This window comes from uncultured Eudoraea sp., from assembly GCF_947260015.1.
Taxonomy (GTDB): domain Bacteria; phylum Bacteroidota; class Bacteroidia; order Flavobacteriales; family Flavobacteriaceae; genus Eudoraea.
Genome location: NZ_CAMYOM010000001.1, coordinates 22,456 through 80,126, shown reverse-complemented (window position 1 = coordinate 80,126; position 57,671 = coordinate 22,456). Strand labels below are relative to the sequence as shown.

Annotated in this window: 43 protein-coding genes and 2 pseudogenes (1 of these 45 running past the window's edge); 19 read left to right on the top strand and 26 right to left on the bottom strand. The window is 36.9% G+C overall.

The window, feature by feature from the left end; genetic code table 11:
- Positions 1–256: the start of a nitroreductase family protein gene (locus Q0X66_RS00350; RefSeq protein ID WP_297702483.1), read on the bottom strand. It extends 479 nt beyond the left edge of the window; only the first 256 of its 735 coding nucleotides appear in the window; it begins with the start codon at positions 254–256; its stop codon lies off the left edge, out of view.
- Between the two features lie 290 nt (positions 257–546).
- Between Q0X66_RS00350 and ilvD the strand changes: the two genes are divergently transcribed.
- The 5 genes from ilvD to Q0X66_RS00325 all read left to right on the top strand — a co-directional run bounded on the left by ilvD (position 547) and on the right by Q0X66_RS00325 (position 7,717).
- Positions 547–2,223, top strand: a complete 1,677-nt coding sequence (gene ilvD, locus Q0X66_RS00345) for a dihydroxy-acid dehydratase (RefSeq protein WP_297702482.1) — start codon at positions 547–549, stop codon at positions 2,221–2,223.
- Between the two features lie 68 nt (positions 2,224–2,291).
- Positions 2,292–4,025, top strand: a complete 1,734-nt coding sequence (gene ilvB, locus Q0X66_RS00340) for a biosynthetic-type acetolactate synthase large subunit (protein WP_297702481.1) — start codon at positions 2,292–2,294, stop codon at positions 4,023–4,025.
- Positions 4,026–4,031: 6 nt separating this feature from the next.
- The gene (ilvN, locus tag Q0X66_RS00335; RefSeq protein ID WP_297702480.1) at positions 4,032–4,559 is read left to right on the top strand and encodes an acetolactate synthase small subunit; all 528 of its coding nucleotides are present in this window, start codon (positions 4,032–4,034) and stop codon (positions 4,557–4,559) included.
- A 31-nt stretch (positions 4,560–4,590) separates the two neighbouring features.
- The gene (ilvC, locus tag Q0X66_RS00330; protein WP_297702479.1) at positions 4,591–6,066 is read left to right on the top strand and encodes a ketol-acid reductoisomerase; all 1,476 of its coding nucleotides are present in this window, start codon (positions 4,591–4,593) and stop codon (positions 6,064–6,066) included.
- 58 nt (positions 6,067–6,124) lie between these two features.
- Positions 6,125–7,717, top strand: coding sequence for an NADP-dependent glyceraldehyde-3-phosphate dehydrogenase (locus tag Q0X66_RS00325; protein WP_297702478.1), 1,593 nt, complete (start codon positions 6,125–6,127; stop codon positions 7,715–7,717).
- A gap of 73 nt (positions 7,718–7,790) precedes the next feature.
- On the opposite strand, the gene leuB is transcribed toward Q0X66_RS00325, so the two are convergent.
- From leuB to recG, 5 genes are all read right to left on the bottom strand, one after another.
- The gene (leuB, locus tag Q0X66_RS00320; RefSeq protein WP_297702477.1) at positions 7,791–8,846 is read right to left on the bottom strand and encodes a 3-isopropylmalate dehydrogenase; all 1,056 of its coding nucleotides are present in this window, start codon (positions 8,844–8,846) and stop codon (positions 7,791–7,793) included.
- A gap of 51 nt (positions 8,847–8,897) precedes the next feature.
- Positions 8,898–10,415, bottom strand: coding sequence for an alpha-isopropylmalate synthase regulatory domain-containing protein (locus tag Q0X66_RS00315; protein WP_297702476.1), 1,518 nt, complete (start codon positions 10,413–10,415; stop codon positions 8,898–8,900).
- A 43-nt stretch (positions 10,416–10,458) separates the two neighbouring features.
- Positions 10,459–11,055, bottom strand: a complete 597-nt coding sequence (gene leuD, locus Q0X66_RS00310; RefSeq protein ID WP_297702475.1) for a 3-isopropylmalate dehydratase small subunit — start codon at positions 11,053–11,055, stop codon at positions 10,459–10,461.
- A 31-nt stretch (positions 11,056–11,086) separates the two neighbouring features.
- Positions 11,087–12,496: a 3-isopropylmalate dehydratase large subunit gene (gene leuC / locus Q0X66_RS00305; protein WP_297702474.1), complete on the bottom strand. Its 1,410-nt coding sequence runs from the start codon at positions 12,494–12,496 to the stop codon at positions 11,087–11,089.
- 361 nt (positions 12,497–12,857) lie between these two features.
- Positions 12,858–14,963: an ATP-dependent DNA helicase RecG gene (gene recG, locus Q0X66_RS00300; protein ID WP_297702473.1), complete on the bottom strand. Its 2,106-nt coding sequence runs from the start codon at positions 14,961–14,963 to the stop codon at positions 12,858–12,860.
- 81 nt (positions 14,964–15,044) lie between these two features.
- Here recG and Q0X66_RS00295 point away from each other — a divergent pair, with 81 nt between their 5' ends.
- Both Q0X66_RS00295 and Q0X66_RS00290 read left to right on the top strand, forming a co-directional pair.
- Positions 15,045–17,135 carry a M1 family metallopeptidase gene (locus Q0X66_RS00295; protein ID WP_297702472.1) on the top strand — a complete coding sequence of 697 codons (2,091 nt, stop codon included), beginning with the start codon at positions 15,045–15,047 and terminating at the stop codon, positions 17,133–17,135.
- The gene (locus Q0X66_RS00290; RefSeq protein WP_297702471.1) at positions 17,132–18,040 is read left to right on the top strand and encodes a patatin-like phospholipase family protein; all 909 of its coding nucleotides are present in this window, start codon (positions 17,132–17,134) and stop codon (positions 18,038–18,040) included. The genes Q0X66_RS00295 and Q0X66_RS00290 overlap by 4 nt, the downstream gene beginning before the upstream one ends.
- Positions 18,041–18,060: 20 nt before the next feature.
- Here Q0X66_RS00290 and Q0X66_RS00285 read toward each other — a convergent pair whose 3' ends face one another.
- From Q0X66_RS00285 to Q0X66_RS15900, 3 genes and pseudogenes are all read right to left on the bottom strand, one after another.
- Positions 18,061–18,579: a hypothetical protein gene (locus Q0X66_RS00285; protein WP_297702470.1), complete on the bottom strand. Its 519-nt coding sequence runs from the start codon at positions 18,577–18,579 to the stop codon at positions 18,061–18,063.
- Between the two features lie 117 nt (positions 18,580–18,696).
- Positions 18,697–19,470 carry a hypothetical protein gene (locus Q0X66_RS00280; RefSeq protein ID WP_297702469.1) on the bottom strand — a complete coding sequence of 258 codons (774 nt, stop codon included), beginning with the start codon at positions 19,468–19,470 and terminating at the stop codon, positions 18,697–18,699.
- 169 nt (positions 19,471–19,639) lie between these two features.
- Positions 19,640–19,925 (bottom strand): annotated as a pseudogene (locus tag Q0X66_RS15900) (hypothetical protein); the annotation flags it as partial.
- A 210-nt stretch (positions 19,926–20,135) separates the two neighbouring features.
- On the opposite strand from Q0X66_RS15900, the gene Q0X66_RS00270 reads away from it, so the two are divergent.
- Positions 20,136–22,463 carry an ATP-dependent helicase gene (locus Q0X66_RS00270; protein ID WP_297702468.1) on the top strand — a complete coding sequence of 776 codons (2,328 nt, stop codon included), beginning with the start codon at positions 20,136–20,138 and terminating at the stop codon, positions 22,461–22,463.
- Positions 22,464–22,802: 339 nt separating this feature from the next.
- Entirely contained in the window at positions 22,803–23,423 is a 621-nt protein-coding gene (locus tag Q0X66_RS00265) for an L-threonylcarbamoyladenylate synthase (protein WP_297702467.1), read from the top strand.
- Positions 23,424–23,469: 46 nt separating this feature from the next.
- Here the strand turns inward: Q0X66_RS00265 and Q0X66_RS00260 are convergent, their stop codons facing one another.
- The 3 genes from Q0X66_RS00260 to Q0X66_RS00250 all read right to left on the bottom strand — a co-directional run bounded on the left by Q0X66_RS00260 (position 23,470) and on the right by Q0X66_RS00250 (position 25,900).
- The gene (locus tag Q0X66_RS00260; RefSeq protein ID WP_297702466.1) at positions 23,470–24,321 is read right to left on the bottom strand and encodes an OmpA family protein; all 852 of its coding nucleotides are present in this window, start codon (positions 24,319–24,321) and stop codon (positions 23,470–23,472) included.
- A 118-nt stretch (positions 24,322–24,439) separates the two neighbouring features.
- Positions 24,440–25,441: a glycosyltransferase gene (locus tag Q0X66_RS00255; RefSeq protein WP_297702465.1), complete on the bottom strand. Its 1,002-nt coding sequence runs from the start codon at positions 25,439–25,441 to the stop codon at positions 24,440–24,442.
- Between the two features lie 12 nt (positions 25,442–25,453).
- On the bottom strand, positions 25,454–25,900 hold the full coding sequence (locus tag Q0X66_RS00250; protein ID WP_297702464.1) for a type I restriction enzyme HsdR N-terminal domain-containing protein: 447 nt from the start codon (positions 25,898–25,900) through the stop codon (positions 25,454–25,456).
- A 26-nt stretch (positions 25,901–25,926) separates the two neighbouring features.
- On the opposite strand from Q0X66_RS00250, the gene holA reads away from it, so the two are divergent.
- The gene (holA, locus tag Q0X66_RS00245) at positions 25,927–26,931 is read left to right on the top strand and encodes a DNA polymerase III subunit delta (protein ID WP_297702463.1); all 1,005 of its coding nucleotides are present in this window, start codon (positions 25,927–25,929) and stop codon (positions 26,929–26,931) included.
- A gap of 5 nt (positions 26,932–26,936) precedes the next feature.
- Here the strand turns inward: holA and Q0X66_RS00240 are convergent, their stop codons facing one another.
- From Q0X66_RS00240 to Q0X66_RS00215, 6 genes are all read right to left on the bottom strand, one after another.
- Complete coding sequence (locus Q0X66_RS00240; protein ID WP_297702462.1) at positions 26,937–27,314, bottom strand: DoxX family protein; 378 nt, start codon at positions 27,312–27,314, stop codon at positions 26,937–26,939.
- A gap of 158 nt (positions 27,315–27,472) precedes the next feature.
- Positions 27,473–29,884, bottom strand: coding sequence for a thiamine pyrophosphate-dependent enzyme (locus tag Q0X66_RS00235; protein WP_297702461.1), 2,412 nt, complete (start codon positions 29,882–29,884; stop codon positions 27,473–27,475).
- Between the two features lie 157 nt (positions 29,885–30,041).
- Positions 30,042–32,879 (bottom strand): metalloprotease, encoded by a 2,838-nt coding sequence (locus Q0X66_RS00230; protein ID WP_297702460.1) that lies wholly within the window; start codon positions 32,877–32,879, stop codon positions 30,042–30,044.
- A gap of 7 nt (positions 32,880–32,886) precedes the next feature.
- Complete coding sequence (locus tag Q0X66_RS00225) at positions 32,887–33,573, bottom strand: TIGR00730 family Rossman fold protein (RefSeq protein WP_297702459.1); 687 nt, start codon at positions 33,571–33,573, stop codon at positions 32,887–32,889.
- Between the two features lie 48 nt (positions 33,574–33,621).
- Complete coding sequence (gene uvrA, locus Q0X66_RS00220) at positions 33,622–36,483, bottom strand: excinuclease ABC subunit UvrA (RefSeq protein ID WP_297702458.1); 2,862 nt, start codon at positions 36,481–36,483, stop codon at positions 33,622–33,624.
- 137 nt (positions 36,484–36,620) lie between these two features.
- On the bottom strand, positions 36,621–37,394 hold the full coding sequence (locus tag Q0X66_RS00215) for a TIGR03915 family putative DNA repair protein (RefSeq protein WP_297702457.1): 774 nt from the start codon (positions 37,392–37,394) through the stop codon (positions 36,621–36,623).
- A gap of 403 nt (positions 37,395–37,797) precedes the next feature.
- Between Q0X66_RS00215 and Q0X66_RS00210 the strand changes: the two genes are divergently transcribed.
- A complete protein-coding gene (locus Q0X66_RS00210) occupies positions 37,798–38,550 on the top strand; it encodes a LexA family transcriptional regulator (RefSeq protein WP_297702456.1) in 753 nt (250 codons plus the stop codon).
- A gap of 56 nt (positions 38,551–38,606) precedes the next feature.
- Here Q0X66_RS00210 and ggt read toward each other — a convergent pair whose 3' ends face one another.
- A complete protein-coding gene (ggt, locus tag Q0X66_RS00205; protein ID WP_297702455.1) occupies positions 38,607–40,289 on the bottom strand; it encodes a gamma-glutamyltransferase in 1,683 nt (560 codons plus the stop codon).
- The gene (locus Q0X66_RS00200) at positions 40,280–40,870 is read right to left on the bottom strand and encodes an acyl carrier protein phosphodiesterase (RefSeq protein WP_297702454.1); all 591 of its coding nucleotides are present in this window, start codon (positions 40,868–40,870) and stop codon (positions 40,280–40,282) included. Before Q0X66_RS00200 ends, ggt begins: the two co-directional genes overlap by 10 nt.
- Before the next feature lie 95 nt (positions 40,871–40,965).
- Between Q0X66_RS00200 and glmM the strand changes: the two genes are divergently transcribed.
- The gene (glmM, locus tag Q0X66_RS00195; RefSeq protein ID WP_297702453.1) at positions 40,966–42,354 is read left to right on the top strand and encodes a phosphoglucosamine mutase; all 1,389 of its coding nucleotides are present in this window, start codon (positions 40,966–40,968) and stop codon (positions 42,352–42,354) included.
- Between the two features lie 20 nt (positions 42,355–42,374).
- Here the strand turns inward: glmM and Q0X66_RS00190 are convergent, their stop codons facing one another.
- Positions 42,375–43,262, bottom strand: a complete 888-nt coding sequence (locus Q0X66_RS00190) for a lipid A biosynthesis acyltransferase (RefSeq protein WP_297702677.1) — start codon at positions 43,260–43,262, stop codon at positions 42,375–42,377.
- A gap of 60 nt (positions 43,263–43,322) precedes the next feature.
- Between Q0X66_RS00190 and Q0X66_RS00185 the strand changes: the two genes are divergently transcribed.
- Both Q0X66_RS00185 and Q0X66_RS00180 read left to right on the top strand, forming a co-directional pair.
- Positions 43,323–43,970 (top strand): rhomboid family intramembrane serine protease, encoded by a 648-nt coding sequence (locus Q0X66_RS00185; RefSeq protein WP_297702452.1) that lies wholly within the window; start codon positions 43,323–43,325, stop codon positions 43,968–43,970.
- A gap of 164 nt (positions 43,971–44,134) precedes the next feature.
- Positions 44,135–45,787 carry a hypothetical protein gene (locus Q0X66_RS00180; RefSeq protein WP_297702451.1) on the top strand — a complete coding sequence of 551 codons (1,653 nt, stop codon included), beginning with the start codon at positions 44,135–44,137 and terminating at the stop codon, positions 45,785–45,787.
- Positions 45,788–45,858: 71 nt separating this feature from the next.
- Here the strand turns inward: Q0X66_RS00180 and Q0X66_RS00175 are convergent, their stop codons facing one another.
- Complete coding sequence (locus Q0X66_RS00175; protein WP_297702450.1) at positions 45,859–46,965, bottom strand: TlpA disulfide reductase family protein; 1,107 nt, start codon at positions 46,963–46,965, stop codon at positions 45,859–45,861.
- Between the two features lie 104 nt (positions 46,966–47,069).
- Complete coding sequence (locus Q0X66_RS00170; protein WP_297702449.1) at positions 47,070–47,582, bottom strand: hypothetical protein; 513 nt, start codon at positions 47,580–47,582, stop codon at positions 47,070–47,072.
- Positions 47,583–47,659: 77 nt separating this feature from the next.
- Here Q0X66_RS00170 and Q0X66_RS00165 point away from each other — a divergent pair, with 77 nt between their 5' ends.
- Entirely contained in the window at positions 47,660–50,575 is a 2,916-nt protein-coding gene (locus tag Q0X66_RS00165) for an FAD-binding and (Fe-S)-binding domain-containing protein (protein WP_297702448.1), read from the top strand.
- Between the two features lie 63 nt (positions 50,576–50,638).
- Here Q0X66_RS00165 and Q0X66_RS00160 read toward each other — a convergent pair whose 3' ends face one another.
- The gene (locus tag Q0X66_RS00160) at positions 50,639–51,433 is read right to left on the bottom strand and encodes a UDP-2,3-diacylglucosamine diphosphatase (RefSeq protein WP_297702447.1); all 795 of its coding nucleotides are present in this window, start codon (positions 51,431–51,433) and stop codon (positions 50,639–50,641) included.
- A gap of 229 nt (positions 51,434–51,662) precedes the next feature.
- Between Q0X66_RS00160 and aroC the strand changes: the two genes are divergently transcribed.
- The 3 genes and pseudogenes from aroC to Q0X66_RS00145 all read left to right on the top strand — a co-directional run.
- Positions 51,663–52,727 (top strand): chorismate synthase, encoded by a 1,065-nt coding sequence (aroC, locus tag Q0X66_RS00155; RefSeq protein ID WP_297702446.1) that lies wholly within the window; start codon positions 51,663–51,665, stop codon positions 52,725–52,727.
- Positions 52,728–52,786: 59 nt separating this feature from the next.
- Positions 52,787–54,112, top strand: coding sequence for a dicarboxylate/amino acid:cation symporter (locus Q0X66_RS00150; protein ID WP_297702445.1), 1,326 nt, complete (start codon positions 52,787–52,789; stop codon positions 54,110–54,112).
- A 16-nt stretch (positions 54,113–54,128) separates the two neighbouring features.
- Positions 54,129–54,227 (top strand): annotated as a pseudogene (locus Q0X66_RS00145) (hypothetical protein); the annotation flags it as partial.
- Positions 54,228–54,401: 174 nt separating this feature from the next.
- On the opposite strand, the gene Q0X66_RS00140 reads toward Q0X66_RS00145, so the two are convergent.
- Together Q0X66_RS00140 and Q0X66_RS00135 are read right to left on the bottom strand one after the other, a co-directional pair.
- The gene (locus Q0X66_RS00140; protein WP_297702444.1) at positions 54,402–54,815 is read right to left on the bottom strand and encodes a thiol-disulfide oxidoreductase DCC family protein; all 414 of its coding nucleotides are present in this window, start codon (positions 54,813–54,815) and stop codon (positions 54,402–54,404) included.
- Positions 54,816–54,953: 138 nt separating this feature from the next.
- Complete coding sequence (locus Q0X66_RS00135) at positions 54,954–57,125, bottom strand: DNA mismatch repair protein MutS (protein WP_297702443.1); 2,172 nt, start codon at positions 57,123–57,125, stop codon at positions 54,954–54,956.
- A 220-nt stretch (positions 57,126–57,345) separates the two neighbouring features.
- On the opposite strand from Q0X66_RS00135, the gene Q0X66_RS00130 reads away from it, so the two are divergent.
- Positions 57,346–57,671 (top strand): hypothetical protein (locus tag Q0X66_RS00130; protein WP_297702442.1); only part of this gene is annotated, 326 nt, incomplete at its 3' end.

The window sequence follows — 57,671 nt, the reverse complement described above, 5'->3', positions numbered from 1 at the left end:
TTGCCACAATTACAACCAATTGTTTAGCTGTATTGGCAGCAGGTTGGTCAAAACATGCAGTACTTATCTTCTTTTGGACATCTTTATTAGTAATATGGTAAAATTCCCATAATTGTAAATTACTACTTGTAGGTGCCAGGACGGCATTCTCAAGACATTTCCTTACCGCTTTGGTATCAATTTCTTCTTCTTGATTATAAATACGTACTGACCTTCTATAGCTTATAGCTTCCGTAACTGTTTTTTCTATTTTCATAACTATGTATTATATCTCATATAGCAAAGAAAGGATTCTAGATTTTCACAGACAAATATTTACACTTACATAAAATCTAATCTGAAAAGAGCTTATTAAACATACTTCACTACTTATTGAATATGGGATATGATAGTCTCTTATATATTTGAAAATCAACGATTTAATCAAATAAATGTTTTATTGAATTTGAACAAGTACTAATTGTTAAAAACATCAACTTTTTTAAACAATTATCTTTGAAAAGTATAGCAATTAAGAGCTATAAAGATTTATAGAGAACCTATTTAATGGAATTGAACAAATACAGTAAAAATGTAACCCAGGATCCAACTCAGCCTGCTGCCCAGGCAATGCTATATGCACTTGGATTAAAGGAGGAGGATTTAAAAAAACCTTTTATTGGCATTGGAAGTACAGGCTACGAGGGAAATCCTTGTAATATGCATTTGAATGATCTGGCACAGGAAGTAAAGCAGGGGGTTCAGCAAAATAATTTAGTAGGACTTGTATTTAATACCATTGGTGTTAGCGATGGAATTTCTATGGGAACTTATGGAATGCGCTATTCATTACCCTCAAGGGATATTATAGCCGATTCTATGGAAACAGTGGTTCAGGCAATGAATTATGATGGCCTGGTAACCGTTGTGGGTTGCGATAAAAATATGCCGGGTGGCTTGATGGCCATGATACGCTTAAACAGACCTTCTATCTTGGTTTATGGAGGGACCATTGCTTCAGGTTGTTTTAAGGATAAAAAACTCGATATTGTTTCTGCATTTGAAGCCTGGGGCGAAAAAGTTGCGGGTACTATGAATGATAAAGATTTTAAAAGTGTCATCCAAAATGCATGTCCCGGGGCAGGGGCATGTGGCGGTATGTACACTGCAAATACTATGGCTTCTGCAATAGAAGCCTTAGGGATGGCTTTACCCTATAACTCTTCAAATCCTGCCATAGGCAAGGAAAAACAGCAGGATTGTATTAATTCTGGCAAAGCATTATGGCATTTAATAGAAGAGGATATTAAACCGAGTGATATTATTACGCGGAAGTCATTTGAAAATGCAATTCGGCTAATAACGGTTATGGGAGGTTCCACAAATGCGGTACTTCACTTTTTAGCAATTGCGAAAGCTGCTGAAATTGATTTTACTTTAGATGATTTTCAAAAAATAAGTGATACAACTCCTTTTCTGGCCGACTTAAAGCCTAGTGGAAAATATTTGATGGAAGATATTCATCGTGTCGGAGGTACTCCTGCCGTAATGAAATTTATGCTTGAGAATGGAATGCTGCATGGCGATTGCTTAACCGTTACCGGTAAAACAATTGCCGAAAACTTAGCAGATTTACCAGGTTTGAAACCCGGTCAGAAAGTTGTTAAATCACTGCAAGACCCGATAAAAGAAACAGGACATTTACGTATTCTTTATGGGAATTTGGCAAAAGAAGGGTCGGTAGCGAAAATAACAGGCAAAGAAGGACTTCATTTTACCGGTCCGGCAAAAGTTTTTGATGATGAGTTTAAGGCAAATGATGGAATAGGAAAAGGATTGGTAAAAAAAGGAGATGTCGTGGTAATAAGGTATGAAGGACCCAAAGGAGGGCCTGGCATGCCGGAAATGTTGAAGCCAACTGCTGCAATTATGGGCGCAGGACTTGGAAAAGAAGTTGCTTTAATTACCGACGGCCGTTTTTCTGGCGGAACCCATGGTTTTGTAGTGGGGCATATCTCTCCTGAGGCTCAGGATGGCGGTATGATTGCTTTGTTGGAAGACGGCGATATTATTACAATTGATGCGGAGAAAAATAGTATTTCAGTAGATTTGACCGATAAGGAAATTAGTGAAAGACAGTCAAAATGGGTACAACCGGCACTTAAAGTTAAACGAGGGAGCTTATATAAATATGCAAAAACAGTTTCGTCGGCCTCTCAGGGTTGTGTAACAGATGAATTTTAAACTGTCACACCAAATTTTGATAAAGATAAGAGCAAAGAAGTTATAGCATTTAATAAAAGATAATGCGTATGCAAACATTAAAGGAAAAAAAAGCGAAGACACACAAAGATACTTCAATAAGAATCAGCGGTGCTGAAGCAATTATCCATTGTCTTCTTGCCGAAGATGTAAATTTGATATATGGCTATCCAGGTGGTGCAATTATGCCTGTTTATGATGAGTTATATAAGTTTCAGGACAAACTACACCATGTACTTACAAGGCATGAACAAGGAGCGACTCATGCTGCGCAGGGTTTTGCCCGGGTTACGGGAAAAGTGGGAGTTGCGATAGCAACCTCTGGCCCGGGAGCAACAAACTTAGTTACCGGTCTTGCAGATGCACAGATAGATTCTACTCCAATGGTTTGTATAACAGGTCAGGTACCCCGACACTTGCTAGGGTCCGATGCATTTCAGGAAACCGATATAATTGGAATATCTACCCCGGTTACCAAATGGAATTATCAGATTACAAAGGCTTCTGAGATTCCTGAAATTATGGCAAAGGCCTTCTATATAGCGAAATCGGGTCGTCCAGGCCCTGTATTGATTGATATTACAAAGAACGCGCAATTTGAAGAGTTTGATTTTAGTTACAGTCGGTGCATAGCTATCCGAAGCTACAAGCCTAACCCAAAGCCTGAGATTGCAAAAATTGAATCTGCGGCAGAATTAATAAACAATGCAAAAAAACCTTATATAGTATTTGGTCATGGTGTAATTCTTGGAAAAGCAGAGGAGCAACTTAAAGCATTGGTTGAAAAAGCCGGAATCCCCGCTGCGTGGACCATTTTGGGCTTATCAGCTATGGATACGGATCACCCCTTAAATGTGGGGATGGTAGGGATGCATGGGAATTATGGCCCAAATATACTTACCAATAAATGTGATGTTCTTATAGCTATAGGAATGCGTTTTGATGACAGGGTTACAGGGAGTCTTGATACCTATGCAAAACAAGCCAAAGTTATTCATTTTGAAATAGACTCCGCTGAGATTGATAAAAATGTAAAAGCGGATGTGGCAATTTTAGGTAATGCTAGAGAATCACTCGATTTATTATTGCCATTAATAAAAGAAAATAATCATGATGCCTGGCATAATAAGTTCAAAAAGTGTTATGAAGAAGAATATGAAGCTGTAATTAAAAATGATCTTTACCCAACCAAAGATGGTCTAACCATGGGTGAAGTGATTGAAGAAATAAATCTGGCTTCAGAAAATAAAGCCGTTATAGTTACCGATGTCGGTCAGCATCAAATGATAGCATGCAGGTATGCCAAGTTCAAACAGACTAAAAGCAATATTACTTCAGGAGGTTTGGGAACCATGGGTTTTGCACTCCCGGCTGCTATTGGCGCCAAAATGGGAGCAATGGATAGGGAAGTGGTTGCTGTTATCGGAGATGGTGGTTTCCAAATGACAATTCAGGAATTAGCGACTATCTTCCAGAATAAGACAGCGGTTAAAATTGTTGTTTTAAACAATGGCCACTTAGGCATGGTAAGGCAATGGCAGGAATTATTTTTTGAGAGCAGATATGCTTCAACCGTAATGACCAATCCGGATTTTGTAAAAATAGCTGAAGGATATCGTATTGAAGCAAAAAAGGTGGATGACCGTAAGGACCTTAAGTCAGCGGTGCAAGCTATGATGGCCTCAAAAGAGCCATTCTTTCTTGAAGTTAGTGTTGAAAATGAAGATAATGTCTTCCCAATGATTCCTTCCGGGGCATCGGTTTCAGATATTCGTTTAAAATAAATTAGCATGGAAAAAAAGTGGTTTACAATATCGGTTTATTCCGAAAATAATGTTGGAATGCTCAATAGAATATCTGGAATATTCTTAAAGAGACACATCAATATAGAAAGCTTAAATGTTTCAAAATCAGAAATTGAGCACGTATCCAAGTTTACTATTGTCATCAATACGACTGAAGATTGGACACGCAAAATAGTAGCACAAATTGAGAGGCAAATTGAAGTTCTAAAAACATTTTATCATACAGACGAGGAGACCATATATCAGGAATCTGCACTCTTTAAAATTGCTTCACATCTTTTGTTTGATGAACCTCAGATACAGAATATTATTTCTGGGAGTAAATCCAAAATTGTAACGGTATCCAGGGAATATTTTGTTTTGGCTAAAACAGGCAGAAGACACGAAATAGATGAAATGCATGATCAACTAGAACCTTATGGAATTATGCAGTTCGTGCGTTCAGGGAGAATTACGGTAACAAAATCGACAATGCCCATCACTCCAATTATTAATGAATTCCATCAATCATAATTTTCGCTAATAAAAATAACAAAAATTAAACATGACAAATTATTTCAATACGCTATCCTTACGAGATCAATTATTACAATTAGGTAAATGCCGGTTTATGGAGTCTACCGAATTTTCGGATGGCATTAATGCTCTGAAATCAAAAAAGATTGTTATTGTGGGTTGTGGTGCACAAGGCTTAAACCAGGGTTTAAATATGAGGGATTCTGGATTGGATATTTCTTATACGCTTCGAGAGGCTGCCATTAAGGAAAAGCGCCAATCTTTTAAAAATGCCAGTGAGAATGGTTTTAATGTGGGAACCTATGAAGATATGGTACCTGACGCAGATCTTGTCATTAACTTAACTCCGGACAAGCAGCACACTTCTGTGATAAATGCAGTAATGCCCCTAATGAAAAAAGGAGCGACATTGTCTTATTCTCACGGATTTAATATTGTAGAGGAAGGGATGCAAATACGGAAGGATCTAACAGTTATTATGGTTGCGCCAAAATGTCCCGGATCAGAGGTTAGAGAAGAATACAAAAGAGGTTTTGGGGTGCCAACTTTGATTGCTGTTCATCCCAATAATGATCCGGAAGGGAAGGGATATGAGCAGGCCAAGGCCTATGCAGTCGCTACCGGAGGTAACAGGGCAGGTGTATTGGAGTCTTCTTTTGTTGCTGAAGTAAAATCTGATTTAATGGGAGAACAAACTATTCTGTGCGGGTTATTACAAACAGGATCCATTCTTTGCTTTAATAAAATGGTAGAGAAGGGAGTTAACCCGGGATATGCTTCTAAACTTATTCAATACGGTTGGGAAACTGTAACAGAGGGATTGAAATACGGTGGAATCACCAATATGATGGACCGCTTGTCTAATCCTGCAAAAATAAAAGCCTTTGAATTATCGGAAGAACTAAAAGATATTATGAGGCCACTATTCCAAAAGCATATGGATGATATTATGAGCGGGCATTTTTCTAAGACAATGATGGAAGATTGGGCAAATGATGATAAAAACCTGTTGACCTGGCGTGCAGAAACCGGAGAAACCGCCTTTGAAAAAACTGCTGCTGGTGATGATGCCATATCTGAGCAGGAATATTATGATAATGGTGTTCTTATGGTTGCTTTGGTAAGGGCTGGTGTGGAACTGGCTTATGAGTCTATGACAGAATCCGGAATAATAGGAGAATCTGCGTATTACGAATCATTGCACGAAACACCTCTAATAGCCAATACTATTGCCAGAAAGAAATTATTTGAAATGAATAGGGTAATATCTGATACTGCAGAATATGGTTGCTATTTATTTGATCATGCCTGTAAACCTTTATTGGGTGATTTTATGAAAAAAGTAGATATTGATGTTGTTGGTACCCCGTATGGCAAAGGAAAGGACAATGGCGTGGATAACGGAAAATTAATCGCGGTAAATAAAGCCCTTCGTGAACATCCGGTTGAGATTATTGGAACCAGGTTAAGAGAGTCCATGACTGCGATGAAACCCATCGTTTAGATAAACGTAATTCAGCCGTATTTAAAAATTATTCTAAGCTTTTAAGACAAAAATAAACATGGAAACAACCGTATCGCTAATTCCTGAGGCATTTCGTATTAATGAGCCAATAAATCAAAAGATTTATTTAGTAAATGGGGTATTAAAAGAGTGGAATAGTGCCACGGCCGATGTTTACTCTACTATCTCAAGTACGTCTGAATATGCGCCAACATTACTTGGCTCTGTTCCGGACATGGGTGAAAAGGAGGCTTTAGAGGCACTAGATGCTGCTGTAAAAGCTTATGACAAGGGACAGGGTGTTTGGCCAACCATGAAGGTTAGAGATCGGATAGAATGTATGGAAAAGTTTGTCCGTATTATGGAGACCAAAAGGAATGAGGTGGTCAAATATTTAATGTGGGAAATAGGTAAAACTTTACCAGATTCTGAAAAAGAATTCGACAGAACTATAGAATACATCTACGATACTATTGAGGAATACAAACAATTGGATCGTGATTCAGCGAAATTTGATAAGAATGGAGGAGTTTATGCTCATATAAGGCGCGGACCTCTTGGCGTAGTACTTTGTCTTGGACCTTATAATTATCCTTTAAATGAAACCTTCTGTTTGCTTATTCCAGCAATTATCATGGGGAATACCGCAGTTTTTAAACCTGCCAAGCAAGGAGTACTTTTGATTGCCCCATTAATAGAAGCCTTTAAAGATAGTTTTCCAAAAGGGGTTGTCAATGTCTTGTTCGGTCGTGGGCGAGCTATTGCAGGTCCCATAATGAAGACAGGTAAGGTAGATGTCCTGGCTTTAATAGGTCATAGTTCATCCGCGAATGCATTGCAAAACCAGCATCCAAAAAGCAACCGTTTGCGACTTGTATTGGGGCTGGAAGCAAAAAACCCTGCTATTGTGTTACCTGATGCAAATCTGGATTTGGCAATAAATGAATGTCTGGCCGGGGCTTTGTCATTTAACGGTCAGCGTTGTACGGCACTTAAAGTGATATATGTACATGATGATATAGTGAAAGAATTTACTGAAAAATTCTCAATAAAAGTAGATGAACTTAAGTATGGTAACCCCTGGGATAAAGGGGTAACTCTTACGCCATTACCAGAACCGGATAAGCCGGCTTATATACAAGAATTAATTGATGATGCTTTGGATAAAGGTGCGCAAATTCTGAACGCAAAAGGAGGAGAACATTCTGATAATTATATCTGGCCAGCAGTCCTTTACCCCGTGACTAAGGATATGAAGGTATATGAAGAAGAGCAGTTTGGCCCTGTGATTCCCATCCTTTCTTTTGAGGATATTCAGGAACCATTAGATGACATGGCTGAATCTAACTACGGTCAACAGGTAAGTTTGTTTGGCAGTGATGTATATACCCTTGCTCCTTTAATAGATAACCTGGCGAATCTGGTATGTCGAGTAAATCTGAATAGCTCCTGCCAACGCGGACCAGATGTTTACCCCTTTACAGGTAGAAAGGATTCCGCGGTTGCTACACTAAGTGTTCATGATGCACTGCGATCGTTCTCTATAAGGACATTTGTAGCATCAAAGGACACGGAGTTAAATAATGAAATTCTCGAAAAGTTATTGGAAACCAAGTTATCCAACTTTATTAGCACCGACTATCTTTTATAAATATCAACTTGATATTTATAAAATTAATTGTGCAAACCCAGAAGCTCTTTTGGAAAATTAGATATATTTCTTCCTAAATATGTGAGGCAAGCCAATCGCCAACTTCACTGGTTTTATAAGCTTTTCCGCCTTCGGCAAGATCTTCCGTAACTATTCCTTCGGAAAGGGATTCATTAACAACCTTGCGAATAGCCTCAGCCTCATCAGACAAATTAAATCCATCAAATAACATAGCCGCAGATAACACTGTTGCCAGGGGATTAGCAATGTCCTTGCCTGCTGCCTGGGGATAGGAACCATGGATTGGTTCGTATAAAGAGATACTTTCCCCAATAGAAGCAGAAGGCATTAATCCCATAGAACCTGAAATAACAGAAGCCTCATCTGTAAGAATATCACCAAACAGGTTTTCAGTAATTAATACATCATATTCACTTGGCCACTGAACAAGTCGCATAGCCACCGCATCAACAAATTCATAGGAAACCTCTACATCAGGATAATCTTTTTCCATAGCCTGAACAGTTTCCCTCCACAAACGCGACGTTTCCAAAACATTTGCTTTGTCTACACAGCATAGGCGTTTAGAGCGTTTTTGAGCCATTTCAAAGCCTTTTTTGGCCAAACGCTGTACTTCCTTTCGGGTATATGTACAGGTGTCATAAGCTGTGTCTCCGTTGTCTTCCCTTCCTCGTTTACCAAAATAGATACCACCGGTAAGTTCTCTTAAAAATACCAGATCAGTACCCTCTATCCGTTCCCTTTTTAAAGGGGATTTATCAATTAAAGATGGAAAGGTAAATGTAGGTCTGACATTAGCAAACAAACCCAGTTTTTGTCTCATTCTCAATAAACCCTGCTCAGGGCGAACTTTTGCTGATGGATCGTTATCGTATTTCGGATGGCCAATAGCACCAAATAGCACTGCATCAGAAGTGATACATATTTCATGTGTTTCGTCAGGGTAAGGGTCTCCCACAGCGTCAATCGCGGCAGCGCCTGTCAATGCAGGTCTCCAGTTTATTTCATGATTAAACTTTGTCGCAATTACATTGCATACTTTTACTGCCTGATCTATGACTTCCGGTCCAATTCCGTCTCCGGCTAAAAGCGCTACATTTAATTTCATTTTATTCCTGGGATCTAATTAGTAGAAAATATTTGTCTTTTTAAAGATTCTTTAAATGATATTCAACATTTTTTCAGTTGCCTTAATGGCGGAAACAGTCTGATCCGAATCCAGACCACGCGTTATAAAGTCTTTCTCTTTGTCTTGCCAGGTTATAATGGTCTCGCATAATGCATCAGAGTTACTACCCGGAGGTATTCGTACCGCGTAATCGGTAAGAACAGGAAGGTCTATTTTTTTAGATTTATATACTTTTCTCAGTGCATTCATAAAAGCATCAAACTGGCCGTCTCCCTGGGCGTTTTCCTCGTAAGACTGACCTTCAATTTCCACCGCCACAGTAGTTGAAGGTTTAAGGCCCTTAGAATGCGTAAGCACATAGGATTTAACAAATGTTTTTTGTTGATATGACTCAGTATCCAATACATCTGAAATAATATATGGAAGATCTTCTTTAGTAACTTTCTCTTTTTTGTCACCTAATTCAATAATACGTTGCGTTACTTTTTTTATTTCTACATCATTAAGAGTAAGTCCTAATTCCTGAAGATTTTTTTGAATATTGGCTTTCCCCGAGGTTTTACCAAGAGCATATTTGCGTTTTCTACCAAAACGTTCAGGCAATAGATCATTAAAGTATAAATTCTTTTTATTGTCTCCATCTGCATGTATACCAGCAGTTTGTGTAAATACATTATCACCAACAATAGGCTTATTGGCCGGAATACCAAACCCGGTAAATGTTGATACGATTTTACTAACTTTAAAAAGGGAAGACTCTTGCACATTAATTTCGATTTCCGGCATAAAATCATTTATAACCGCCACTACACTTGCCAATGGCGCGTTACCGGCGCGTTCTCCCATGCCATTTATAGTCAGGTGTAATCCGTGACAACCTGCCCTCAGGGCTTCCATAACATTTGCGACGCTTAAGTCATAATCATTATGCCCATGAAAATCGAAGTGTGTATCAGGATAGCGAGTAACAATTTGCGAGATAAAATCAAAAGTTTCGCTATGAGTCAAAATGCCAAGAGTATCCGGTAATAATATTCTTTTAACAGGTTGTGTAGTAAGGAAGTCGAGATATTGAAAAACATAATCAGGTGAATTTCGCATCCCATTACTCCAATCTTCAAGGTAAACGTTGGTAGTAATTCCCTGCTTTTTTGCCTCTGCAAGTACATTTGCAATATCTTCAAAATGCTCCTCGGGTGTTTTTTTAAGTTGATAGGTCAGATGATTCAAAGAACCCTTGGTTAAAAGGTTTTGAACTTTGGCCCCTGTCTTTTTCATCCATTTGAGCGAAAGACCGTTATCGACAAATGTAAGTATTTCAATACGATCCAAATACCCAGCGCTCTTTGCCCAGCTGGCTATCTGTTCGACTGACTTAAATTCGCCCTCTGAAACTCGGGCAGATGCAATTTCTATACGATCCACTTTCAATTCATCTATAAGAAGTCTAGCCAGATTAAGCTTTTCTGCTGCAGTGAAGGATACGCCAGAGGTTTGTTCTCCATCCCTCAATGTTGTATCCATTATTTCAATCTTCCTCTTATTCATGCTAAATGTAAAATGGCTTAAAAAGTATTAGTTTACTTAAATTTTAAAGAGGTGTGTCTTTCGCAAAAGATTCAATTTCACTCTTAATATTTAGCAAATAATCAATATCGTCAAATCCGTTGAGTAAGTTTTCTTTTTTGTAGTCATTTATTTCGAAACTTTCCTTTTCACCTGTTGTCTTAATAGTGAATGTTTGATCCGGAAGATTGACTTCAAATTCAGTATTTGGATTAGCTTCAATTGCCTCGAAGATCTTTGTAAGAAAGTTTGAGCTTACCTGAACAGGTAAAACGCCAATATTCATACAATTGCCCCGGAATATATCCGCAAAAAAACTGCTTACAACACACCGAAAACCATAATCATAGATGGCCCATGCTGCGTGTTCTCTTGAAGAACCAGATCCAAAATTTTTCCCACCTACCAAGATTTTACCGCTATAAATAGGGTTGTTCAGTACAAAATGTTCTTTGGGAGTATTGCCAGATTGATATCTCCAATCCCGAAAAAGGTTATCACCAAAACCCTTGCGTTCGGTTGCTTTTAGGAACCTGGCCGGGATAATCTGATCTGTATCCACATTTTCTATTGGAAGTGGAACAGCTGTACTGCTTAAAACTTTAAATTTATCGTATGCCATTAGAATTTGTATCCGTTAATTATTAAAAAAATTAGGCTATTTCGAAAACCATTAACTCCCTTGGGTCTGTTACCTTACCAGTTACTGCTGCTGCTGCGGCTACCAAAGGACTGGCAAGAAGCGTCCTTGATCCGGGGCCCTGCCTTCCTTCAAAATTCCTGTTAGACGTACTCACGGCATATTTGCCAGCAGGAATTTTGTCGTCATTCATAGCAAGACAAGCGGAGCAACCCGGCTCTCTTAATTCAAAACCTGCCTTGTTCAGGATATCCAACAAACCTTCTTTTTTAATAGCGTCTTCCACTTTGTGCGAGCCTGGAACCAGCCAGGCAGTTACATTTTTGGCCTTTTGTCTTCCTTTAACCAGATTCGTAAATGCCCTGAAATCCTCAATCCTGCCATTAGTACAACTTCCAAGGAAAACAAAATCTATTTCCTTCCCCAGCATATTTTCACCCTCTTCAAAATTCATATATTGAAGAGATTTTTTATATGTAGATGCACCACCTTCAATAGCATCAGATTTAGGGATACCACCTGATATTCCCATACCCATGCCCGGATTAGTCCCATAAGTAATCATTGGTTCTATATCTTCACCGTTGAATGTGATTTCCCTATCAAAAACAGAATCATTATCTGTAAATAATGTTTCCCAATAAGTCATTGCCTTAATCCAGGCTTCGCCTTTTGGCGTATACTCTCGATTTTTAATATATTCAAATGTTTTTTCATCCGGAGCGATCATGCCCCCACGTGCACCCATTTCAATACTTAAATTACAAACAGTCATACGTCCCTCCATAGACATCTGTTTAAAGACATCTCCGGCGTATTCAACAAAATATCCAGTAGCCCCCGAAGTGCTCAATTTAGAAATAATATAAAGAGCCACATCTTTCGGTGTAACCGCATTATTTAATTTACCATTTATTGTAATACGCATGCTTTTAGGTTTAGGCTGCATAATGCACTGGGTAGCCAAAACCATTTCTACCTCCGAAGTCCCAATTCCAAATGCTATGGCACCAAATGCGCCATGTGTTGAAGTATGTGAGTCGCCGCAAACAATTGTCGACCCCGGTAACGTAATTCCATTCTCAGGGCCTATTACATGGACAATGCCGTTTTTTTCGTGACCAAGTCCCCAATAGGGAATTTGATGCTCCATCGCGTTCTGCTCCAATGCCCGAAGTTGATTGGCGGACAAGGGATCTTTAACCGGTAGATGTTGGTTTAATGTAGGTGTATTATGGTCTGCCGTGGCAAAGGTGCGTTCTGGATATAAAACCTTAATTTTTCTATTCTTTAAGCCCCGAAATGCCACTGGACTTGTTACTTCATGGACAAGATGACGGTCAATAAACAACACGTCAGGGCCATTCAGTACCTTTTGGACTACGTGTGAGTCCCAAACTTTATCAAATAGTGTTTTTTTCATATAATATTCAAATAACTAATAAATAGCTTTTTAGCACAGCTAACAAATGTATGAAATACAAGTAAAAGGGGGTGAAACAATGTGCTTATATATTACGATGTTCAATAAGCTATTTAGTAATGCAAACTATTGATAATCAATTATATAAATCGAATATGCCCACTTTTCAGTTTTATGTTAACATGGGGCGCTAATCTATCTACTTATCAATATGTGAATGTTTGTATAGAATTCAGAGGTATTTCCTGTTTAAAATTCCTGTAATAATTACAAGAAAAGGCTATGCCTATCTTCAATGAAATCTAACTATAAAATTAATATTTAAAGAAACTAAGCGATGAAAAAAATACATGGAGGGCTATTAACTTATATAATTCCAGATATTCTTATGCTTCATTAATTGGGCATAGGCATATCTAATTTGTTTATTTTCTTCTTCCTGCAATCCCGGATCCTCATTAAGAACCTTTATAGCATAATATCTGGCGGTTTTCAAGATATCATTGTCCTTTACAATATCGGCAATTTTAAGATTCAGAATACCACTTTGCTGTGTTCCCATTAGATCACCCGGCCCCCGTAATTTTAAGTCTACTTCCGCAATTTCAAATCCATCGTTAGTATTGGTCATGGTTACGAGTCTGGTTTTGGCATCTGAAGATAATTTATGGCTAGTCATCAGGATACAATAGCTCTGTTCAGCTCCACGACCAACACGACCTCTTAATTGATGCAGTTGCGATAGTCCGAAGCGTTCTGCGCTTTCAATAATCATAACGGAGGCATTGGGGATATCAACACCTACTTCAATGACAGTTGTAGCAACCATTATGTTTGTTTCACCTTTAACAAAGCGTTCCATTTCATATTCTTTATCCTGCGGTTTCATCTTGCCGTGCACTATTGAAATCTGATAATCCGGTAATGGAAAATCTCGTGCAATACTCTCATAGCCATCCATCAAATCCTTATAATCCAATGCTTCTGACTCTTGAATAAGCGGATAAACAATATATATCTGTCTTCCCTTCTTTATTTCATCTCGCAAGAATTGAAATACTTTTAATCGGTTTTTGTCATATCTGTGCGCAGTCTTTACAGCCTTTCTTCCGGGTGGCAGCTCATCAATTACTGAAATATCAAGATCCCCATAAAGGCTCATCGCCAAGGTTCTTGGAATTGGAGTTGCTGTCATTACCAATATGTGCGGAGGTACCTCATTCTTATGCCATAATTTGGACCTTTGAGCGACTCCAAACCTGTGCTGCTCATCAATTATTGCTAACCCAAGATTTTTAAATTTAACTTTATCTTCCAATACAGCATGTGTGCCAATAAGAAGATCAAGCGTGCCATCTTCGAGATGCTCATGAATAACTCTTCTCTGTGCTTTTTTAACTGATCCGGTAAGTAAAGCTATACTAACCCCAATTTCTCCCAACAATTCTTTAATGCCTTTGTAATGCTGGTTGGCCAATATTTCTGTGGGAGCCATTAAACAAGCCTGATAACCATTATCCAGTGCCAATAAAATTGACATTAAGGCTACTACAGTTTTACCAGATCCCACATCCCCTTGTAAAAGACGATTCATTTGAGCTTTGCTACCGAGATCTGCCCTTATTTCTTTTATGACTTTCTTTTGAGCAGCTGTAAGTTCAAAAGGCAAATAATCTTTATAAAAGCTGTTAAATAGCTTATCTACTTTTTCAAAGGGATAGCCTTTTATCTTTTGTTTTCGAATTAATTTTTTTGAGATAAGCTGTAATTGAATATAAAATAATTCTTCAAATTTCAGGCGAAATTGTGCTCTTGATAATAGTTTAAGGTCTTTGGGAAAGTGAATATTGAACATGGCCTCAGTTTTTGAAATAAGCCTGAGTTCATCAAGTATAGTAGGGGAGAGTGTTTCTTTAAATTCTCCCTTTGTTTCTACAAATAATTGTTGCACCAATTTACTGATTACTCTGTTCGTAATCCCCCTGGCACTTAGTTTTTCTGTGGATGGATATATTGGTTGCAACGACACCTTTATCCCTTTTTCATGCTCAGAAAGTAATTCCATTTCCGGGTGTGGCATTGAAAATTTGCCACTAAACCAATTTGTTCTTCCAAAAATGACATAAGGGGTATTTAATTTAATATTTTCCCGAATCCATTTCTGCCCTCTGAACCAAACCAGCTCCATTTCGCTGCCAGCATCCTTAAATGTAGCCACTAACCGGTTTCCCTTTTTTTGCTCTACAGTTTTAATACGGATGATTTCCCCTATAAGTTGAACATCTGCATTTCCTCTTTGTAACTCATTGATTTTATAATACCTTGTTTTATCAATATACCTGTTAGGAAACAGATTAATCAAATCCTGGTAAGTTACTACCCCTAACTCCGAGTGCAGTATTTCGGACCTGTTTGGACCAACACCTTTCAAATAAGTAACAGGAGTTTGAAGATAGTTCGTATTCATGGAACGAAAATAATGGTTACTGCATACAACTGCAATACCACAAAATGCTAATTTTGGTCTGACAATTGTACAATAACAATTATGAAGTTTACTAATTTACTTTTATTCATTCTTTTTACGGGTTTTTTATTTAGTCAGCCGCAGCCTTCAGTTGATTTCTTTAAAGCGGATGTTGATATAATTCCAGATCCGGGTTATAAAAGATTAAATGGTAAAGTAACTTATTCGTTTAAAGTACTCAAAAAGACGGATTCTGTTTTTTTAGATGCCAAAAACATGGAGTTTTCATCTGTTTTATTGAACGGCAAAAAAGTGCGAAATACAAATACTAAAGAAAAACTATTTTTTTATAAAAAACTTAAAGCAGACAAAACGTATAAGTTAACACTGGATTATTCTACAATTCCAAAGCAAACGGTTTACTTTTTAGGATGGGAAGACTCAATTCCTAATAATAATCAAATATGGACTCAGGGTCAGGGAAAATATACCAGTCACTGGCTTCCCAGTTTTGATGATATGAATGAGAAAGTTGAGTTTGATCTTAGTCTCACTTTTGATAAAGATTATGAAGTTATTGCAAATGGTAAATTAAAAGATACGCTTTTAAAAGAATCGCTGAGAACCTGGTTCTTTGATATGAACAAGCCAATGAGCAGTTATCTGCTGGCTTTTGCAATTGGGAATTATAAAAGTAAGAGGTTTATTAGTAAGAGTGGAATACCTATAGAGCTTTATTACTATCCCGGGGACAGCTTAAAAGAAGAACCAACCTACAGGTATAGCGGGGAAATTTTTGATTTTCTTTCTAATGAAATCGGGATAGCATATCCGTGGCAGAATTACAAACAGATACCTGTGCGTGATTTTTTATATTCGGGGATGGAGAATACCGGGACTACTATTTTTTCTGATGGATTTGTAATAGACAGTGTCGCTTTTGTGGATAAGAATTATGTAAATGTGAACGCTCATGAAATGGCCCATCAGTGGTTCGGGAATCTGGTAACTGAAAAAGATGGGAATCATCATTGGCTTCATGAAGGATTTGCCACATATTATGCACTGCTGGCAGAAAAAAAACTATTCGGCGATGATTATTTTTATTGGAAGCTTTACGAATCTGCCAAACAATTGCAAAAATTATCCAACCAGGGAAAAGGTGAAGCGTTAACGAATCCTAAAGCCAGTAGTTTAACCTTTTATGAAAAAGGCGCCTGGGCACTTCATATTCTTAGAGATAAGCTAGGCGATAAGGCATTTAAAGAAGGTATTCAGGCGTATTTAAATAAATATCAGTATTCCAATGTGACTATATCTGATTTTATCTCGGAGATGGAATTAGTAAGTGAAATGGACCTGTTAGAATTTGTACAAGTTTGGTTAAAAGGAACACAATTTCCTTTTGAAAAGGTAAAGAAATTACTCGCAGCATCTTCAACTGATTTGCAAACTTATTTTGACCTTCAATGGGAATTGACATCCAGTAATACCAATAATGAACAACTAATTAAAAAGTTATGGGATAATAATTTATCAACCAGGATAAAAGAAAATATCATCCTGGACTATCATAAATCTCTGTCCGAAAGTTTTTTAAAAAATGCATTTACTACTAAAGACTTGAAGACAAGACAGGCTTTGTGTATTACAACCGATAGAATACCTTCCGGACTTAAAAATCAATTTGAATCATTATTGCAGGATAAAAGTTATATTACAATTGAAAATGCTCTTTACCGTTTGTGGATATCATATCCAAATGATAGAATAGCATATTTGGAAAGAACTAAGGGAGTTATAGGCCTACCCAATAAAAATGTACGTTTGCTTTGGTTGTTTTTGGCGGTATTAACGAAAGACTATTTAAATGATGTACAGAAAGCAGGTTATACCGAGGAATTATTTGGATATACCTCAGCTAAATATTCTTTTGAAGTACGGCAGAATGCCTTTTCTTTGCTGGCTGAGGTTTTTCCTTTGACAGATCAAAATCTACTGGATTTAGTTGATGCCTCAATTCATCATTCCTGGCAATTCAGAAATTTTGCCAGAAACTTGATAGAAAAGTTATTAAAAGATGACAAACAAAAGGAGCGATTACTTAAATTGTCCGAAGAACTAAATGAAAAAGAATTGCGTTATATAAAAAGTAAACTGGAGGTAGAATGAGAGCTTTAGTCATATCCGGGGGTGGAAGTAAAGGGGCCTTTGCAGGTGGGGTTGCCCAATACCTAATGCAGGAATTAGGTCACAATTATGACCTTTTCCTTGGGACATCTACAGGTAGCTTGCTAATTTCACATTTGGCACTTCAAAAGATTCAAAAAATAAAGGATGTTTATACTTCAGTAAATCAGGACAGTATCTTTAGCAACTGCCCTTTTGTGATTCAAAATAAATATGGTGTGGCAAATATTGGTATAAACCACTGGAATGTGCTAAAGAATTTTTACAGGGGTAGCAAAACTTTTGGCGAAAGCCTCAATCTTTTGGAACTTATAAAAAATACTATCACGCCTGAAGAATTTGAGATTCTTAAATCCGGACCAAAGGATATTGTAGTTACAGTTTCCAATCTCTCTTTAAATGCGGTGGAGTATAAATCCATTAAAGATTTTGAATATGAGGATTTTTGTGAATGGATTTGGATTTCTTGCAATTATACGCCTTTTATGAGCCTGGTACGAAAAGAAGGTTGCGAGTATGCTGATGGAGGACTTGGAAGTATGGTCCCTATTGAAGAGGCTATTATGAGAGGGGCAACAGAAGTAGACGCAATTATTTTACATACTGAAGTAACTCACTTTAACAGAATGCCTTCCAAGAATGCATTTTCGCTCTTGACCAGTATGTTTGCATTTATGTTGGATAGAATTGAGCGTCAGAATATCAGAATTGGAAAATATGTTGCCAATAATAATAATGCAATAATCAATTTATATTACACCCCTACAGTGTTGACCACAAATTCACTAATCTTCGATAAGGAGAAAATGACATCCTGGTGGGAAAAGGGATATGAGTTTGCAAAGACTAAAAATGTAGAAATAAGTGCTTTTGAACCGGAACAGTAATTCATATTCCTTTAAACCAATCACCAAATTTCTCCAATTTCCTTTTTCACATATGCAAGTGCTGTTGCAGAAGGGGATTGTTTATCCATAGTTTCATTGAGAATATCTTCACGCAACTTGTCAGCGGAGTCAGATTCACTCATTCCGACTTTTCTTATGGATTGAATTGTAGCATTTTTAGCAGCTTTTATAATATTCCAACAATCATCACTCATATAGATCTGTTGCGACAAATTGTGATCAAATTCGTTTTCAATACTTCGAATCAATAATTGCTCATAAGCATTTTTCTCAGCAGATTTTGGCGCAACTCGCACTACAAGACTGGGTATTGATATGCGCTCTAAAAACAGTGCCATCCTTTCATAGGCTTGCAAGCGTATAGGCATGGCATCTTTTTGCGCATCTTTGTGAAGTAAAAATCTTCTGCGACCTTCCTCGTTTCTGGTATGTAGTCTAAAAAAATAAAAAGCTATGGCTCCGGTTACCACGGCCGGTAATAAATATGCGAATAGTTGAAAAATTCCGTCCCCACTCATGTTTTTGATATTTAGTTTGGTTTATGGATGTAGAACGTCAGATTATTTAAAAAATTATAGCAGTATTTTATCTTAACAGGAAAGTTGCATTATAACCATATCCGAGGATTCCTTCTTTCATTTCTTCATATTTTGTCTTACGTCAATGTAGAATAAATTGAAATTGGGGTGAAGCCTAATATATAAAGAATTGGATAAATCTGTTTTTCTGGAGACCAAAATTCGCTCTGCTTTAACATTTGCAGTAGGGCCAATAATTTTGGTTATCGAAGCAGCCTGTCCATAGACAATATCCCAGCTGAGAGCATCATCGGTATGGAATTCAAGAGTGACAGCCATATCAGGATTAGCCTTAATTACGCCTGCTATTTTACTCAGAGATTCTGTAGCTCCGGCTTGTAATTCTGTCTTGTTAGTATTGGCTCCAAATAAAGAGGTATGATCCATAATTACAACAACTGATCCACGTTCAACTTTTATATTAGCATTTTCCCCCAAGGTTTGCTTGAAATTGGTAAGCACGAGCAGAGAAATTGAGTCATTGCTGGTTAATGCGTCTTTAATAAATTTCAGTTCGCCTTCTTTCTTTCTCAGGCTTGTCATTACATTGCCGAGGTTGTCCTGCTTGTTACTAGATTGCGCGGTGAAGTTATTTAAGTTTTGTAATAGAGTGGCATTGTTTTCCTCCAATCCCTGTAACTGACTTTCAAAAGAATCTGCCCTGGCTGCACTTATTTTTTCATTTTTTTTCGATTCTAAAAGTTCAGTCTTAGTACTTTCCAACTCCGAATTCAAGGTGTTAAGCTGAGCTCTTAGCTCTTTTTTATTTTGCGCATGCAAGGTAGTTCCTGTCAAAACTAAAAGGAGTAATGATAAAGTAATTCTATTCATAGGGAATTTATATTAATTAAAAAATAGGATTTTTAATCCTGCTTATAAAATGTGACACAAAAATAACTTATTTAAAGTTTCTCAAATTGTTTCTTTGTCAAATAATTGTATTCTAATATAGAATGTTTATACTAAATGATCGAATTAAAGGCCGGTAGAAAATTCAATCTTACATATTTAAGAAATCCAGGCTCATTTCCTTAAGCGTTTTTACACCTAGTATTAAACCGTTATCATCAATTAAAATATTTGGGGTATTGTTACGTACCCTAATCCAGTGACCATATTGTACCAATCATTTCAGTACTTTCATGAATACTATTAAAACGGACCCCATTTTTAATGTTACCACCGGAGATGACAGCAAGCTCATTGGCATGATCAGCTTCTCTGCTCATAATAGTTTGCAGGCCATCGATAATTTTTGCACTTATAAGTATTGGATCTATAACGGATCCGATTCTAATGTTTGTGAATGCAAAGAAGTAAATTCGAATAAAAGGCCCAATGCGAAGTTAAAATTTTTTTTTTTGACATGTAGTTCAATAGATTTTCTAAAGATATAAGAATAGCAGACAATAAGAAGTCAAAGTTTAGAAATATTAGATTATAACTTTTTCATGAGGTTAATTATGGCTAAATTCACTTAATAAAATGCATCTAACTTGAATACTTTTCTGGATGATTTAAATGACGCTCAAAAAGGCCCTGTTTTACACAAGGAAGGACCACTTATGGTAATTGCAGGTGCCGGTTCAGGAAAAACCCGGGTTCTTACATTTAGAATTGCCCACTTAATGGAGCAGGGTGTTGATCCCTTTAATATTCTTGCACTTACCTTTACCAACAAGGCTGCGAGAGAAATGAAAAAGCGAATAGCCAGCATTGTGGGCGGGTCTGAAGCAAAGAACTTATGGATGGGAACTTTTCACTCCATTTTCGCACGTTTACTTCGTTTTGATGGTGATAAATTAGGTTATCCAAGTAATTACACGATTTATGACACTCAGGATTCACAGCGTTTAATTTCATCGATAATTAAAGAAATGGGATTAGACAAGGACATTTATAAATACAAACAAATTCAAAATCGTATTTCATCTTACAAAAACAGTCTAATAACCGTTAAAGCCTACTTCCAAAATCCCGAATTGTTGGAGGCAGACGCCATGGCAAAGCGACCGAGGTTGGGTGACATTTATCAAAACTACGTGGACCGATGCTTTAAAGCAGGTGCAATGGATTTTGATGACTTGCTTTTGCGTACCAATGAACTACTAAGCCGTTTCCCGGAAGTTTTAATGAAATATCAGGAAAGGTTCAGATATATTCTGGTAGATGAGTATCAGGATACCAATCACTCTCAATATCTTATTGTAAAAGCGCTAGCTGACCGTTTTCAAAATATTTGCGTTGTAGGAGATGACGCTCAGAGTATTTATTCTTTCAGAGGCGCCAACATAACAAATATCTTAAACTTTCAGCGGGACTATGATGATGTTGCAGTGTATAGGTTAGAGCAAAATTACCGCTCTACCAAAAATATAGTTAACGCCGCAAATTCGATCATTGCCAACAACAAGAACCAACTGGAAAAGGTAGTTTGGACAGCGAATGATGAGGGTACGAAAATAAAAGTTCACAGAAGTACAACAGATGCTGAGGAAGGAAGATATGTGGCAGGCTCTATTTTTGAAAATAAAATGCAAAACCAGCGGGCAAATGGAGATTTTGCGGTTCTTTATCGCACAAACTCCCAATCCCGTGGCATTGAGGATGCCTTGCGTAAAAGAGATATTCCGTACAGAATTTATGGAGGACTTTCTTTTTATCAGCGAAAGGAAATCAAGGACTTGTTATCCTATCTTAGGCTGGTAATCAACCCAAAGGATGAAGAAGCTTTAAAAAGAGTTATAAATTACCCCACTCGTGGGATTGGCCAAACCACAGTAGATAGGCTAACCGTTGCGGCAAACCATTACTCAAGATCTATATTTGATGTAATGGAGAATTTAGATAAAATAGATTTAAAAATAAATACAGGCACAAAAAGAAAACTCGAAGATTTTACTAATATGATTAAGAGTTTTCAGATTATGAACGAGAGTGCGGATGCTTTTACTCTGGCCGAGCATGTGGCTAAGAAAACGGGCATCCTCCTGGAGTTTAAAAAAGACGGCACTCCCGAGGGTATTGCTCGAATGGAGAATATAGAAGAATTATTAAATGGCATCAAAGACTTTGTTGAAGGGCAAAAGGAATTGGCGGATGCAAAAGGCGATCTTACCGAGTTTCTGGAAGATGTAGCATTGGCCACGGATTTGGATAAGGACACCGGTGATGATGATCGGGTGGCTCTAATGACCATTCACATGGCAAAAGGATTAGAGTTTCCTTTTGTTTATATTGTTGGGATGGAAGAGGATCTTTTCCCTTCTGCAATGAGCATGAATACACGTAGTGAGTTGGAAGAAGAGCGCAGACTCTTTTATGTTGCGTTAACCCGTGCTGAGGAGCAGGCATATCTAACCTACACACAAAACAGATATCGCTGGGGTAAATTAATTGATGCCGAACCCAGTCGTTTTATTGAAGAAATAGAGGATAAGTATATGGAGAACCTGACTCCCGTAGATACGTATCGATATAAACCTTTAATTAATACCGATATTTTTGGTGAAGTTGATAAATCAAGACTGCGACAGCTAAAGCCTGAAAATGGTATTCCACCAGGTATTGGAAAACCCAATAAAAATCAACTAAGAAAACTAAGAAAACTTAAACCGGAATTATCTAAGCCCATTGGAAATACAAATACAATAGATCCAAATCTATCGGAGGGTACTTTGATAAATCACACTCGTTTTGGTCGTGGTAAGGTATTGCGTATTGAAGGAGCAGGGAATGACAAAAAGGCGGAAATACAATTTGTAAAAGGCGATATAAAAAAGCTGCTGCTTCGATTTGCGAAACTGGAAATCATTGATCGTTAGACAATCTGGGATTATATATTAATATTCATGCAGGTATTTACTCAGTGACCTATTTAAGAACTAGCCATTAGTTTTTCATATTATCTTTGGTAAATAGAACAGGCCAATTTGATACAATGTATAAGAATATCGTTTTCCTTGTTCCTATATTCCTGATTGGATTTAATGTGGCCTTACGAGTGCCTGAAATTCTACATGGATGATATGGAGAATATTGAGCTTATATTTCCTCGTCCGGCTATTTCTAACGCGGAAAATGGCCTTTTTCAGGATCATTTTATTTTTTAATAATATTGCTCATGAAAACAATAATATTTATTCCAAAAATCCTGCAAGAAAATGGCCGAATTCATTAAGATATACGAGCAGAATCCTAATCCAAAAGAAATTGATAAGGTGGTATCCATCCTGCGTAAAGGTGGTTTAATCATATATCCTACGGATACGGTTTATGGCCTGGGTTGTGATATTAGAAGTACCAAAGCCATGGAAAAAATTGCTCGTATAAAGGGAATAAAATTAGAAAAAGCTTACTGGTCCTTTATTTGTGCCGACCTTAGTAATCTTTCAGATTATGTGAGGCAATTAGACACTCCAATATTTAAGATTCTTAAGCGAGCCCTTCCCGGCCCTTATACTTTTGTATTGCCCGGCAGCAGTAAATTACCTAAGGATTTTAAGAAAAGAAAGACTGTGGGTATAAGAGTCCCGGACAATAATATTGCAAGGGCTTTGGTTGAGGGATTAGGGAACCCAATTGTATCGACCTCAATTCGTGATGAAGATGAACTTTTGGAATACACCACAGATCCTGAATTAATTTTTGAAAAATGGAATAACTTAGTAGATATTGTAATTGATGGAGGATATGGAGGCAATATAGGATCTACGGTTATTGATCTTTCAGGCGACGTGCCGGAAGTACTTAGAGTGGGCAAAGGAGATCCTGATATTATATAAAAAAACCGCGATCATTGACCGCGGTTTTTTATAAAATTATTAATATTTAGTCGTTAATAGCAGGATCTTTCATTCCTTCTTCAATCATGCTGTAGAACTGATCAATTTTTGGAAGTACAACAATTCTGGTTCTTCTGTTTTTAGATTTCTCAGTCGGAGAAATAGGAATATACTGTGATCTACCTGCCGCAGTCATCCTTTTTGGATCTACCCTATAATCATTTTGTAAAATACGAACAACAGCTGTAGCTCTTTTTACACTTAAATCCCAGTTGTCCAATAAAACTCCTTTTCTGTAAGGAACATCATCTGTATGTCCTTCTACCATAAACTCAAAATCGGGTTTGTTATTAACAACTTGTGCAACTTTTCCTAATATTTCCTTAGCTCTTGCCGTAACATTATAGCTTCCACTGCTAAATAATAGTTTATCCGAAATTGAAATAAAAACCACTCCTTTTTCAACATTTATCTCAATATCCTGGTCATCCAAATTTCCAAGAACACCTTTAAGACTTTGTACCAAAGCAAGGTTTACAGAATCTCTCCTTGTTATGGCATTTTGTAATTTACGAATAGTAAGATCTTTTTCCTGAAGACTTTCCAAAGATTTCTCAAGGTTTTCTGCACCCTTAGCTGTTAGGGTGGTTAAATTCCCCATGTTGTTTATTAACTCCTGATTGTTCGCCTTTAGAAAATCATTTTGATCTGCCAAAGTTTGTAATCTCGCATCTGCAGTGGCCTTTTCCTCAAGACAGGTATTCAATTTCACTGTAGCAGAATTTAACAGGTCCTGTGTCTCTTTTTGTTGCGACTCTAACTCAGCGTATTTCTTTTGCGATACACAAGATGATAACAGGACTGCCATTCCAATAAAGCCTAGAATAAATTTTTTCATAATAATGTTTATATAAAATTAATTGTTTGTTTAAATATTAATTGTTTGTTTAAATCAACTTTCATCTAACCGATGGTAAAATTATGACATTTGATTTCCTTTAATTTCTCAAAATTAGTTAATCTTTTACTAAAATGTTAAAATTCTTTACCTGATATACGAAATAGGACCACACTATGGATTTTGTAATGTAGTACAAAGGGATAAAATTGGCTTTTTCCCTTTTCTTATACATTTTGCCAAAATGCCGGTAATAGCTTAAATGTGCTTTGACAATAGCCCAGCAATGAACAGGTTTAAGTTGTATAATAAATCTAATAGCCGCAATACCATCGAGGAAAAGACGAACAAAAATTATAGGAAATGCCTTTTTTCGGGGGAGGTTTTTAGTGATAGAAAAAAGTGAGTTTCTAAAATTTAAAAAAGTTTTTTTAGGATTCATATTACTCAATGTTGAACCTCCAAGATGATAAACATATGATGCTCCAACGTAGTAAACCTTTAGTCCTTTATTTTGAGCTCGCCAACATAGATCAACCTCTTCCTGGTGCGCAAAATATTCCTCATCAAATCCTCCAAGATTATCGAAAACATTTCTTTTTATAAACATACAGGCACCGGTTGCCCAAAAAATTTCTGTAGTATCATCGTACTGACCTTCATCTTTTTCGATGGTCTGAAAAATTCGCCCCCTGCAGAATGGATAACCAAACTGATCTAAAAAACCACCTGCCGCTCCCGCATATTCAAAATAATCTCTTCGTAACAGATCAAGAATCTTAGGTTGTATTATGGAGGCATCCGGAAATTTTAGTAATGCTTCTTTTATAGGCTCGAGCCAACCAGGTGTAACTTCAACATCGGAATTTAAAAGACAATAAATGTCTGCGTCCACCTGTTTTAATGCGTCGTTGTATCCTTTAGCAAATCCGTGATTTGAACTATTTTGAATAAGGTTTACATTAGGAAAGTTTTCTTTTATAAAAGCCACAGAGCCATCAATAGAGGCATTATCCGCTACATAGATATCAGCGTTGCCGGAATATTGTACCACCAAAGGCAGGTAGCGTTCCAGGAGCGCTTCTCCATTCCAATTAAGTATGACGATTGCAAATTTCAAAACGGTTGCAAATTAACGGCTAAAATCAGGAATTTGCCTTAAAAAAGAATATTTTTCTTCTTCATAATTCATATTGCAGTAAAAATGATCAAATCCATTGGTCACCATAAGGTATTCAGCTTTCAGGTTTAGGTTATAGCGTGCAATCTGATCAAAAACGTCTTGTGAGATTATGATGTTTGGTGATTTGCATTCTACAAGAATGTGAATACTACCATCTTTATTAAAGACTACAATATCATATCTTTTTCTCAAACCGTTTAGCGATAAGGTCTTTTCAACATTAATTAGAGACTTTGGATATTTTTTATCTATGCTTAAAAAATGAATTACATGCTGTCGTACCCATTCTTCCGGTTGCAGGCTAACAAATTTTTTGCGTATTATGTCAAAAATCTGCTGCTTATTTTCGCTACTTTTGAATCTGAAATTGTAGCCGGGAAAGTTGAGAGAAAGCATAAAACAAATTTGGTAATTTTTTTTGGATGGAAGAAGTAAAGCGGATCGTAAATAACATCCGAAATGGAAATATAAGCCCTATATATTTTTTGATGGGTGATGAACCCTATTATATTGATAAAATAGCTCAGTTTATTAGTGATAACCTTCTTACGGAGGAAGAGAAGGGTTTTAATCAAATGGTTTTATACGGCAAGGAAGTATCTCTAGACCAGGTATTGGGCAATGCAAAGAGATATCCAATGATGTCCGAAAGACAGGTAGTCATTGTAAAGGAAGCTCAGCACTTATCTAGAAATATAGAGGAATTAAGTTCTTATGCTGCGAATCCACAGACTTCAACAGTACTGGTTTTCTGTTTCAAATACAAAAAATTAGACAAACGCAAAAAATTGCATAAAACTCTTTTGGCTAACGGAAGTGTTATTTTTGATAGTAAAAAACTATATGAAAATCAGGTTTCAGATTGGATTAGACTAACTTTAAAACAGAAAGGTTATGCCATATCACATAAGGCCTCGGTTTTATTAGTAGAGTATTTGGGAACAGACCTGAGCAGAATTAATAATGAATTAGAAAAATTACAATTAGTACTACCAAAGAACACCGAGATCAACCCAGATCTTATTGAAAAACATATAGGTATAAGCAAGGACTACAATAATTTTGAATTAAAGAAAGCTATAGGTGAAAAAAATGTTGTTAAAGCTACCAGGATAATCAATTACTTTGCTCAGAACCCAAGGGATAACCCTTTTGTTGTTACAGTTAGCCTGTTGCATAATTTTTTCACACAGTTACTTCAATATCATGGACTGTCGGACCATTCTCCTAAGAATGTGGCTTCAGCTTTACGGATCAACCCTTATTTTGTGGGAGAGTTTCAGATAGCGTCCAGAAATTATCCCATGAAGCGCGTTAGCACTATTATAGCTTATTTACGGGAAATGGACTTAAAAGGGAAGGGCGTAGGATCTTATAATATTTCCCAGGCTGATCTTCTGAAAGAACTTCTGGTCAAAATAATATAGAAAGTTTACTTTTTGTCGATACTGTAACGTCCCGGACCAAGTAGCATTATAACCGCGAAACACACTAAGTACAATAGAGCGAGTTCTTTCATTGCAAAAGGATCAGAACCGTGCACAATAAAGGCTGCCACAGCCATTGTTATCACAATTGGTAAGGAGGCCCATCTGGTTTTATATCCGATTATTACCAGAATAGGGCAAATGACTTCACCAATAACTGCAAGAAAAAGAGAGGGAGTAGAACCGATTCCTATGGGATCGGCAAATTCAAAATCTCCATTTAGAAGTTTTTGTAATTTGGGAATACCATGAGACAATAGAAAGGCAGAGGGTAGAATACGCAGAACTGCCAGACCAATATCACTTTTAAGTTTTTTAGTCATTCACTTTAAGATTGGAGAGTCTAAAGTAAGCTTTTTTTAATAACTTTTTATCAAATAGTTTAGAATTCACTTAATGCAAAATGATCGTTAAGTACCATCATATTTAAATAAATATACTTGAATCAAAACCAAAGTAAAATAAATATAGCGTATTTCTCTCAGCGAAGTTTTGGATATTCGTTCGGATTTGCCTCATGCATAATATCATATACCTTTTCAAACATGTCCTCAGCATTTGGTTTAGAAAAATAGTCCCCATCTGTAGCATAGGCTGGTCTGTGAGCTTTTGCCGTAAGGGTTTGAGGTGCACAGTCCAGATATTTATAAGCCCCCTGACGCTCTATAATATCCTGCATGAGATAAGCAGCACATCCACCGGGTACATCTTCATCAATGACCAACAGTCTACTGGTTTTTTTAATACTGCCCAGGACAGTATTTGTAAGGTCAAAAGGGAGTAAGGATTGTGCATCAATTACCTCTGCATCAATTCCGACTTCTTTCAATTCCCCGGCAGTCTGTTGTACTATACGCAAGGTAGAACCATAAGATAAAAGTGTAATATCTGTACCTTCTTTAACAATTTCAACCACTCCGATAGGGGTGCAAATTTCACCCAGGTTATTTGGTTTGTCTTCCTTAAGCCTATACCCGTTTAAACTTTCAATAATTAATGCCGGTTCATCACTTTTCATCAATGTATTGTAAAAGCCGGCTGCTTTAGTCATATTCCTTGGAACCAGAACATAAATCCCCCGTAGGAAGTGAATAATACCCCCCATTTGAGAGCCAGAATGCCAAATACCTTCCAGGCGATGTCCTCTGGTGCGAATTATTAATGGCGCCTTTTGTTTGCCAACCGTTCGATAAAGTAATGTTGCCAAATCATCACTTAGAGTCTGTAGGCCATATAAAAGATAATCCAGATATTGTATTTCTGCTATCGGTCTGAGACCCCTTAGTGCCAGACCAATTCCCTGACCAATAATAGTAGCCTCTCGTATACCTGTATCAGCAATCCGCAATTTGCCATATTTCTTCTGAAGACCTTCTAGTCCCTGGTTTACGTCGCCAATAGCCCCACTATCTTCTCCAAAAATAAGGGCATGTGGATATTTGCCAAAAAGCCTGTCAAAGTTATCTCTTAAAATAATCCTTCCATCTACCTTTTCAGGATTATCATTGTATACAGGTCTTATTTCTTCAATGTTTATTGCCTTATTGGAAAATTCACTATTGAGGTGTGAGCTGAATTTTATTTGTGAATCTTTAAGGAAATTTTCAACCCATTTTAACAAGGCATCTTTTTCCTTCGAACTTTCACCTATTACATATCGGAGAGCCTTTCTTGAATTCTTAGCTAAGTCTTTTTTTAATGGCTCATCAACGGCAATAAGGTCATTCTTGATTTTAGTTATAGATGCCCTATTTGGACTATTTGCAGCCAGTTTATCCAATAATTGTATTAGATTTTTTTTGGCCTCTTTGTGAGGAGATAAGAATTCTAACCAAGCCTCTTTTTTTGCAGTCCTAACCTCTTTTTTAATCTCTAATTCTAGTGCTGACAAAGATTCATTATCAGTAATTTTGTTTTCAAGTATCCATTCTCTGAATCGCTTATTACAATCATTCTCTTTTTCCCAGAGCAATCTATCCTCACTTTTATACCTTTCCTGTGATCCTGAAGTGGAATGCCCCTGAGGTTGAGTCAGCTCCGTTACATGGATCAATACAGGTATATGTTCTTCCCTTGCCAGTTCAGAAGCATTTTCATAAGCATGAATTAACGCCGTATAATCATAGCCCTTTACCCTTAGAATCTCATAACCCTTGTTATTTTCATCTCTTTGGAATCCTTTAAGAACTTCTGAGATATCTTCTTTGGTTGTTTGGAATCTGGCAGGCACTGAAATTCCATATTGATCATCCCATACACTAATGATCATGGGCACTTGTAATACTCCCGCTGCATTAAATGTTTCAAAAAAATGACCTTCAGATGTACTGGCATTGCCAATTGTACCCCAGGCTACTTCATTTCCATTATTGGAAAAATTAGTAGTATCTATCCCTTTGACCTTGCGGTAGATTTTTGAAGCTTGTGCCAGACCAAGAAGTCGAGGCATCTGACCTGCCGTAGGCGATATATCAGCACTGCTGTTTTTTTGTGCGGTGAGGTCTTTCCATGAACCGTCCGGATTAAGGCTGTGAGATCCAAAATGACCACCCATTTGCCTTCCTGCACTCATAGGTTCTTTTTCAATATCTGTAGTAGCGTACAGACCATGAAAAAAATCTTTAGGCCTTAGTTGCCCAAGTGCCATCATAAAAGTTTGATCTCTATAGTAACCACTTCTAAAGTCACCGTTTCTAAAAGATCTGGCCATTGCTAATTGCGGTAATTCTTTTCCATCTCCAAAAATTCCAAATTTGGCTTTACCTGTCAGAACTTCCCTTCTGCCTAAAAGACTACACTCACGGCTGATGATTGCTATTTCATAATCTTTTAAAATCTGTGCCCTAAAATCCTCAAAGGAAATATCATCACTGGTTTGAAGTTTTAAACTCATTAGGGAAAGATTTGCAGCAAAAATAAGAAAACCGAATGATTTTTACAATCAAAAAAAATGGTTTTACGCTAACAATAAAAGAAAAAAACTACTCAAAATGAAGAATTTATTGCAAATAATTAAATAAAAATAGATTTTTTTAAGAATAGTATAATATCTAAAACCATTTCCTGGTGAAAAGGCCTAATAAAGTTCTAGGACTTAGGGTGATTACAAATCGAATTCTTTCTGCATAATTAGGTTGTGCAATTTCCCAACCGTTATTTGAATATATGGGAAAATATAATTCAAAATAATCTGTAAGTAAATTAAGACGTATCCCTGAGTCATATACAAATCTTGTGGGCTGATTTTGGTTTTTGATAAATCCTAAATCACCGTACAATTCTACCCATCTCCAAATATTTACGCTGGAATTAGTGGTAGCGATCCAATCGTTAGAAAAAGGGTTCTCCAATTGAGATTTAAAACCGCCTTCGGCAATAATCAATTGTTGACTCCATATACCCGAATCTTCAGATCTGCCCAGGTAATTGTAATCAAATAAATAATCTGTTGGCCTGTCCAGGGCAAAACTAAAATAATCTCCGCTTGTCTTGTTTCTTAAAAACTTACCGGCAAAAAAGCGAAAATTAAATTGAGTATTATTTACAAATAGTTTCCGGTACTCGAGATTGAAAGCCAATTTGGTAAAATCAGAAGAATGTTGAGCGTCAACAAACCATGAAAAATAGTCGATAATTCCGTTGTTCGTATTTCTAAACCTCGCATTTAATACGCTATAATCCGGATCGGTTTCTATATCAAGACTTGGATCAATATTTCTAAACACATTAACATATCTCAAGGTAAGTAACTGCCGCTTATTGGAAATAAGATCTGCAGGGCGCCATCCAAAACTAACAGAGGGGGTAAATGTACTGTAGCGCGAATTGACTTGAAAATGGGATGAAGATCCACGTACCGCATAATTTGTGACGTAAAAACCACTCTTTCCGTGATAGTGCCTGTAGGTAAGTTTACCCTTTCCTACTAATGTTTTTTCCTTGAATGAATACTCTGGAGAAAAATCAAATACAAAAGGTCGTTCAAGTAATGTTTTATTAGTAAATCTAATGCCCGGACTTAGGCCATCATATATATTAAAACCCAATGTTGGCATATAAAAAATTTGGTTGTAATATGGGTCTTCTGCGTCTTTAAAAAATTGAAATTTTAACTTTTTATTACTGATAAAGAAACCCTTTAGTGCCTTCCAGTTATCTCTCTCATTAAATTCCGGAATGGTATGATCGTAATTAAGGACCAACTTATCTTCTAAATTTCGCGGTATTGTAAAAGTTTCTTCAGTTTTAATCCCATCAAACCAATATTCAGACACTACCTTGTTTTTTTTCAATCCGAATAATGATATTGGAACATCTGTCCCTGTTTTGTTTTTAAGAGTCACATAGAGTGAATCCTGTGTTTTAATTACATTAGATATCTTAAAATCAATACGTTCGTCCGTTGAGACATAACTTTTAAAAAACCAGTCGATATCCTTTTCGGAATTCTCCTTTAATAGACGAACGAAATCATATGGTATTACAGGTTTTAATTTATACTGTTCATAAAACTCTTTGATAGCTATGTCAACCTTATCAACACTTGTGTAATCGGCAAGATAGGCCAAGCCGAGTCCCGCTTTGTACGTATTGGCAATTTTCTGATTAAATTTTATTAGGGAGTCATTAGATGTGTTAAGCGCCTGATCAAGGTTTTTTCTTGCCGTAAACATATATAAAAAGGAATATTGCTCATTGAAGTCCATTTGAGCTAAATGAAATCCTTTAATCAGCCATCCCTTTGACAGTTTTCCGAGCAGTTTTTGATCGGGATAAAACTCTTCCACGAATTTTATCATTATGTAATTGACCACGGCATCTGCAACCCATTTTTCCTTTCTTGGATTAAGGAATATGGATTCTCTTATGTAACTGTTAAGTGCAGTTTTCATAAATGTCATTTCAAACTGGAACTGCTTATCATAAGGACGTATAAACGAGGGTAGCTGATTTAACCCGTAAATAGGGTTTTTATTAAAATCTACTTCACTTACCAGTAGCTGCTCATAAGGAAAGTCTCCCAGATTATCATGAATAAATCGTGAAATCTTATTAATTGAAACACCCTGGGAAATTTCATCATATTTGGTTGCCCTGAGATCTGTAACCACTATTAGTTCAGGAGTGACATGTTTCGTAAACTTGTTTAGTGAATTAAGAATAATGTAACAGCTCTTTCTGTTTACTCCTTCCAACGTGGCCTGTTTTTTACCTGGAAAACCTGTTATATTTACTTCTTTGAAATTGGTGCCAAAGAATAAAGAATCTGGATAGCTGAAAATAATATTGGTGTCTGTGATCCCGGTATATAAGTCTTCAAGATTTTTATTTGAGTACAATTGCCATTGACCGTCATAAACCGCCGGTGTCAGATACCAATCTTTTAAATAATAACCTCCGTCGTTATTATATCCATAGGGAGTATATTTATTTGGTGGCAACTTAACTCTATAGGTGATAAATAATTTAGAGGAAGCACCAGGAAGCAAAGGAGTATTTAACTCAATCTTAATGATATCCTTGCCAGAAGTTCGATTCCATGAGATAGCCCGGTATTCATCATCGACAACACTAAAAATTTCCGTCTTTCCCCGGTCTTTTTCTTTAGCTAAATGAAGACTTTTTTTAAATTCCTCGGCAAATCGTTTAGCGAGAGCAGTACTCTTATCGGAATAGGCGTTTGTCCAATCATTAAAATACAGTTCGTTCAAAGTGTCCTGTGATTCATTTATATATTCAAATTCCTGTTGAATATTTATTTCCTTGGTTTCGGACTCCAAAGAGGCTTTTAAGCTGTTCTTGTGTTGCGCAAAAACACCACTAATACCAAATATGAAATACAGCTTGGCAGTTACTATTAAAAAAGATGGAATGCGCTTTAGAAACATAAAAGAATTAGAAATTTGGACTCAGGGTATGACCTTTATAGAAAGCATCAATAATTTCTACAACCTCTTCCTCTGTATCTACAATACGTATTAAGTCGAGGTCCGTCTTACTAATATTTCCAGCATTTAGCATAGTGCTTTTAATCCAGTCTATCAAACCTTTCCAAAAAGATATTCCGACCAAAATAATGGGAAATTTACCAATTTTATTTGTTTGAATTAGTGTAAGGGCTTCGAAGAGTTCATCAAGCGTACCAAATCCTCCAGGTAAAACCACAAATGCTTGCGAGTATTTTACAAACATCACCTTTCGCACAAAGAAATAATCAAAATCCAGGCTCTTATCATCATCAATGTAGGCGTTGTCATGTTGTTCAAAAGGAAGATCTATATTTAACCCCACTGAGGTTCCTCCAGCCAAATGCGCTCCTTTATTACCAGCTTCCATAATACCGGGACCACCGCCTGTAATAACGCCATAGCCTGCTTCGGATACTTTTTTGGCTACATTGACGGTAAGTAGGTAATACTTGGCATCCTCTTTGGTTCGGGCGGAACCAAAAATTGTAACACAAGGGCCAATTACACTCATTTTTTCAAAACCGCTTACGAACTCCCCCATTATTTTAAAAATGGCCCATGAATCATTGGTTTTAATTTCATTCCAACCTTTATGATGCTTTTCTTTCCTCATATTTTTATTTTTTTTTCACTTACAGGTCAATCGCATAAAGCTATAAAATTAACCGCGAACTTCCAGCTTGGTTTTTTTTGAACTAAATTCCTTATTAAGGTAAAATGCGGTATAACTTTTATCATCTTTAGCCACTTCTTCTGGAGATCCTGCCGCAACTATCATGCCGCCTCCGCGACCTCCTTCATAACCTATGTCAATAATATAATCAGCCATTTTTATGACATCCATGTTATGTTCAATTATCACAATGGTGTTTCCTTTATCTACTAATTTATTTAAAACTTCCATAAGTACCCTGATATCCTCAAAATGAAGTCCTGTTGTAGGTTCATCTAAAATATAGAAAGTGTTTCCTGTATCCCGTTTAGACAATTCGGTTGCAAGTTTTACACGTTGCGCTTCTCCACCTGAAAGGGTAGTTGATTGCTGTCCTAATGAGATATAACCCAGTCCAACATCCTGAATAGTCTTTAACTTTCTATAAATCTTTGGAATTAGGTCGAAAAAGGCTACTGCTTCGTCAATGGTCATTTCAAGAATATCGGCAATAGATTGCCCTTTATATCTTATTTCCAAAGTCTCCCTGTTAAATCGTTTGCCATTGCAGGTTTCACATTCAACATATACGTCGGGAAGAAAGTTCATTTCAATTACCCTCAATCCACCTCCCTGACAAGTTTCACATCTGCCACCTTTTACATTAAAACTAAACCGGCCAGGTTTATAACCCCTAATAGCAGCTTCAGGTGTTTTGGAAAAAAGGGAACGTATTTCTCCAAAAACACCCGTATAGGTAGCCGGATTAGACCTTGGTGTTCTTCCAATTGGAGACTGGTTAATATCAATTACCTTATCAATGTTTTCGAGACCTTTAATATCGGTATATGGCATAGGTCTTTTAACTCCATTAAAATAATGGGCGTTCATTATTGGATAAAGTGTTTCATTAATTAGTGTTGATTTACCACTACCTGAAACACCCGTCACGGCTATCATTTTCCCCAAAGGGAATTTAACCGATACATTCTTTAAATTATTGCCTGTGCAACCTATCAAACTTAAACTTTTTCCATTCCCTTTTCTCCTTGTATCAGGAATAGGGATCTTCTTTTCTCCTGTTATAAATTGGGAGGTCAATGTATGTTGTTCAATGAGTTCAGCTGGTGTACCTTCTGAGATTATTTCGCCTCCGTGTTTTCCTGCCAGTGGACCAATATCAATTACATGATCTGCATTTTCAATCATATCACGGTCGTGCTCCACCACAATTACAGAATTTCCTATATCCCTGAGTGATTCCAATGATTTGATCAGGCGATTGTTGTCACGCTGATGCAATCCAATACTGGGTTCATCCAATATATATAGTACCCCAACTAACTGGGATCCTATTTGTGTTGCGAGCCTTATCCGCTGCGCTTCACCTCCTGAAAGTGACTTTGAGCTACGATTGAGCGATAAATAGTCCAGGCCTACATCTAGCAAAAACTTAATTCTCGATTTTATCTCTTTTATGATCTCTTCGGCGATCTTTCTTTGATTTCCTTCTAGTTTAGAATCAAGTTGATCAAAAAAACGGGCAAGATCAGAAATATCCAGTTGACACAATTCTGCTATATTCTTATCCTCAATTTTATAATAAAGTGATTCTATTTTTAACCTTGAACCATTGCAACTGGGGCAGGTTCTTTTATCCATAAAATCTCTGGCCCAACGTTTAATTGATGTAGAATCTGCCTGATGGTACTGAGTTTTTATAAAATTTGCAATACCCTCATAGTCTATATGATATAGTCTTTTTACACCAAGGGTTTTAGAATCAACTTCAAACTGTTCAGAGCCTCCGTATAGAATAGTCTTTAGTGCTACATCCGGAATTATTGATATGGCATCCGTTAGTTCAAATTCGTATCGCTTGGCTATAGTTTCCAATTGCTTAAATGCCCATGAACTTTTATATTCACCAAGGGGCGCAATTCCACCTGAATGAATAGATAATTTTTTATTAGGAAAAATTTTATTTTCGTTTACTTCGAAGACATGCCCCAGGCCATTACAGTCATTGCACATGCCTTTAGGAGAATTAAAAGAAAATGTATTTGGCTCAGGTGTCGGATATGAAATACCGGTAGTAGGACACATTAAATCCCTGCTGAAATACCGTGGGACTGCTTCACCTTCTTCAAGAACCATTAAGACATTATCACCACTATACATGGCCGTATTTATAGATTCGGAAAGCCTTTTTTTCAAATTTTCATTATCATCAACTTTCAGACGGTCTATGACGATTTCAATATCATGGGTTTTATATCTATCTACCTTCATTCCTTTGGTGATATCCATAATTTCACCATCTACCCTTACTTTCACGAAGCCTTGTTTTCCAATTTGTTCAAAAAGTTCGCGATAATGCCCTTTTCTAGATTTAATTACCGGGGCCAGGATGCTTATTCTTTTTGCAAAATAAGCTTCGTTAATAAGCTCCTTAATTTTATCATCACTATAGCTTACCATTTTTTCACCTGTATTATAGCTATAGGCGTCAGATGCCCTGGCAAACAATAACCTTAGAAAATCATAAACTTCTGTAATTGTTCCTACAGTGGAACGCGGTGATTTGGAGGTGGTTTTCTGCTCTATTGCAATAACGGGAGAAAGACCATCGATTTTATCCACGTCGGGACGTTCGAGGCCTCCTAAAAATTGTCTTGCATAGGAGGAAAAGGTCTCAATATAGCGACGCTGGCCTTCAGCGTAAATAGTATCGAAGGCCAATGAAGATTTACCACTACCAGAAAGCCCGGTAATTACAACCAGTTTTTCTCTTGGGATGGTTACATCAATATTTTTTAAGTTATGAACGCGCGCTCCCTTGACTTCAATATTCTCCTCGTAATTTATCATTGAATTAGACAAAGTTGCAAAGGTACGTTTTTGACGACTAAAAAGGAAACGTGGTTTACTTTGATTTTGTTAAAAGGTCGTAAATAAGTTAATGAAAATTGCCTTCTTATTGTCCTATTGTAACAAAAACAATGATGCTATACTGCTTCCTTATCTTGCTGATATTTCCTTCGTCGTTTAGGCAATTGATGCGTATGTAATTTATTGGATATCAAAGATTTAATAGAATTGTTGGCAAAATATGTATTCCACAATTCAATTACACTAATTGCACTAGTTTGAATTGGATTATTTAGATGCCTGGCATTAGCCATTATCTCTTTAGACTCTAATGACATTAATTGAATTGTATGAAGGTTAAAATAAAGGCCGTAGTTCCGCTTTATATCGTAAATAATCCATTGCCTGTCGCTGAAATTGCACCTAAAATGTTTTGAAACGAGAGGTACTATGTCAAACTCGGGTTCCACAATAATAAAATGAACTCCATCCGTGGAGACATTAAATTTCCTAAAGGCCTCCATCTGGTTTTTTTCCCTGCTTACCATATTTGCCATATGATTTATCCTAAAAACCATATCATCACTTAAGTCGACATGATTGGGTGACCCTTTGGCAACTATTTTTTGAATATATGAGTAAAGCAATTGCTCAATACCAGCTGTCTCACTTAAAAAAGCAAAATAAATATTCTTTATAGCGTTATTACTTCTTTGGCTAATACCATTCCAGACCCGCTTAGCTTTATGAACTTGTGTTAAAATAATTTGTGTTTCAATAAACAAGCCTTTTTGAACCTGACTTTTTCTTTGTATGTCAACAACATTGATTTTTTGCTCAAATGCAACAAATATCGAGGTTAAAAACCCATTAAAACTACCGTCGTACAGTAATATTTTTTCTTTTTCCATAACTCTTAGAATAGACTTAATTGTTTGTTAATTGATTTCTTGAATATATTTTTTGATACCTTCTGTTTAATCTTTGACAGCCTCTTTTCTTTTTTAACTTCTCTAATGCCGCTTGCATAAAAGCCGTCATTTAATCCTCTTTGTGCCCAAAGGCTAAGTTTTTCAGTAATAATTTCATCTAACATGACTAAGTTCATTTGTATATATTCCAAAAATATGGAAAATATCCTAAATTAGGAAATATTCCTAAAATATTTTGGAAATAATCCAAATTTTGTATATTTGATAATCCTGAACAGGGGAACTTTCCAAAATAAGATAAGACGAAGTATTATTTAATCGTAGTCTGGATAAGAAAACAGTTTAAACATAAGTATAGGACGGAATAAACAGGAAAATAACAATGGAAAATGAACTAACGATAAAAAGATTTATTGAGATAAGGCGGGATTTGGGATATACACAGGCAGAATTTGCCGGTATGTTGGGAATTCCCAATACTACCGCAGATATTGAACGTGGTCGTACCAAACTTTCTGGTAAGGTTGTCGTTGAATTGTTAAAACAATTTAATGTGAATCCGCTATGGTTATTTGGCGATAGTATCAATCAACATTTAAATTATTCCGGGACCAGTGTTATCCCAAAAGTTGTAACTGTCGATTCTTCAGATAATGACAATATGGTTTTGGTAAATGCAAAGGCTGCCGCGGGTTATCCTCAAAATATTCAGGACACAAGTTGGTATAAACAATTACCTGCCTTTGATCTCCCGCTTCCTGAATTCAGAAATGCGACCTACAGGGGATTTCAGGTTGAGGGTGATAGCATGTTACCTAATCTGCAGCCTGGCGAATGGGTATTAGCAAAAGCGGTAGAGGGACTGGATGATATAAATCCCAATAAGATTTATGTAGTCGTACTTCATGATGCTGTCCTCGTTAAGAAGATTGAGAAATTGCCCGGGAATTCAAAGATGCTTTTGATTTCACTTAACGAAATCTATCCCCCTTATGAAATAGAAGCGGAACAGATACAGGAACTTTGGCAGGTAAGCAGTAAAATAACTTTTGGGGTAGATGCTACAACAGAAAAAGGCTTGCTAAGGCAGTTGCAGGAATCTATGGAGGAGTTAAAAAATCAATTAAGGAAATAACCATTCATAACGCGATTTTTAATTTAAAAAAAATCGTCACTCCAAATTATTAAGGTTTAAAAACCTACTGCCGTATCATCCCCTCGTTTATCTGCTCCTCCTTCAAGGCTGCCATCCGGTAAAACCAATATAGCATCTACTTTCCCCAGGATAGGTGTGGGTTTCTCATTAATATGGTAACCTTTGGATTCTAACTCATTTTTTAGTGCATCTGAAAATCCTTCTGTCTCAAAAACGATATGATCCGGTAACCACTGGTGATGGAATCTGGGAGCATTTACAGCTTCTTGCATACTCAAATTAAATTCATAAGAGTTTAGAATTGTCTGCGCAACGGCTGTAATTATTGTAGATCCCCCGGGAGAACCGACAACCATCCAAAGTTCACCGTCTTTTTCAACAATAGTTGGGGTCATTGAGCTTAGCATACGTTTCTCGGGTGCTATACTATTGGCTTCAGCGCCTATAAGACCGAACATATTGGGCACCCCGGGTTTAGCACTAAAATCATCCATTTCATTATTCAGGAAGAATCCTAATTCATCGCAATAGAGTTTAGAACCATACGCACCGTTTAAAGTTGTAGTTACAGAAACAGCATTGCCCATCTGGTCAACAATGGAATAATGTGTAGTCTCATTACTTTCAATAATTTCTATCTTACCGTGCTCTACTTCGTTGGAGGGAGTGGCTGCATCAAATGAAAAGCTCTCCATTCGTCCTTGTAAATACTTTTTGCTCAATAAAACATCGAGTGGAATTAATACAAAATCCGGATCACCAAGGAAGAAGTTTCTATCGGCATAGGCCCGCCTTGCCACCTCAGTAAACAACTGAATAGATTTAGCAGAATTATGACCAAAGTCCGCGATGTCATAAGATTCAATCATCTTAAAGATTTGATTTATCGTTACCCCGCCGCTGCTCGGTGGGCTCATTGAAATTATCCTTAAGTCCTTGTAATTGAACACAATGGGCTGTCTCCATTTGGCCTCATAGCTCGCCAGATCTTCCTCAGTTACATAACCGCCTTTTTCCTGAATAAATCTTGCCAGTATTTTGGCAGTTTCTCCTTTGTAGAATTCATCCCTTCCGTTGATTGCTATTCTCCTTAAAGTATTGGCCAGGGCAGGATATCTTAATGTGTCTCCTGCATCACATTTATTGTAAAACAAAGTATTTTCTCCATTAACACTTCTAATCTGATCCCAATACTTCTCTAGCCTGTCGGCCTGCTTTGGAGTTACCTCAACCCCTTGATCAACTAGTTTTATAACCGGTTCTATGATATCTTTTATTGGTAAAGTGCCAAATTTATTATAAACTTCAAAGATACCGGCTATAGTTCCGGGTACGCCAGTGCCACTTGCCCCGAGAGTACTTTTTCCGGGAATGACATTACCCAGAGAATCCAGATACATATCTTTATAAGCGGCCAAAGGTGCCTTTTCGCGATAATCAAGTGCTCCTATATTGCCATCATTTTTGCGGTAAACCATAAATCCACCCCCACCAAGGTTGCCTGCAAAAGGATATGCCACTGCTAGTGCAAGTTCCGTTCCAACCATTGCATCAAAAGCATTTCCTCCTTTTTGTAGTATGTCTGTTCCAATTTTTGAGGCTTCTTCACGCGCAGATACAACCATGGCATTTTTGGTTACCAGACCGGTTGGTGTTGCTGGTTGTTTTTTACATTGCACAAGTGCGAGAAACCCAAGAAGAAGAATTACTATTCGCATATGGATATATATTTTTGTTTAGAAAAGGAAATTAGTTCATTAAAAAATGCTGTAAATTCTACCTCAAATGCTTCGTAGTTTTTTTCAAGATCTATAATGGCAAAATTCATTTTACTTTTATTATTGGTTCTTCTGTTCATTCCATTCAAAACCCTGCCTATCCCGTCCATTTGGGCATAGTTAAGGAGCCAATTATCGCTTATCATATAAGGGATCATTCGCTTAGTTCCATCGGGCAGAATGGTAAAGTTATCCTCCAGTAAATCATAAAATTTATCTGCAAAAATCCCCAAAGGAGTATCCGAATATTGCTGCCAGTTTTTAGCTAAAAAATGATCATAAAAAATATCCACTATTACCCTGCTGTAATGGCTGTAATTCTGGTGTAATCTTTTACTGCTTAATCTAGCTATAGGGTGTGCGTCTGTATAAGTATCTATTTCACGATGAAATAAGATTCCCTTTTGTATTCTATCCGGAAGGTGTTTAAATTTATTACCTCTTATGCTGTCCGCAATGAAATTACCGATTGTTATTTCATCATCTCCAAAGGATAGATATATATGTGCTAAAAAATTCATTCACCACGAATATAATCTTCGCAACTGAATTTACAAATTAGGAACCCATGATAATTGCTAAGACATGTATATTTGTAAAAACTATTTAAAATTTTATGACATTAATAAAATCTATTTCAGGCATAAGAGGTACAATAGGCGGGAAGCCTGGCGATAATCTCACTCCCATTGATACCGTAAAATTTGCAGCAGCTTATGGCACATGGCTAAAAAGTTATTCCCAATCCGATAATTTAAAGGTAGTTGTAGGTAGGGATGCCCGTCTTTCAGGAGAAATGATTCAGAATTTAGTTGTATCCACTTTGGTCGGACTGGGAATAGATGTCATAGACCTTGGGTTGTCCACCACACCTACAGTGGAAATAGCAGTTCCGTTGGAAAACGCCAATGGAGGAATTATACTTACCGCAAGTCACAATCCAAAACAATGGAATGCCTTAAAACTACTAAATGAAAAGGGCGAATTTCTTGATGCAGACGAAGGGGCAATTATTCTTCAATTGGCGGAAAAAGAAGATTTTAATTTTTCTGAAGTAGATGAACTTGGAGCGATTACCAGTAATGACGCTTATATAGATATACATATTGATGAAGTTCTTAATTTGCCATTAATTGACGCAGATACCATTAAAAAAGCCAAATTTAAAGTGGTAGTGGACGGTGTTAATTCTACAGGAGGCATTGCCATTCCCAAATTACTTGATTCTTTAGGAGTTGAAGTCATTAAGTTGTATTGTGATCCCACCGGACATTTTCCGCATAATCCTGAACCTTTAAAAGAACATTTGGGAGATATCTGTGAGCTTGTGGTAAAGGAAAAAGCTGATTTTGGAATAGTAGTTGATCCCGATGTAGATCGTTTGGCATTCATTAGTAATGATGGCGAAATGTTTGGTGAAGAATACACCCTGGTGGCTTGTGCAGACTATGTTCTGGGTAAGACAAAAGGAAACACGGTTTCCAATTTGTCTTCTTCAAGGGCCCTCAGGGATATTACTCTAAAGCATAAAGGAATCTATGAGGCAGCAGCAGTTGGTGAAGTGAATGTAGTGAAGAAAATGAAGGCCAATAATGCTATAATTGGAGGAGAGGGCAATGGTGGAATTATCTATCCTGAAAGCCATTACGGACGAGACTCTCTTGTAGGTACCGCCTTATTTTTAATGCTTATGGCAGAGAAAGGAGGTTCTGTAAAGGACTTGCGCGACAGTTATCCAAGTTACTATATGAGCAAGAAGAAAATTCAACTAACACCGGAACTTGATGTTGATGAGATCTTAGTTTCTATGGAAAAAAAATATAGTAAAGAAGAAGTCTCAACTATTGATGGGGTAAAGGTAGACTTTCCGGAAAATTGGGTGCATTTGAGGAAATCCAATACAGAACCAATTATACGAGTATATACTGAGGCAAAGACGCAATCTGAGGCTGATTCTCTTGCTGATAGAATTATAGGCGAGATAAGCGAAATTGCCGGGATCTGATTTAGTAGGCTTCATCAGGATTAAAGATACTTTTCAGGCACTTTATCACTGTGTTTCCACCGCTTGTGTGTCCACAGATAATATGCCGGATTCTCTATAATTTCCTCCTCGGTTAATTTCAGGAATTGATTGGTAATTTCATTCTCTTTGGTTTTACTACCTTCCAGTGCAATGGGAATAAATTGGGTCTTGTAATAGCCACGTTTAACCTTAGTTACTTTAGCAAACACAGCGGCGTGGTCATACTTTCTTGCGAGTACTTCAGGGCCATTAAAAACAGGGACAGTAATATTCATAAATTTGGTCCAGTATTGCGCCAGGTGTGCCTGTGGCGATTGATCACTTACAATTCCATATACTCCTTTTATGCCATTTTGATGATTTCGTGCCATGGTTATTACCGTCTCTTTCTGAGAAATAGGTGTTGTACTCCATATCGCACGAATTTTTTTTATCAATCGATCAAAATATACGTTACCAATTTTTTGATATATCGCAAATCCTTTTGACTTTACATAACGATTTACGATGATACTCCATTCCCAATTACCATAATGAGGAAACATTACCAAAATACTTCGTTTTTTCTCCACTTCAAGTAGTAAATCAATATTGGGTAAGGCATAGCGCTTTTTTAATTCTTCTTCACTAATATTTAGGGTCTTGATGGTTTCAAGAAACATATCGCACATATGTTTATAAAACGCCTTTTGAATCTTTTTTATCTCCTTGTCACTTTTATTCGGAAAAACCAGAGTTAAATTCGTATTTACAACTTTTTTTCTATAACCAATAATACGGTACACCAGAACATAAACTATATCGGAAAAAAAGTAGAATAACCTATATGGAAGTATAGAAATTAACCATAAAAAGGGATAGGCGAGAATATATACCAGAAGTTGCATGCGTAAAATAAATATGGGCAAATATAGCTATATTTGGCGCTTAATTAAATTGATATTTTTATGAATATGCATCTTGCAACGATCGCAGTAATGGCTGTAAATGTTTTGATATCGCTCAAAGGTTTTAACGATGTTGTGTTTTTCGATCGCTATAAGTTTGCAATAGGGGCAATAAAGGCAGGGCAACGCGATAGAGTGGTTACTTCAGGATTTCTTCATGTGGATTTTTCCCATCTCTTTATGAATATGTTTACCTTATATTTCTTTGCCCCGGTTGTAATTAATTGGTTTGGCTGGGAAAAATTTTTAATTATTTATTTTGTTAGCCTTATAGCCGGAAGTTTACTAGCCTTGTTTTTTCATAAGGATGAACCTTTTTATAGCGCTGTGGGAGCAAGTGGTGCCGTAACCGGCATATTATATGCAGCGATATTATTACAACCTGATATGCAGCTTGGAATCATGTTTATACCAATTCCTATCCCGGCATATATTCTTGGTCTTGCCTATATGTTATACTCCATCTATGGGATGAAAAAGCGGTTGGGTAATATTGGACATACCGCTCACTTTGGTGGGGCTATAGGCGGATATGCTATAACCTTGCTATTTAAACCAGATTTAATAATTACAGATACACTAATGGTGATTCTTCTGGCTATCCCGATAATTATTCTGTTTGTCCTGGAGAAACTAGGTAAAATTTGAATAAATCTGTACAAAAAATAAGCATAAATCTATAAATGCTGCAGAAAAAGTTAATTCGGTGTCGTCTAAATCTTATATTTTGACGAAAAAATACCTGGTATTATATACCTTTTTTGTTCTTTTGTCGTTAGTTAATTGCCCAAATTAATTTAAAATACCTACTTATGACTAAAAGGATCCCCCTTTTACTTATGGCCTCAATGGCCTTTTTTGTGTCTTGTAATGACGAAACCACTGTATTCGTTGATGAACTGCAGGAGAATCTCGTGGTGGAAAACGATTTAGTAAAGTTAAGCGGTAGTATTAATTTCGAAAATTCCGGAGTACTGGATATTTTTGAAGATGAACAAAACACAAATAAACAATTCTCTGCCGCCAAGGCGGATGAAGCGGGAGATTACCCTATTACACTTGTTGCCCAGGTAAGTCCGCCAAGCTTTGGTGGAAGTACTGTATTGACGGCTTCACATGTTGATGTTGATGGTGATTTCGCATATGTTTCTTATAATTTAGCCGGCGAAGATTATTTTGGAGCCATTGATATTATAAATGTAGCTGATCCTCATAATCCCGTAGTAACTTCAAGACTAATCTATTTAAATTCTGATATTAACTCATTACAATATTCAGATGGATATCTGTATGCAGTTGGAGGTCTTAATCAAGAGGCTTCTTTAACTGCTTTGTCAAGTTCTTTTGTAACCAAAATAAAAATCAATGCCGGAGGAACTATGGATTTAAGTGCCGGGGTACTTTACGGATACCAACCTGGTGATAATTCAACAGATGTTCGTGTAGATGGCAAAGAAGTTTATGTAACCAGTGGAAAAGAAGGATCTGTTACGATTTATGATTCCAAAGACTTTGATGTTAAAGAGGAGGAATTATTTTCAGACCTCAGGTCATTGGCGTTTAGCAATAATAGAGTAGTGGTATTAGATGCAGCCTTTGGCTTGCGCATTTTAGATGATAATTTAAACACCAAAAAGGAAATAGCAATCAATTCAGATTTTGGGGCTTATACCAAAAGAACGGTTGATTTTATAGATGATAAAATTGTTGTAGCAGAAGGAAGCAAGGGAGTTGGATTATATTCATATAGTTCAGGTACCCTGCTGCAGTACATACCGATAATTATCGACCCCAATAACACTGCAACAGGAGATGTGGTTAATAATGCAGTTGCTTTTAACAAGGATATAATATTAATGGCCAATGGTGGTGCCGGGCTTTCCTTATCTGAAGACAGAGGACCTAGTGCCTCACCTTACGGAGTAATACAGATTAATGGTTCCGTTAATTATGTGGAATCTAAGGGAGATTATGCTTTTGCCGCTTCAGGAGCGGAAGGTTTACAGATCATAAAACTCAATAGATTGTCACAAAGCTTGGCGGCGACATGTGCCACGCTCCCTGAATATGATGGGACCAGTAAATTGGTTATTAATGAAGGACAGGACATTGCCTTTAGTGGTGCCAAGAGATTTAATTCTATCCAGGTAGAAGGATCCTTATTAATGTGCGGTTCCTGGACGGTTATCAATGACGTGGATATTAAAAAGGATAGCGGTCTATTAGAAATGAACGGCAACCTATTAGTAGGAAGAAATAGGAAAAGGAAAGAAATTAAAATTGAAGAAGGAGCGACTTTAAGAATAGAAGGAGACCTTACTATTTATGGGGATTTAGACTTAAAAGATGGATCTACAATAGAATTTATAGGAACTGAATCTGTAGTGAATATTTTTGGTGATGTTAAAATCGGGGATAACGTTACCATAGCAGGTGAATTCGACGATATTCAGGATAAGTTTTAAAGAACTTTTAGATTAAATGAAAAAGCCCTGATGTTCAAAACATCAGGGCTTTTTGTTATTCACAATTTCTTCTACTGAAGTAGTTCGCTAATTTTATTTTCAAGGGCAGGGCCTCTTAAATCTTTAGCAATGATTACTCCGTTTTCATCCAGAATGAATGTTGCAGGGATTGCCTTAACATTATAAAGTTCCGCAATTTCATCAAAATATTTAACATTAGAAACATGGTTCCAGACCAAACCATCGTCTTCAATAGCTTTGGTCCAGTCTTCTGCCCGTCTGTCTAAAGAAACCCCAAGAATATTCAAACCCTTATCATGGTATTTATTGTAAACCTGAACTACATTGGGATTTTCCGCTCTGCACGGCTTACACCATGCTGCCCAAAAATCTACTATCGTTACTTTTCCCAAAACATCATTGAGAGCCAATTCATCACCAGTAGGGGTAGGAGCAGAAAAATTTGGAGCTTTTACACCAATTGAGGTACTTGCAAGCTTATCAAGTGTACTCTTAATTCGCTGACCAACTACAGTTTCCTTAATATTAGGGCTGAGTGCATCATACAATTCCCTTACTTCATTTTCGGGAAGTGCTTTGGTTGTCAATACCTTTTCAATGATCAATGCCGAAATAAGTGCCTCTGGATGTTCTTTAGCAAATTTGAGTTCGAAAGTCTTGGCTATTTCTTGTAATTCGAAGTATTCATCCCTTAAAGATGTTATAGCAGCAGAATCCTGCAGAGCTCTGGCGTTCCTCATTTCATCAGTCATAGATCTTGCCCTCTTAGCAAAACTTCTTGATTCCACAAGGAAGTCGGCGAATAAATCATTTTGTAAGGTACCTTTCATTTTAGCGAAAGCCAGGCTGTCTATTTGTGCGCTGACCTCAATAGAACCGTTTTCGAGAACTACCGGAATAGTACCTCGTACCTCGTTTATTACTAAATAATGAAGTTCCGGTAATGCTGAAGTTCCGGTAAATGTATACTGACCATTTTCTATGGTGGTTGTGTCTACCTCTACTAACTGATTTGTTCCATCGTTTTTTTTAAGGAAAACCTGTGTCCCGTTTTCCAATTCACCAGTTAAAGTACCTTTCAGATTATAGCCTTCAGGAGTTGTGTTACATGCCATAAGAATTCCTAATAGCAATGCTGTAAAAAAGTAATTTTTCATCGTTTTTTAAATAAGATGGGCAAAGGTAATTATATAAAGCATAATAAAAAAAGTCCTTAGACATAAGGTTATGTTAAGGACATATTAATTCTAAAATGGTATTGTCAAAACTGATAACGGATTCCGAGGGCTATATCAAAGTCAAAATTATCTGAAAAATCATTATAGCCCAATATACCAACTTCTGGTCTTATATCGAGTGATAATAATAGAGGGATATCAAAGTTATATTCAACGCCAACATTTCCGGCTATCAAAACAAAAAAACCTCCATCAGGAGTAAATGGTTCAGCAGTACCATTTCCTGGTACAGCCTCAAAATTCGCGCTTCCAAATCCTGCGCCTACACCATAGAACCAGTTAAAATTGCCATCTATATGGCGCACCCATTCGTAAAGACCAGTTATTTTAAAAGCGTTATATTCTCTGCTGTCCCTCCAGCCTAAATTTAATTCCAATCTGTGATATCTGCTCAATAATCTTTGATATGAAATTTCTGCGCCAAAGCCATCACTGTCACCAAGACGAAGACCAATCGCATTATCGGAAATTTCCTGTGCGCTGATTGTAATTGTAAAAAGACATGCTAGTAGTAAAACCGGATTTAAAATTTTCATATGTTCTGATTTTAGTTTAGGTTTAAAATCGCTCTCAGCTAATAAAAACTTAATTTTGTACCTAAAATTGTTCAAGATTGGATAAAATTTTTTTAACAGATCTTAGGAGTAGCCTCGACGGCACTTTACATATTGATAAAATTACCAGGGCGCTGTATGCAACTGATGCTTCGGTATACAGAAAAGTACCTATAGGTGTAGCCTTTCCCAAAGATGAAAATGACATTGTTAAACTAATTCTTTTTGCAAAACAACATGGTGTTGGGCTAATTCCCAGAACTGCAGGCACCTCATTAGCCGGACAATGCGTTGGAGATGGAATAGTTGTTGACGTATCCACACATCAGACTAAAATTCTTAAACTTGATATAGAAAAGAAAACAGTCAAAGTTCAACCTGGAGTTATCAGAGACGAACTCAATGAATATCTCAAAGAGTTTGGTTTGTTTTTCGGGCCAAATACATCAACCTCTAACCGTTGTATGATAGGAGGTATGGTAGGAAATAATTCGAGCGGGACAACATCTATTCAATATGGGGTAACACGAGATAAAATCATTGCTTTAAAAACAATACTTTCAGATGGTTCCCAGGCAACCTTTAAATCTATTACACCTTCAGAATATAGAAAAAAAATGGGATTGAAAACCCTTGAAGGATCTATATACAGGGAATTATTTACTGAGTTAGACAACAAAAAAATACGGCAAAATATCAAGGATCAATTTCCTAAAGCCAGCATTCACCGAAGAAATACCGGTTACGCAGTAGATGAGTTATTGCGTAGCAAGCTTTTTGGTGGTCCCGAGGACGAAATTAATATTTGTAAATTACTAAGTGGGAGTGAAGGAACACTTGCCTTTACTACGGAAATCACTTTACAATTAGATGATAGTCCCCCTCCAATTGCGGCTATGGTAGTTACCCATTATAAAAATCTGGAAGATTGTCTTCAGGATGTTGTGCCTGTAATGAAGCATAATTTGCATTTATGCGAAATGATGGATAAAGTGATTTTAGATTGCACAAAAAATAATAGGGAACAGTTGTCCAACCGATTCTTTGTTGAGGGTGATCCTGCTGCTTTATTGATGTTAGAGATAAAAGATAATTCGGAAGAAGGTCTTGAAGTAAATTTGGAAAAACTCTTAAAAACGATAGAAGCTTCCGGACTGAGCTATGCCAATCCTATTCTGAGAGGTAATGATATTAAAAAAGCAATTGCATTAAGAAAAGCAGGTCTTGGCCTTTTAGGAAATATGGTGGGGGATATGAAGGCTGTAGCATGCATAGAGGACACTGCGGTTTCTTTGGATGATTTAAAAGATTTTATAGGAGAATTCACAAAGATAATGAAAGCCTATGAACAGGATGCAGTCTATTACGCTCATGCAGGTGCGGGCGAGCTTCATTTAAGACCAATTCTGAATTTAAAACGTGCAGAGGATGTTTCACTTTTCAGGGCAATCACAACGGATGTAGCTAAACTCACCAAAAAATATGGAGGGTCATTTAGCGGGGAGCATGGAGATGGTATTGTTAGGGCCGAATTTATTCCTATGATGCTTGGTGAGGAGAATTATAAACTGCTTACCAGAATAAAATCATATTTTGATCCTGATCATATTTTTAATCCTGGGAAAATTGTGGATGCCTATCCCATGGATGAATCATTGCGGTACGAAACAGATCGGCTTGAACCCGATATAAATACACTTTTTGATTTCTCCGATAGTGAGGGGATATTAAAAGCTGCTGAAAAATGTAATGGCAGCGGGGATTGCAGGAAAACCCATAAAGCAGCCGGGGGAATGTGTCCAAGTTATCATGCGACAAAGAATGAAAAGGATACTACCAGAGGACGTGCAAATATGCTTCGTGAAGTACTCACCAATTCCGCTGAGACAAACCGTTTTGATTCCAATGAACTAAAAGAAGTCTTTGACCTCTGCTTAAGTTGTAAGGCCTGTGCCAGTGAATGTCCCAGTAATGTTGACGTTGCCACCCTTAAAGCTGAATTTTTATATCAATATCAGGAGACAAACGGATATAGTTTCAGGAATAAACTATTCGCATACAATACCAGGTTTAATGCTTTGGGAAGTATTGTTCCCAAAATAACGAATACGATTTATAATTCACGAATACTTAGCTATCCAATAAAAAAGTTTTCAGGAATTGCGACTGAAAGAACGCTGCCTAATATTTCAAACATTAATTTAAATAAATATCTTCAAAAGTCTTATATACAATCAGTTAATAATAAGAAAAAGGTACTTTTGTTTATTGATGAATTCACCCGATACCTGGATTCCGAGGTTGGTAAAGATGCAATAGATTTGTTACATGGTTTGGGGTATGAGGTAAGTCTCTTTCATGGTGAAAGTGGTAGAGCACTTATTTCAAAAGGTTTTTTAAATGAAGCTAAAAAACAGGCAACAAAAAATATCGAGCCATTGTACGAATATGCGAAGCGCGGGATACCAATTCTTGGAATAGAGCCATCGGCAATCCTAAGCTTCAGGGATGAATATAAAAGGTTTCACTGCAATTCGGACAAAGTTGAGGCAATTGCCCGGCAATCTTTTCTTATTGAGGAATTCTTGTCCAATGAGATAAAAAATGGAACCATACGGAAAGAACAATTTACCAGGTCGGCTGCTACAATTAAAATACACAATCACTGCCATCAAAAGGCCTTGTCTGATCAAAAAGTGACTTTTGATATATTAAATCTTCCTGAAAATTATAAGGTAAGTATTATCGCTTCAGGTTGTTGCGGGATGGCAGGATCATTTGGTTATGAAAAAGAGCATTATAAGACGAGTATGCAAATTGGTGAGTTAAAACTGTTTCCATCAATAAAGAAATCTGGTAAAAATGTAATTATAGCTGCGAATGGAACTAGTTGCAGACATCAGATTTTAGATGGCACACAGCGGAAAGCTCTCCATCCTGTAACTATCTTAAAAAAGGCATTATACGTAAATTGATTTGTCTTCTTTTTCAACAGTGTGTTGTTTTGAGGTCAGTTTCATTTCAACGGAGGCAATTATTTAAGTTAGTTCCATTGATTTTAATTCTTCATCTGCAAAAAAGGGCGAAAGTTTGTCATGGCTGTACTTATAGATTTTCCATCGCTTAAATGAATACTCCAAAGCGCTAAGGTTTTCAACCCAATCACCGGAATTAAGATAAGTACATTTCCCGTTCTTTGTCTCAAGTATTTCCTTTTTGGGCTGGTGAATATGACCACATATCACATAATCATAACCCTTGGTTATTCCACTTTTTATTGCTGTTCGTTCAAAATTGTCAATATATTTTACGGCATTTTTCGTGCTGTTTTTAATTTTCTTGGCCAGTGAATATCTTTCTTTCCCAAGCTTAATAAACAACCAATTTAAAATTCTATTTAAAAGCAATAAGAGATCGTAACTATAGCCACCTAACTTAGGAAGCCACTTTGCATATCGAATGGAAATATCAAAAACGTCTCCATGAAAAAACCAGGCTTTTTTGCCATCTAATTCTAAAATTAACTGGTCTTGTATACTAAAGTTCCCTATAAATGTATTGCGAGACTTACGCAACATGTCGTCGTGATTACCGGTTATATAAATGACTTCGGTATCATTGGAAGCCATACTTATAATTTTTTTTAGAATCCTCAAATGGGACGCAGGAAAGTAGTGTTTGTTAAATTTCCCTATATCTAAAATATCCCCATTTAAAATTAATTTTTTAGGTTCAATGCTACTTAGATAAGCCATTAATTCTTCTGCACGGCTTCCAAAGGTGCCTAAGTGCACATCAGATATTACTACTACATCTATACTCCGCTTTTTCAAAGGATAAACAATTATATAAATGCAAATTTAGACCCATTGATATGATATTATTTTAAGCTAATGTCACTATTGTATAATGCGAAGGTTAAGTTTGGCATAGATAAACGGGCAATTGTTACCTTAATATTAACTGGAGGCGCGTTTTGGTTTCCGTTCATTTAACATATATCTTTGGCTAGGGAAAAAAGGAGTAATTGCTCTTAATTTTATATAAGAAAGATCCTAATTTATGGCTGGTAATACGTTTGGAACACTTTTTAAACTCACAACTTTTGGTGAATCACATGGTAAAGCAATCGGGGGAGTTTTAGATGGATGTCCATCTGGTATAATTCTGGATATGGAAGCAATTCAGAATGATCTGGATAGAAGAAAACCGGGCCAGTCGGCAATAGTTACGCAGCGCAAAGAACCGGATAATGTGGTGTTTTATTCGGGTATTTTTGAAGGAAGGACCACCGGAACGCCTATTGGTTTTGCTATTTATAACACCAATCAAAAATCAAAAGACTATTCTCATATAAAGGATTCATATCGCCCTTCGCATGCAGATTATGTATACGATAAAAAATACGGATTTAGAGACTATAGGGGAGGTGGCAGAAGCTCTGCTCGCGAAACAGCCAGCCGCGTTGTTGCCGGCGCTATCGCCAAACAATTTTTAAATGAAATAAGTATACAAGCCTATGTTTCTCAGGTTGGTTCTCTTCGACTTGAAAAACCCTATTCAGAACTGGATTTAAAACTTACCGAAAGTAATGCGGTTCGCTGTCCGGATCCGGAAACTGCTGCGAATATGGAATCTTATATTAAAGAAATTCGTAAAGAAGGAGACACTGTAGGTGGGATTATTAGCTGCGTAATAAAGAATGTCCCTGTTGGCCTTGGAGAACCTGTTTTTGATAAGCTTCATGCCGATCTTGGCAAAGCTATGTTATCTATTAACGCAGTTAAAGGATTTGAATATGGCAGTGGTTTCGAAGGGGTTAAAATGAAAGGAAGTGTTCATAACGATCAATATAAGGCAGATGGCAGTACGATCACCAATAACAGCGGTGGCGTACAGGGGGGAATAAGCAATGGTATGGACATTTATTTTAACGTGGCCTTTAAACCGGTTGCTACGGTCATTCAGTCTTATGAAACTATTGATAAAGACGGAAATATGGTCAAAGCTCAGGGTAAAGGCCGACATGATCCCTGTGTGGTACCAAGGGCGGTGCCAATAGTTGAAGCCATGGCGGCATTAGTACTTGCAGATTTCACATTGCTTAACAGAACCATAAAATTATAAACTTGCTTTTTTAGGGGTTTTCCTATCAAAATACTATCTTTCTAATCTAAACTTTTTATATGAGGAAACTGGAATTGCATTGGCAAATCCTGATAGGGATGATCCTTGGCCTTCTTTTTGGCTTCGCAATGACTTATATTGAATGGGGTCGTGGTTTCGTGCAGGATTGGATTAACCCATTTGGGACTATATTCGTTAAACTACTTAAACTAATTGCAATTCCTCTTATACTGGCATCCTTAGTTAAAGGGATTTCTGATTTAAAGGATATTTCAAAATTTAAAAAAATAGGACTTCGAACAATAGCCATTTATATATGCACAACAATTATTGCCATTACTATCGGATTACTTTTGGTTAATATTTTGCAACCAGGTGAAGGCATTTCAGAAGAAACAATTACAAAATTAACAGAGACCTATGCTTCAGACAGTGGAGTAACTTCAAAACTGGAAGAAGCTTCCAGGCGAAAAGAAGTCGGGCCTCTGCAATTTTTAGAAGATATGGTGCCCGATAATGCATTTGGAGCGTTGAGTGATAACAGATTGATGTTGCAGGTAATATTTTTCACCATTTTCCTGGGAATTTCCATGCTTTTAATAGGTGAAAAAAGGGCTAAACCGCTGAAGAAGTTTTTTGATTCATTAAATTATGTTGTTCTGAAAATGGTAGATTTAATTATGCTAACCGCGCCGTTTGCGGTATTTGCATTATTAGCCAATGTTGTTGCTTCTTCCGGCGACCCGGATCTATTACTGGCGTTATTGAAATATGCCGGAGTGGTAGTATTAGGGCTTTTTTTAATGATTGTTTTTTACACCCTTGTAGTGGCTACTTATACAAAGAAGAACCCTTTCTGGTTTTTAAAAGAGATTAGTCCGGCTCAGCTATTGGCATTTTCTACCAGTTCGAGCGCGGCTACACTTCCCGTTACCATGGAAAGAGTAGAGGAGCATATAGGTGTAGACAAGGAGGTGTCTAGTTTTGTACTCCCGGTAGGGGCGACTATCAATATGGATGGTACAAGTTTATATCAGGGTGTTGCGGCTGTTTTTATAGCTCAGGCTCTTGGTTTTGATCTGAACCTTGGGGGGCAATTAACTATTGTTCTCACAGCCTTATTGGCATCAATTGGATCGGCGGCCGTACCCGGAGCAGGGATGGTAATGCTGGTAATTGTTCTGGAAGCTATTGGTTTTCCATCAGACAAGCTGGCAATTGGTCTGGCACTTATTTTTGCTGTTGACCGCCCATTAGATATGTGCCGGACAATTATTAATGTTACAGGTGATGCAACCGTGGCGATGGTAGTTGCCCAATCTGTTGGTAAACTGGGCAAACCTCGTATTGAAGACTGGGATGAATTTTATGAAGAAGTAAAATAATTTTAATACTATTCTACTGAATATTTGTTTTCCTATGTATCCCGTGGAGGAGATCTATCCTGAGAATGATACAAGTCTTGTGCTAATTCATGAATGCGTTAAACGAAATCACGGCGCAACTGGTCACTGCCTTTATACTGCACATCAACCTATAAAAATATTTTCTAACGGATTCCCGAAAAATATAGAGACCCACTAAGGACTGGCTGCTTTTAGTGAATATATGAGTGGAGCACTTACAATTAAAAGATTTAAAGAATAAGCATATAGAGTTTTAGCTTCAGACAGTTTAATCCAGAAATTTTGCTTTTAGTTCAGGGCTTGGGATCATACATTCATTTTGTTTCCCAAACCAACTATATCTGTTTTTTGCCACCAGATCATAGACCCAATCCCTTATTGGTTTTGGAACCCATCTAAAAATACCCAGAAGACGCCAACCACCTCCAAAAGACTTTCCGATCTCTAAGGCCGCTGTAGATTTAGTATAATATGCAATATTGGGATCGATCAGAATAATTGAATCTATCTGTGAGGAATCAATCCCCCTTTCATTGAGGAGTAAAGAAGCCATATCAGATTGTAAAGCTGCAAACTGATAAATGTTTTTTTTATCACGCTTAATGACAAATTGAATGGCACTATTGCAAAGGTTGCAAACGCCATCGAACAATATAATTTTTTTATCTTCCTGCACTTTCACAAGTCAAAAATAAAACCAAACAATCAGATTCCAATCTGTTTTATAATGTATTTAAGAAAGTTTGGTATTACTTTAGGATAAACGCTTCATTTTGAACTTAGTGAAAAAACTAATTTTGTTTATCATGATAGTCATTAACTATTTTTTAGCCTCAACCAATTCCAATTGATCCACACTCACATTGGTGGTAAACATCCCGTAATTGACTACAGCTTTATTTTTTTCGAGTTTGTCAATGCTGCCAACCGCCCTGCCATCAAACAGTCTAACCCGGTCTCCAATCTTAAAAACTGGTCTCGGTATATTTTTCTCTTTTAAAACTGCTTTTTTCTTTTCTATCTTCTTTTTCTCACGAATAACTTTTACCTCTTTCTGCACTTCCTGCGCTGTTTCAACCTTTTTTTGCCGCTCTATTTTGGCTTGAGTAGCAGACTTTTTCTTGCGTTTACTATTTTCAGTCTCCACAATCCTAATAAGTTCAGAAACCAGAATACGTTTCTTTTTGTCCTGAAAATATTTGTCTGCTATGGTATTCACTTTATTACCCAAGTGGATCATTCTCTGGTCATGGTCATATAATTCCTGATAATTCTCCAACTTCGATTTTACTTTGGCATTCAGTTTTTCCAACCTCATAGCTTCATCCCTGGCTTTGGACTCTTCTTCCTGAAGCCTGGTGCCTGTTTGAGCCATTTTCTTACGCTCTTTTTGCATTTTAGCAATGGTTGCATCAAACCGTAATTTGCCTCGTTCAACCTTCTTCTTGGCTTTATTGATTAAATTATATGGGATCCCATTTTTCTGCGCTACTTCAAAAGTAAAAGAGCTTCCGGGTTGTCCTAACTCCAATTGAAAGGTAGGTTCCAGAGTTTTGGAATTGAATAGCATATTTGCATTTGTAGTATGTGGCAATTCATCCGCCAAAGCCTTTAGATTGGCATAGTGGGTAGTAATAATACCGAACGCTCCGCGCTCATAGAAAACCTCTAAAAAAGCCTCTGCAAGAGCACCACCTAATTCAGGATCACTTCCAGTTCCAAATTCATCAATAAGGAATAAAGTATCCCTATTACACTTCTTAAGAAACCGATTCATGTTCTTAAGTCTGTAACTGTATGTGCTCAAATGATTCTCTATAGATTGGTTATCACCTATATCTGTAAGAATATTTTTAAACAGACATAAAGAACTCCGTTCATGAACAGGAATCAAGAGCCCGCTTTGCAGCATAACCTGAAGTAATCCTATTGTTTTTAGAGTAATGCTTTTTCCTCCGGCATTTGGGCCCGAAATTACGATTATCCTTTTCTCCGGATGTAGCTCAATGGTTTGCGGCCATGTCTTTTCTCCACTTCTTTTGTTGTTTAAAAGAAGCAAGGGATGGAAAGCATCTCGCAAATAAAGTCTGCCATTGTTATTTATTTCTGGTAAAAGCGCGTTCATTTCACTTGCGTATTTAGCCTTGGCAGCTGTAATATCGATCTGTGTTAAAAATTTTTGATATTCACGCAGTAGATATTCGTAAGGCCTGATCAGATTTGTCAATTGATTAAGAATCTTTTGAAGTTCCTCTTTTTCATCAAATTCAAGGTTATTTAGCTCTCGGCTATATTTTAATGCAGCTTCAGGTTCTATATAAACTATACTGCCGGTTTTGGAGGTTCCCATTACAGTACCTTTTACTTTCCGCCTGTACATGGCCTTAACCGCCAGTACTCTCCGATTTTCTACGACAGACTCCCTGATTTCGTCTAAATAGTCGGCAGACTGACAGGTGTTAAGGGCTGTAGCAAAACTTTGATTGATTTTACCCTTAACCTGGTTTATTTGCCTGCGTATGACTTTTAATGCTTCAGATGCATTGTCTTTTACTTCACCAAAACGATCGATGACCAAATCTATATTGGTAGTTATCTCGGAATTAGATTCTATTTGTTCTGTACTGGCAAATAATGAGGGGTAATAATCTTTAAATTTTCTAAAGAATTTTTTATGGGTATTCACCGAAGTACAGATAATGCCAATGCGTCGGAAACCCGAAATTTCCAAGGTAGTATTTTCTATTTTGAGTAGCTGCAATTCATTGTTTATGGAATCAAATCCGTGATTTGGAATCCGATTGTCATTGCTAAAAGAAGCCAGATATTCAGAAGTTTGCCCCAATACTTCTATTAGATCTTCTTTAACTGATATTGGCTGAATAGCTACAGCAGCTATCTTTCCCAGTTCGGTACTACAGCGGTCTGACAGTTGTTGCAATACCAATGGGAACTCTAAATCTTGTAAGGTTTTTTTATCTATTGTTTGCATTACTTAGAATTGCAGATGGCAAAGGTATGGAATAGGGGCGATTTTGAAAATTCTATTATATCATGAGTCAAAATAACCTAACGCGATGGAATAACTATAAATAAGACTTCCTAAAATGCGTGCTTATTTTATCATTTAGGACAATAATCCCATATAAACAGGTGTTTAGTAACTATAGAACAATAATTTAAATTTAGTTCTAAGCATAAAAGCTGTTTATATGAGAAGATATTACAATAGTACTGTCTTGCTGTTTCTACTTGTAATTATAGTTAGTTGCAGTACAACCAGGAATGTTGAAATAGAGACCATGGAGCCTGCTCAGGTTTCTCTTTCAAATGCCATTAAAAGAGTTGGAATTATAGGCGGGAGGGTACATTTAAAGGATGAGAATGAGCAAACCGGACTAAACCGGCTTATTTCAAGAGAAAATCAGATACTTGCCATAAAGGCAAAGGACGCAGCAATTAATGGGTTATATAATGAACTTGTAGGCGACAAGCGTTTTGACACCATAATATTGCTGGAAGATATAGTGCAAAATGA

What these genes read in the sequence shown, in the direction of transcription:
- ilvD (WP_297702482.1), top strand. Translation starts at nt 547, where the DNA reads ATGGAATTGAACAAATACAGTAAAAATGTAACCCAGGATCCAACTCAG.
- ilvB (WP_297702481.1), top strand. Translation starts at nt 2,292, where the DNA reads ATGCAAACATTAAAGGAAAAAAAAGCGAAGACACACAAAGATACTTCA.
- ilvN (WP_297702480.1), top strand. Translation starts at nt 4,032, where the DNA reads ATGGAAAAAAAGTGGTTTACAATATCGGTTTATTCCGAAAATAATGTT.
- ilvC (WP_297702479.1), top strand. Translation starts at nt 4,591, where the DNA reads ATGACAAATTATTTCAATACGCTATCCTTACGAGATCAATTATTACAA.
- Q0X66_RS00325 (WP_297702478.1), top strand. Translation starts at nt 6,125, where the DNA reads ATGGAAACAACCGTATCGCTAATTCCTGAGGCATTTCGTATTAATGAG.
- leuB (WP_297702477.1), bottom strand. Translation starts at nt 8,846, where the DNA reads ATGAAATTAAATGTAGCGCTTTTAGCCGGAGACGGAATTGGACCGGAA.
- Q0X66_RS00315 (WP_297702476.1), bottom strand. Translation starts at nt 10,415, where the DNA reads ATGAATAAGAGGAAGATTGAAATAATGGATACAACATTGAGGGATGGA.
- leuD (WP_297702475.1), bottom strand. Translation starts at nt 11,055, where the DNA reads ATGGCATACGATAAATTTAAAGTTTTAAGCAGTACAGCTGTTCCACTT.
- leuC (WP_297702474.1), bottom strand. Translation starts at nt 12,496, where the DNA reads ATGAAAAAAACACTATTTGATAAAGTTTGGGACTCACACGTAGTCCAA.
- recG (WP_297702473.1), bottom strand. Translation starts at nt 14,963, where the DNA reads ATGAATACGAACTATCTTCAAACTCCTGTTACTTATTTGAAAGGTGTT.
- Q0X66_RS00295 (WP_297702472.1), top strand. Translation starts at nt 15,045, where the DNA reads ATGAAGTTTACTAATTTACTTTTATTCATTCTTTTTACGGGTTTTTTA.
- Q0X66_RS00290 (WP_297702471.1), top strand. Translation starts at nt 17,132, where the DNA reads ATGAGAGCTTTAGTCATATCCGGGGGTGGAAGTAAAGGGGCCTTTGCA.
- Q0X66_RS00285 (WP_297702470.1), bottom strand. Translation starts at nt 18,579, where the DNA reads ATGAGTGGGGACGGAATTTTTCAACTATTCGCATATTTATTACCGGCC.
- Q0X66_RS00280 (WP_297702469.1), bottom strand. Translation starts at nt 19,470, where the DNA reads ATGAATAGAATTACTTTATCATTACTCCTTTTAGTTTTGACAGGAACT.
- Q0X66_RS00265 (WP_297702467.1), top strand. Translation starts at nt 22,803, where the DNA reads ATGGCCGAATTCATTAAGATATACGAGCAGAATCCTAATCCAAAAGAA.
- Q0X66_RS00260 (WP_297702466.1), bottom strand. Translation starts at nt 24,321, where the DNA reads ATGAAAAAATTTATTCTAGGCTTTATTGGAATGGCAGTCCTGTTATCA.
- Q0X66_RS00250 (WP_297702464.1), bottom strand. Translation starts at nt 25,900, where the DNA reads ATGCTTTCTCTCAACTTTCCCGGCTACAATTTCAGATTCAAAAGTAGC.
- holA (WP_297702463.1), top strand. Translation starts at nt 25,927, where the DNA reads ATGGAAGAAGTAAAGCGGATCGTAAATAACATCCGAAATGGAAATATA.
- Q0X66_RS00240 (WP_297702462.1), bottom strand. Translation starts at nt 27,314, where the DNA reads ATGACTAAAAAACTTAAAAGTGATATTGGTCTGGCAGTTCTGCGTATT.
- Q0X66_RS00235 (WP_297702461.1), bottom strand. Translation starts at nt 29,884, where the DNA reads ATGAGTTTAAAACTTCAAACCAGTGATGATATTTCCTTTGAGGATTTT.
- Q0X66_RS00230 (WP_297702460.1), bottom strand. Translation starts at nt 32,879, where the DNA reads ATGTTTCTAAAGCGCATTCCATCTTTTTTAATAGTAACTGCCAAGCTG.
- Q0X66_RS00225 (WP_297702459.1), bottom strand. Translation starts at nt 33,573, where the DNA reads ATGAGGAAAGAAAAGCATCATAAAGGTTGGAATGAAATTAAAACCAAT.
- uvrA (WP_297702458.1), bottom strand. Translation starts at nt 36,483, where the DNA reads ATGATAAATTACGAGGAGAATATTGAAGTCAAGGGAGCGCGCGTTCAT.
- Q0X66_RS00215 (WP_297702457.1), bottom strand. Translation starts at nt 37,394, where the DNA reads ATGGAAAAAGAAAAAATATTACTGTACGACGGTAGTTTTAATGGGTTT.
- Q0X66_RS00210 (WP_297702456.1), top strand. Translation starts at nt 37,798, where the DNA reads ATGGAAAATGAACTAACGATAAAAAGATTTATTGAGATAAGGCGGGAT.
- ggt (WP_297702455.1), bottom strand. Translation starts at nt 40,289, where the DNA reads ATGCGAATAGTAATTCTTCTTCTTGGGTTTCTCGCACTTGTGCAATGT.
- Q0X66_RS00200 (WP_297702454.1), bottom strand. Translation starts at nt 40,870, where the DNA reads ATGAATTTTTTAGCACATATATATCTATCCTTTGGAGATGATGAAATA.
- glmM (WP_297702453.1), top strand. Translation starts at nt 40,966, where the DNA reads ATGACATTAATAAAATCTATTTCAGGCATAAGAGGTACAATAGGCGGG.
- Q0X66_RS00190 (WP_297702677.1), bottom strand. Translation starts at nt 43,262, where the DNA reads ATGCAACTTCTGGTATATATTCTCGCCTATCCCTTTTTATGGTTAATT.
- Q0X66_RS00185 (WP_297702452.1), top strand. Translation starts at nt 43,323, where the DNA reads ATGAATATGCATCTTGCAACGATCGCAGTAATGGCTGTAAATGTTTTG.
- Q0X66_RS00180 (WP_297702451.1), top strand. Translation starts at nt 44,135, where the DNA reads ATGACTAAAAGGATCCCCCTTTTACTTATGGCCTCAATGGCCTTTTTT.
- Q0X66_RS00175 (WP_297702450.1), bottom strand. Translation starts at nt 46,965, where the DNA reads ATGAAAAATTACTTTTTTACAGCATTGCTATTAGGAATTCTTATGGCA.
- Q0X66_RS00170 (WP_297702449.1), bottom strand. Translation starts at nt 47,582, where the DNA reads ATGAAAATTTTAAATCCGGTTTTACTACTAGCATGTCTTTTTACAATT.
- aroC (WP_297702446.1), top strand. Translation starts at nt 51,663, where the DNA reads ATGGCTGGTAATACGTTTGGAACACTTTTTAAACTCACAACTTTTGGT.
- Q0X66_RS00150 (WP_297702445.1), top strand. Translation starts at nt 52,787, where the DNA reads ATGAGGAAACTGGAATTGCATTGGCAAATCCTGATAGGGATGATCCTT.
- Q0X66_RS00135 (WP_297702443.1), bottom strand. Translation starts at nt 57,125, where the DNA reads ATGCAAACAATAGATAAAAAAACCTTACAAGATTTAGAGTTCCCATTG.